This is a genomic window from Sphingomonas sp. HMP9 (assembly GCF_013374115.1).
Lineage (GTDB): Bacteria > Pseudomonadota > Alphaproteobacteria > Sphingomonadales > Sphingomonadaceae > Sphingomonas.
The window spans coordinates 2380001-2437344 of record NZ_AP022673.1; the positions used below are offsets into that span (position 1 = coordinate 2380001).

Annotated in this window: 49 protein-coding genes, 1 tRNA gene and 3 pseudogenes (1 of these 53 cut by a window edge); 20 read left to right on the top strand and 33 right to left on the bottom strand. The window is 65.3% G+C overall.

The window, feature by feature from the left end; genetic code table 11:
* Positions 1-17: 17 nt before the first annotated feature.
* Positions 18-839 (top strand): annotated as a pseudogene (locus HMP09_RS10535) (potassium channel family protein).
* Between the two features lie 77 nt (positions 840-916).
* Here HMP09_RS10535 and HMP09_RS10540 read toward each other — a convergent pair.
* Positions 917-1417: a TIGR02594 family protein gene (locus HMP09_RS10540; protein WP_176500331.1), complete on the bottom strand. Its 501-nt coding sequence runs from the start codon at positions 1415-1417 to the stop codon at positions 917-919.
* A gap of 64 nt (positions 1418-1481) precedes the next feature.
* The gene (locus HMP09_RS10545) at positions 1482-2042 is read right to left on the bottom strand and encodes a GDSL-type esterase/lipase family protein (protein ID WP_176500332.1); all 561 of its coding nucleotides are present in this window, start codon (positions 2040-2042) and stop codon (positions 1482-1484) included.
* Positions 2043-2916: 874 nt separating this feature from the next.
* Between HMP09_RS10545 and HMP09_RS10550 the strand changes: the two genes are divergently transcribed.
* Positions 2917-3636: a hypothetical protein gene (locus HMP09_RS10550; RefSeq protein ID WP_176500333.1), complete on the top strand. Its 720-nt coding sequence runs from the start codon at positions 2917-2919 to the stop codon at positions 3634-3636.
* Between the two features lie 192 nt (positions 3637-3828).
* Here the strand turns inward: HMP09_RS10550 and HMP09_RS10555 are convergent, their stop codons facing one another.
* Positions 3829-4896, bottom strand: a complete 1068-nt coding sequence (locus tag HMP09_RS10555; protein WP_176500334.1) for an acetate/propionate family kinase — start codon at positions 4894-4896, stop codon at positions 3829-3831.
* Positions 4897-4916: 20 nt separating this feature from the next.
* Positions 4917-7298 (bottom strand): phosphoketolase family protein, encoded by a 2382-nt coding sequence (locus tag HMP09_RS10560; protein WP_176501707.1) that lies wholly within the window; start codon positions 7296-7298, stop codon positions 4917-4919.
* A 516-nt stretch (positions 7299-7814) separates the two neighbouring features.
* On the opposite strand from HMP09_RS10560, the gene HMP09_RS10565 reads away from it, so the two are divergent.
* The 3 genes from HMP09_RS10565 (at position 7815) to HMP09_RS10575 (ending at position 9579) form a co-directional block, all read left to right on the top strand.
* Positions 7815-8645 carry an aldo/keto reductase gene (locus HMP09_RS10565; RefSeq protein WP_176500335.1) on the top strand — a complete coding sequence of 277 codons (831 nt, stop codon included), beginning with the start codon at positions 7815-7817 and terminating at the stop codon, positions 8643-8645.
* A gap of 125 nt (positions 8646-8770) precedes the next feature.
* The gene (locus tag HMP09_RS10570; RefSeq protein WP_232090178.1) at positions 8771-9163 is read left to right on the top strand and encodes a DUF1622 domain-containing protein; all 393 of its coding nucleotides are present in this window, start codon (positions 8771-8773) and stop codon (positions 9161-9163) included.
* 38 nt (positions 9164-9201) lie between these two features.
* Entirely contained in the window at positions 9202-9579 is a 378-nt protein-coding gene (locus HMP09_RS10575) for an Rrf2 family transcriptional regulator (protein ID WP_176500336.1), read from the top strand.
* A 123-nt stretch (positions 9580-9702) separates the two neighbouring features.
* On the opposite strand, the gene HMP09_RS10580 is transcribed toward HMP09_RS10575, so the two are convergent.
* Complete coding sequence (locus HMP09_RS10580; protein ID WP_176501709.1) at positions 9703-10287, bottom strand: class GN sortase; 585 nt, start codon at positions 10285-10287, stop codon at positions 9703-9705.
* Positions 10288-10292: 5 nt separating this feature from the next.
* Positions 10293-12419, bottom strand: a complete 2127-nt coding sequence (locus HMP09_RS10585) for a marine proteobacterial sortase target protein (RefSeq protein WP_176500337.1) — start codon at positions 12417-12419, stop codon at positions 10293-10295.
* 181 nt (positions 12420-12600) lie between these two features.
* Between HMP09_RS10585 and HMP09_RS10590 the strand changes: the two genes are divergently transcribed.
* The 3 genes from HMP09_RS10590 (at position 12601) to HMP09_RS10600 (ending at position 14794) form a co-directional block, all read left to right on the top strand.
* Positions 12601-13371, top strand: coding sequence for a helix-turn-helix domain-containing protein (locus tag HMP09_RS10590; protein ID WP_232090179.1), 771 nt, complete (start codon positions 12601-12603; stop codon positions 13369-13371).
* A 377-nt stretch (positions 13372-13748) separates the two neighbouring features.
* The gene (locus HMP09_RS10595) at positions 13749-14153 is read left to right on the top strand and encodes an ATP-binding protein (RefSeq protein WP_176500338.1); all 405 of its coding nucleotides are present in this window, start codon (positions 13749-13751) and stop codon (positions 14151-14153) included.
* The gene (locus tag HMP09_RS10600) at positions 14153-14794 is read left to right on the top strand and encodes a sigma-54-dependent transcriptional regulator (RefSeq protein WP_232090180.1); all 642 of its coding nucleotides are present in this window, start codon (positions 14153-14155) and stop codon (positions 14792-14794) included. The genes HMP09_RS10595 and HMP09_RS10600 overlap by 1 nt, the downstream gene beginning before the upstream one ends.
* A gap of 231 nt (positions 14795-15025) precedes the next feature.
* On the opposite strand, the gene HMP09_RS10605 is transcribed toward HMP09_RS10600, so the two are convergent.
* From HMP09_RS10605 to HMP09_RS10615, 3 genes are read right to left on the bottom strand one after another with little or no spacing between them, the layout of a single operon-like run.
* Entirely contained in the window at positions 15026-15721 is a 696-nt protein-coding gene (locus HMP09_RS10605) for a hypothetical protein (protein ID WP_176500339.1), read from the bottom strand.
* A gap of 19 nt (positions 15722-15740) precedes the next feature.
* Positions 15741-17105, bottom strand: a complete 1365-nt coding sequence (locus HMP09_RS10610) for an ATP-binding protein (protein ID WP_176500340.1) — start codon at positions 17103-17105, stop codon at positions 15741-15743.
* On the bottom strand, positions 17102-17872 hold the full coding sequence (locus tag HMP09_RS10615; RefSeq protein ID WP_176500341.1) for a response regulator transcription factor: 771 nt from the start codon (positions 17870-17872) through the stop codon (positions 17102-17104). The genes HMP09_RS10610 and HMP09_RS10615 overlap by 4 nt, the downstream gene beginning before the upstream one ends.
* A 129-nt stretch (positions 17873-18001) precedes the next feature.
* Here HMP09_RS10615 and HMP09_RS10620 point away from each other — a divergent pair, with 129 nt between their 5' ends.
* The 5 genes from HMP09_RS10620 (at position 18002) to HMP09_RS10640 (ending at position 28447) form a co-directional block, all read left to right on the top strand.
* A complete protein-coding gene (locus tag HMP09_RS10620; protein ID WP_176500342.1) occupies positions 18002-19294 on the top strand; it encodes an efflux RND transporter periplasmic adaptor subunit in 1293 nt (430 codons plus the stop codon).
* Positions 19294-22389: an efflux RND transporter permease subunit gene (locus HMP09_RS10625; protein WP_176500343.1), complete on the top strand. Its 3096-nt coding sequence runs from the start codon at positions 19294-19296 to the stop codon at positions 22387-22389. Before HMP09_RS10620 ends, HMP09_RS10625 begins: the two co-directional genes overlap by 1 nt.
* A complete protein-coding gene (locus HMP09_RS10630; RefSeq protein ID WP_176500344.1) occupies positions 22386-25667 on the top strand; it encodes an efflux RND transporter permease subunit in 3282 nt (1093 codons plus the stop codon). The genes HMP09_RS10625 and HMP09_RS10630 overlap by 4 nt, the downstream gene beginning before the upstream one ends.
* On the top strand, positions 25664-27211 hold the full coding sequence (locus HMP09_RS10635; protein WP_176500345.1) for an efflux transporter outer membrane subunit: 1548 nt from the start codon (positions 25664-25666) through the stop codon (positions 27209-27211). The genes HMP09_RS10630 and HMP09_RS10635 overlap by 4 nt, the downstream gene beginning before the upstream one ends.
* A gap of 354 nt (positions 27212-27565) precedes the next feature.
* Positions 27566-28447 (top strand): MBL fold metallo-hydrolase, encoded by an 882-nt coding sequence (locus HMP09_RS10640; protein WP_176500346.1) that lies wholly within the window; start codon positions 27566-27568, stop codon positions 28445-28447.
* A gap of 198 nt (positions 28448-28645) precedes the next feature.
* On the opposite strand, the pseudogene HMP09_RS10645 reads toward HMP09_RS10640, so the two are convergent.
* The 10 genes and pseudogenes from HMP09_RS10645 to HMP09_RS10685 form a co-directional block, all read right to left on the bottom strand.
* Positions 28646-29404: pseudogene (locus HMP09_RS10645) on the bottom strand (IS5 family transposase).
* Between the two features lie 102 nt (positions 29405-29506).
* On the bottom strand, positions 29507-30019 hold the full coding sequence (locus tag HMP09_RS10650) for a FadR/GntR family transcriptional regulator (protein WP_232090181.1): 513 nt from the start codon (positions 30017-30019) through the stop codon (positions 29507-29509).
* Positions 30020-30081: 62 nt separating this feature from the next.
* Entirely contained in the window at positions 30082-30567 is a 486-nt protein-coding gene (locus HMP09_RS10655) for a hypothetical protein (protein WP_176500347.1), read from the bottom strand.
* Between the two features lie 60 nt (positions 30568-30627).
* The gene (locus HMP09_RS10660) at positions 30628-31482 is read right to left on the bottom strand and encodes an NPP1 family protein (RefSeq protein WP_176500348.1); all 855 of its coding nucleotides are present in this window, start codon (positions 31480-31482) and stop codon (positions 30628-30630) included.
* Positions 31483-31558: 76 nt separating this feature from the next.
* Complete coding sequence (locus HMP09_RS10665; RefSeq protein ID WP_176500349.1) at positions 31559-34171, bottom strand: TonB-dependent receptor; 2613 nt, start codon at positions 34169-34171, stop codon at positions 31559-31561.
* A gap of 133 nt (positions 34172-34304) precedes the next feature.
* Positions 34305-34556: pseudogene (locus HMP09_RS18585) on the bottom strand (hypothetical protein); the annotation flags it as partial.
* A 77-nt stretch (positions 34557-34633) separates the two neighbouring features.
* Positions 34634-35488 (bottom strand): FecR family protein, encoded by an 855-nt coding sequence (locus HMP09_RS10670; RefSeq protein ID WP_176500350.1) that lies wholly within the window; start codon positions 35486-35488, stop codon positions 34634-34636.
* Positions 35485-36048 (bottom strand): RNA polymerase sigma factor, encoded by a 564-nt coding sequence (locus HMP09_RS10675; protein ID WP_176500351.1) that lies wholly within the window; start codon positions 36046-36048, stop codon positions 35485-35487. Before HMP09_RS10675 ends, HMP09_RS10670 begins: the two co-directional genes overlap by 4 nt.
* A 143-nt stretch (positions 36049-36191) precedes the next feature.
* Positions 36192-36764 carry a tyrosine-type recombinase/integrase gene (locus HMP09_RS10680; protein WP_232090182.1) on the bottom strand — a complete coding sequence of 191 codons (573 nt, stop codon included), beginning with the start codon at positions 36762-36764 and terminating at the stop codon, positions 36192-36194.
* 203 nt (positions 36765-36967) lie between these two features.
* Positions 36968-37058: transfer RNA gene (locus HMP09_RS10685), tRNA-Ser, on the bottom strand.
* A gap of 88 nt (positions 37059-37146) precedes the next feature.
* Between HMP09_RS10685 and HMP09_RS10690 the strand changes: the two genes are divergently transcribed.
* Entirely contained in the window at positions 37147-38013 is an 867-nt protein-coding gene (locus HMP09_RS10690; RefSeq protein ID WP_176500352.1) for a peptidylprolyl isomerase, read from the top strand.
* On the opposite strand, the gene HMP09_RS10695 is transcribed toward HMP09_RS10690, so the two are convergent.
* The 11 genes from HMP09_RS10695 to HMP09_RS10745 all read right to left on the bottom strand — a co-directional run bounded on the left by HMP09_RS10695 (position 38010) and on the right by HMP09_RS10745 (position 48452).
* Positions 38010-38864, bottom strand: coding sequence for a pirin family protein (locus tag HMP09_RS10695; protein WP_176500353.1), 855 nt, complete (start codon positions 38862-38864; stop codon positions 38010-38012). The two genes, HMP09_RS10690 and HMP09_RS10695, sit on opposite strands and share 4 nt — an antisense overlap.
* A 1-nt stretch (position 38865) precedes the next feature.
* The gene (locus HMP09_RS10700; protein ID WP_176500354.1) at positions 38866-39435 is read right to left on the bottom strand and encodes an NADPH-dependent FMN reductase; all 570 of its coding nucleotides are present in this window, start codon (positions 39433-39435) and stop codon (positions 38866-38868) included.
* Positions 39436-39619: 184 nt separating this feature from the next.
* Complete coding sequence (locus HMP09_RS10705) at positions 39620-40414, bottom strand: DODA-type extradiol aromatic ring-opening family dioxygenase (protein ID WP_176500355.1); 795 nt, start codon at positions 40412-40414, stop codon at positions 39620-39622.
* A 76-nt stretch (positions 40415-40490) separates the two neighbouring features.
* Positions 40491-41549: a spore photoproduct lyase family protein gene (locus HMP09_RS10710; RefSeq protein ID WP_176500356.1), complete on the bottom strand. Its 1059-nt coding sequence runs from the start codon at positions 41547-41549 to the stop codon at positions 40491-40493.
* A gap of 36 nt (positions 41550-41585) precedes the next feature.
* Positions 41586-42131 (bottom strand): response regulator transcription factor, encoded by a 546-nt coding sequence (locus HMP09_RS10715; RefSeq protein WP_443026414.1) that lies wholly within the window; start codon positions 42129-42131, stop codon positions 41586-41588.
* Positions 42128-43357, bottom strand: coding sequence for an ATP-binding protein (locus tag HMP09_RS10720; protein ID WP_197942497.1), 1230 nt, complete (start codon positions 43355-43357; stop codon positions 42128-42130). Before HMP09_RS10720 ends, HMP09_RS10715 begins: the two co-directional genes overlap by 4 nt.
* A gap of 95 nt (positions 43358-43452) precedes the next feature.
* Positions 43453-44172 carry an SURF1 family protein gene (locus tag HMP09_RS10725; RefSeq protein ID WP_176500357.1) on the bottom strand — a complete coding sequence of 240 codons (720 nt, stop codon included), beginning with the start codon at positions 44170-44172 and terminating at the stop codon, positions 43453-43455.
* A complete protein-coding gene (gene cyoD, locus HMP09_RS10730; RefSeq protein ID WP_176500358.1) occupies positions 44172-44564 on the bottom strand; it encodes a cytochrome o ubiquinol oxidase subunit IV in 393 nt (130 codons plus the stop codon). The genes HMP09_RS10725 and cyoD overlap by 1 nt, the downstream gene beginning before the upstream one ends.
* Positions 44561-45199, bottom strand: coding sequence for a cytochrome o ubiquinol oxidase subunit III (gene cyoC, locus HMP09_RS10735; RefSeq protein WP_232090183.1), 639 nt, complete (start codon positions 45197-45199; stop codon positions 44561-44563). Before cyoC ends, cyoD begins: the two co-directional genes overlap by 4 nt.
* 4 nt (positions 45200-45203) lie before the next feature.
* Positions 45204-47204 carry a cytochrome o ubiquinol oxidase subunit I gene (gene cyoB, locus HMP09_RS10740; RefSeq protein ID WP_176500359.1) on the bottom strand — a complete coding sequence of 667 codons (2001 nt, stop codon included), beginning with the start codon at positions 47202-47204 and terminating at the stop codon, positions 45204-45206.
* 9 nt (positions 47205-47213) lie between these two features.
* On the bottom strand, positions 47214-48452 hold the full coding sequence (locus tag HMP09_RS10745) for a ubiquinol oxidase subunit II (RefSeq protein ID WP_443026415.1): 1239 nt from the start codon (positions 48450-48452) through the stop codon (positions 47214-47216).
* A gap of 174 nt (positions 48453-48626) precedes the next feature.
* Between HMP09_RS10745 and HMP09_RS10750 the strand changes: the two genes are divergently transcribed.
* On the top strand, positions 48627-49958 hold the full coding sequence (locus HMP09_RS10750) for an MFS transporter (RefSeq protein ID WP_176500360.1): 1332 nt from the start codon (positions 48627-48629) through the stop codon (positions 49956-49958).
* Between the two features lie 248 nt (positions 49959-50206).
* On the opposite strand, the gene HMP09_RS10755 is transcribed toward HMP09_RS10750, so the two are convergent.
* Positions 50207-51367, bottom strand: a complete 1161-nt coding sequence (locus tag HMP09_RS10755) for an MFS transporter (RefSeq protein ID WP_176500361.1) — start codon at positions 51365-51367, stop codon at positions 50207-50209.
* Between the two features lie 64 nt (positions 51368-51431).
* The gene (locus tag HMP09_RS10760; protein WP_176500362.1) at positions 51432-52049 is read right to left on the bottom strand and encodes a flavin reductase family protein; all 618 of its coding nucleotides are present in this window, start codon (positions 52047-52049) and stop codon (positions 51432-51434) included.
* 51 nt (positions 52050-52100) lie between these two features.
* Between HMP09_RS10760 and HMP09_RS10765 the strand changes: the two genes are divergently transcribed.
* The 3 genes from HMP09_RS10765 to HMP09_RS10775 are packed head-to-tail and all read left to right on the top strand — an operon-like array spanning position 52101 to position 54882.
* Positions 52101-52847, top strand: a complete 747-nt coding sequence (locus tag HMP09_RS10765; RefSeq protein ID WP_176500363.1) for a cytochrome b/b6 domain-containing protein — start codon at positions 52101-52103, stop codon at positions 52845-52847.
* Positions 52844-53605, top strand: a complete 762-nt coding sequence (locus HMP09_RS10770) for a molybdopterin-dependent oxidoreductase (RefSeq protein ID WP_176500364.1) — start codon at positions 52844-52846, stop codon at positions 53603-53605. The genes HMP09_RS10765 and HMP09_RS10770 overlap by 4 nt, the downstream gene beginning before the upstream one ends.
* A 50-nt stretch (positions 53606-53655) precedes the next feature.
* Complete coding sequence (locus HMP09_RS10775) at positions 53656-54882, top strand: SAM-dependent methyltransferase (protein WP_176500365.1); 1227 nt, start codon at positions 53656-53658, stop codon at positions 54880-54882.
* Positions 54883-55026: 144 nt separating this feature from the next.
* On the opposite strand, the gene HMP09_RS10780 is transcribed toward HMP09_RS10775, so the two are convergent.
* Positions 55027-55419, bottom strand: coding sequence for an EF-hand domain-containing protein (locus tag HMP09_RS10780; RefSeq protein ID WP_176500366.1), 393 nt, complete (start codon positions 55417-55419; stop codon positions 55027-55029).
* Between the two features lie 173 nt (positions 55420-55592).
* Here HMP09_RS10780 and HMP09_RS10785 point away from each other — a divergent pair, with 173 nt between their 5' ends.
* The gene (locus HMP09_RS10785) at positions 55593-56837 is read left to right on the top strand and encodes an argininosuccinate synthase (protein ID WP_232090184.1); all 1245 of its coding nucleotides are present in this window, start codon (positions 55593-55595) and stop codon (positions 56835-56837) included.
* A gap of 120 nt (positions 56838-56957) precedes the next feature.
* On the top strand, positions 56958-57344 hold the 5' end (the start) of the coding sequence (locus HMP09_RS10790; RefSeq protein WP_176500367.1) for a hypothetical protein. 1203 nt of this gene lie beyond the right edge of the window; the window shows 387 of its 1590 coding nt (coding positions 1-387); it begins with the start codon at positions 56958-56960; its stop codon lies beyond the right edge, outside the window.

Below are 57344 nucleotides of genomic sequence, written 5' to 3' on the forward strand. Positions count from 1 at the left end.
TCCGGTCGGTCGGAACCATCCGTACACCACGTCATCACCCGTCGCATCGACACAACTTTACCCTGAGACGGCGCGGCAGGACGCCGGTCTGGCTCAGGCCATTGTGGCGGGTGGGGCTTGCCGGGGCGCTCATCGCTATTGCGCTATTGGGTCACTGGTTCGACCGTGACGGGCTGCGCGATACCATCGACGGCGCGATCAGCTTCCTCGATGTGCTCTACTTCACCATGATCACGGTCACGACCGTCGGCTATGGCGACATCGTGCCCGTGACGACCCCGGCGCGCATGTTCGACACGTTCGTCGTCACGCCGGTCAGGCTCCTCGTATGGATCATCTTTCTGGGGACGGCGTCTGACTTCCTGCTCAAACGTGTTTGGGACAAGTGACGCATGACCATCATCCAGCGTCACCTTCATATCATGTCGTCGTCGCCGGCTATGGCACGAGTGGCGCCGAAGCCATCGAAGAGCTGGTCAAGCGTGGTGCGGATCCCGAGGCAATCGTGGTCATCGACGATCGGACGGCAAGCCGGGGCCGATACCGTGATCAACCCGGCAAGTCTTGCCGGTGTCCTGTTAGCAGGATCCACCCATGGCGCGCATATCGCGTCGTAGCTGGCGGATCTCGCCGCGGCCGACGGGCAGGTCGTCCTGCACGAACGCGCGGTAACCTCGGCAGAGGTAATCATCCCGTTGTCGGCAATCCGAACTGGTCTCGGCCACCGTATCTACCGGGGCGATCGAAGCTTTGGGTTCTGGGAGGCAGAAACGCGGCGCGAACCAGGCGATCTCATCGTCGAGGCCGTGCGGCGGGGTCATGCCGAACCGATCCCTTGAGCGACGCCTTGCCGATACGGTCTGTGGCGGCGGACTCTGAATTTGATGAACGGCTTGCGCAATCAGTGCGTGGTTGATCAGGCCTCGTCGGTCGAGATTGGCTTGCTTGCCGCCATCTGGACCGGCTTGCCTATCACGGGGCGGCCGGCTGGCCATCGGCGCGCGATACAGCGCGCCTTCGCGATCCGGGCTATGGTCACCGCGTCGCCCTGATTGCCACCGAGGACATGATACGCCGTCGCGTCTTCGCCGACATAGAAACCGACATGCCCGCCGCCAGGACGCTCGAACACTAGCACGGCACCCGGCGCCAACCGCTCCGGCCGCAACGATGATCCCCATGTCGACCATGACGTCGCCCGCACCGCAATAGAGACCGGCTCGATACCATCTTCCTGAAGGCAGTAGGCAACGAACACGCCGCACCACGGGACGCTATCGGCGTTGTAGACCAAGCCCAGCACCTTCGTTCCAAGCCGCTTAGCCCAAACGAGGATCGTCGCGCTATTGGCGGATCCGGCAGCTTCTTTCGTGCCGAGCTTTGCGCGTGCCGCTCTCAACCACTTTGGATCCGTCACCATAATCCACCTGGCCCTGGGGCTGACATGCCGACACGTCTGCGGTTGTACTCACATGTGGGCACTACAGCATCTTCTCCACCGTCGACAGCATCGCCGCGACCACCGCAGCAATCGCCTTCGCATTGGGATGCACCCGATCCACCAGCACCATGTCAGGGTGTCCCAACACGCCCGGCGGAAAGAATGACCGAACGGTCGCGCCATGTTCGGCAGCCAACCCCGCGTGGATGCCGAGATACGCAGCAGCCCGATCACGGATGAACGTCGGGGGATCGACGGTCGTCAGTAAGACGGGAATGCCACAGCGAGCCAAACTCAGCAGGATCTCCTCGAGTTGCGCGCGAGTACGCGCCGCTGGAACCTGCCGCAGGACATCGTTCGGTCCCACCTGAACGATGGCGAGCTCAGGTCGCTGCGCGAGCGCGGACAGCAATCGGGGCAAGCGCCGCTGGACGTCCGCGGTCGTATCTCCCGATACGCCGGCGTTCACCACGCGAACTTCCGGAAAGTGTCTCTGCAGCGACGCCTGAAGCTGTGCTGGAAAGCTGTCGGCGGCTGGCAGGCCGTAACCGGCAATCAGGCTGTCGCCTATTGCGAGGATCAAAGGTCGGTCGGTTGTCATGCGCTGCCGCGAGATAGTTCACGTTCGACGCAATGTAAGACGTCCAGTCACGATCGCGCCGAACCTTGAACGCTTGTGCTCGCTCATCTGCGACCACAGACGGACAGAGGTTGTGGCACTCATAATTGCGGCCTTTCATTCATGTGCTAGGTTGCTTGCGGACCTTGGCTCGGTCGCCATTCGTTTGGCAGGTTCGAGCCCAGTCCGGCCAGGAGCTGACTGCTGAAGCCCCAATGAAAGCCATTCAGGCCCTAGTAGACGTTACCCGTTAGAGGACATCGCCGTGGTCCATAGAAACGTGAAGTCGTTCGTTGCGGCAGCAGCCTTTACGCCGTGTTTGCTGGCCGGGTCGTCACCGTCCGGTCAGCAGCCATGGCGTATCGTGCGGCATGATTACGTCGAGTTTTGCAGCGACACGACGTTCACATGGGACCTGCGCGAGGGGACGCTGAGGCAGGCAAAGGGAGCGTGTGGCCGTGACCAAGCCTCCGCTCCGACAATCCGTGTCGTCAAATTGTCTCTCGCGGACGTGAAGCAGCTGCGCGGGTTGTCGAATGCCGCTTTGCGCCGAGCCATTGCCACTCAGCCATGCAACACGACCGTCCCAGTGCGCATGTTGTCTGGCCCCTTCAGTTTCACGATAGAAAAGGACGGTCGTAAGGTTCACTCGCCGACATGCATGAACGACCTCGGGCATCGGTTGGAAGACGTGATGGCGGCAACTATCGGTCGATAGACGTTCGATTCCAGTGTCCGCTAGGCGGCGCTCGCTGCTGATGAGCCGCCGGGCCGCTGACCTCTCGTTTTTGCGGTCGACACGCAGAACATGATCCTTAAGATCATCGAGAACGGCTGAAACAGGGAAGACCAACGAATGCCAAAAGCCAAAATTCGTTCGCTCTGCGTGCTCGTCGGTTGCTCGATGTCCTTGGTCGCCTGCGGCGGTAAGGACGACGCGTCAAAGAACGCCGCCGCCCCTGCGGGCAACATTCAGCCGCCTGCGATAACCGCCAGCACGTTCCCCGGCAGCGGCAAATCCAAATTCACCCTCGCCGATGGGCCGGACGTCTGCTTCCGCGCGGCCGCCAAACAGCTCGGCGATACCGCGAAGGTGTCCGAGCTAACGTCCTTCTTCAGCCTAGCGAAAGACATCGATCCCACGGTGTCCACGACACCAGGATCGATGACATCGTGCATCGTGCAGTACCAGAACCCGCAGGATCCGAGAAAGCTTCAGCAAGTCTCCATGGACGTGACGACAGGCAGTTTCGGCCCACCCACGCCCGTCGAAATCACGGTGATGGGCGGCGATGCGACCAAATTCAGGCTGGAAGATCATCTGATCGCTTTGTCGCAAGTCAACGCGGCAGGGCTGAAGGCCGTCATGGATGGGCAAAAGGCCAGCATGGACCAAGTCTACGGCAAATATGGCTGGTCGGGCGTACGGCTCGAATCCCCCGACGGCTTCGACTCGAAGCACACGCTTCGCCTCGACCTCGACGGCCGTCTGGCCTCGAACGATATCAAAAAGGGAGGCTACGCGTCGATCTCGACCGATGGCAAGACGATCAGGCGCAATTTCCTCAAGCCCTGACAGCGAGGCTCGGGTTCGTCCATCGGCGCTACGATTTCCCCAGGCTATACTATCGAGCAGAGCCGGCGACACTGTGACCGAAGCTGCAGACGCCACGCTTTACCAAGTCTGGCGCGACGGTGATGGTATTGGATCCAGCGCCGGTTTGGCTGCTTCGGCAACAGGCCAGGCGGTAGGTTGGCGGCCTGCCGATCAACGCGCTGGGTTCGCGGTTTTGGTGATGTGCAGAACCCCTCGGGCTATCTCGGCACCTTCCTGAGACGCGAGCACCTGCACGATCACGCGGGGGCTGTTTGTCGCGATGCCGGCGGCCTGCACACCGGCCCAGCGAAGGTCAGCGCAGATCGCAGTGCGAACGATTGCATCGTTCTCACCGATACCGCCTGTAAAGACGATCATATCCGCGCCACCCAGCGCCGCCATCATCGCGGCAATCTGCTTGGCAACGGAGCGGCAGAAGATGGCTATCGCCAACGCGGCGTCGGTGTCGGTCGCCGCTACCGCGTGCAGCTTGCGCAGGTCGTCTGACAGACCGGAGATACCCAATAGCCCGGAGTGTCGGTCCACGATATCCTCGATGCCGGCGCTATCCACGCCCCGTTCGCGCATGAGGTAGAGCAAGAGTCCCGGATCGAGATCGCCAGCCCGCGACGCCATGACGACGCCGCCGGACGGCGTCAGGCCCATACTGGTATCGACGGACTTGCCAGCGCGGACCGCGGTCACGCTCGCCCCGCTTCCGAGGTGCGCGATAATCAGGCGTTCCGGCAGGTCCGGCCTCAACTGACTGACGATCGACTGGCAGGATAGGCCGTGAAAACCGTATCGCCGTACGCCGTCTTTGCGGAATGCTTTCGGGATCGGCAGAACCGCCGCCACTGGAGGAAGGTCGGCGTGAAACCCCGTATCGAAACAGGCGACCTGTGGCACGTTCGGGTAGCGCAGCTGAGTAGCCCGGATCAGCGACAGCGCAGCCGGACCATGCAGTGGCGCAAACGCCGTCGCCTGCTCCAGCTTGGCTAGAACGCCTGCGTCGATCACTACGGGGGCGAACAAGTCAGGCCCACCATGGACGATACGATGCCCGATCGCCGCGGGCTTTGTGCCGTCCAATGCCGCATCGATCCGGTCGAACATATCGGCCGGCTGATTGCCCTCTACCTCCCCCGACAGGCGCTCTTCGACCCCGTCCGGTCCTGCCGTGTAAAAGCCGAACTTGAGCGAGGACGAGCCTTCGTTGAGCGTCAGGATGCCGGTCATGCGTACGCTTTCCCCCCTGCTCACCGGTGCCACTGCCAGTCGCGGATCTCGGGAAGGTCGTCGCCCTCTTCATAGACGTGCAGCTTGTGCCGCTCGATCAGCGCCCAATAGCGCGCCGTTTCGTCAAGAACGCGGTCGCGTAGCCGGGGTATCCGCTGAATTGCGTCGAGCGCCAGGCGATAGCGGTCCAGATCGTTCAGCACGACCATGTCGAATGGCGTCGTCGTCGTCCCTTCGTCCTTGTACCCGCGGACATGAATGTTGGCGTGGTTGGTCCGCCGGTAGGTCAGCTTGTGGATCAGCGCAGGATAGCCGTGAAAGGCGAAGATGACCGGCTTGTCGGTCGTGAACAGCGCGTCGAACGCACGTTCGTCGAGGCCGTGCGGATGCTCCGATTGGGGCTGTAGCGCCATCAGATCGACGACGTTGACGACGCGGATGCGAATGTCGGGAATGTATTCGCGCAGCAGCATGACGGCTGCCATCGTCTCGAGTGTCGGGACGTCGCCCGCACAGGCCATGACGACGTCCAGCTCATCGCCATCCGCGTCGTCGCTTGCCCATTGCCAGATCCCTGCGCCGGCGGTGCAGTGGTGCACGGCATCATCGATGCTCAGCCAGTTCGCCTCGGGCTGCTTGCCCGCAACGATCACGTTGACGTAGTGGCGGCTGCGCAGGCAGTGATCGGCCACCGACAGCAGGCAGTTGGCGTCGGGCGGCAGGTAGATCCGTACGACGTCGGCCTTCTTGCTCGCCACATGATCCAGGAAGCCAGGATCCTGGTGCGAAAGCCCGTTATGGTCCTGTCGCCAGACGTGCGACGTCAGAAGGTAATTGAGCGACGCGATCGGCTTGCGCCACGGGATGGCGCGGGTGACCTTGAGCCACTTCGCATGCTGGTTGACCATCGAATCCACGATGTGCACGAACGCCTCGTAACACGAGAACAGCCCGTGCCGGCCGGTCAGCAGATAGCCCTCCAGCCAGCCTTGGCAGAGATGCTCGCTCAGAACCTCCATGACCCGACCATCGCGGCTCAGATCGGTGTCGTTCGCCTCCGTCTCGGCCATCCACGCCTTGCCAGTGACCTCATAGACGGCCTGCAGACGGTTCGATGCCGTCTCGTCGGGTCCGAACAGGCGGAAATTGGCAGCCTCGGCGTTGAGCGCGATGACATCGCGCAAATAGTCGCCCAGCGCCGCCGTTGCCGCCGCTTTCACCTGGCCCGGTCCCGGCTGCGAGATCGCGTAGTTTCGGAAGTCGGGGAGCGACAGCGGCCGCATGAGTTCCCCGCCATTGGCATGAGGGTTCGATCCCATGCGGCGGTGGCCAGTCGGCGCAAGCGTCGCATAGTCGTCGCGAAACTTGCCTGCCTCGTCGAACAGTTCGTCGGGGCGGTAGCTCTGCATCCACGTTTCGAGCTGACGGAGATGCTCGGGATCCTTGAAGTCCGCGATCGGTACCTGATGCGCACGCCATGTACCCTCCACGGGCTTGCCATCGACGAACTTCGGTCCGGTCCACCCCTTCGGCGTCTTGAGCACGATCATCGGCCAGCGCGGCCGTTCGCCGCCGGCGTCGCGCGATCGCGCCGCCGCCTGGATCGCCTCGATGCGGTCGAGCACCGTGTCGAGCGTGCCGGCGAGCAGTTGATGCACCGCGGCGGGATCGTCGCCTTCCACGAAGTGCGGCTCATAGCCATAGCCACACATCAGATCGGTCAGCTCGTCGCGGCCAATCCGTGCCAGCACGGTCGGGTTGGCGATCTTGAAGCCGTTCAGATGCAAGATGGGCAGCACGGCGCCGTCGCGTGCCGGGTTCAGGAATTTATTGCTGTGCCAGCTCGTCGCCAGCGCGCCCGTCTCGGCCTCGCCATCGCCGACGACACAGGCGACGATCAGATCGGGGTTGTCGAACACCGCGCCAAACGCATGGGCGAGCGAGTAGCCGAGTTCGCCGCCCTCGTGGATCGAGCCCGGCGTCTCCGGCGCGACATGGCTCGGGATGCCCCCCGGCCAAGAGAATTGCCGGAAGAGCCGTTCCATTCCGCCGCGGCTGCGTTCGATAGCAGGATAGCGTTCGGTATAGGAGCCTTCGAGATAGGTGTTGGCAACCAAGCCCGGTCCGCCATGCCCCGGCCCGATGATCGCGATCATGTCGAGTTCGCGCTCGACGATGACCCGGTTGAGATGGACGTAGAGCATGTTCAGTCCGGGTGTCGTCCCCCAATGTCCGAGCAGCCGCGGCTTGACGTGCGCAATCGCAAGCGGTTGATCGAGCAAGGGATTGCTACGCAAATAGATCTGACCGACCGACAGGTAATTGGCGGCCCTCCAATATCCATCCATCCGGCGGAGCATGTCATCGGACAGCGGACGTTCCTGGGTCGTCGTGGCGTTCATGGCGGCAGGAGGATCAGCCGGACGTAAGGCGCGGTTCGTCATAGCGATTGTCCTCGGCGCGTTGCATGCGCAGTGATAGCTATAGCAGCATCACCGATCACATATTGGGTTCGCGACGTGATCCCAACCTCTAAGATCTTCGCCCTAGCTGATTTGGCAGACACATTGCGCTGCAGACCCATTATTTTTGGCCGCATAAAACGCATTGAATGAGTCTATTTCGCACCGACATCGGGTGTCAGCACGATCAATATTCGATGCCAGCCGAACCAGATCAAACCGTTACCATTGACCCCAGCCGAGCTATACGCGTCTGCCGTGAGAAGGACTTCGAAGGTTGGTTGAGGAGCTTAACCGCATCGCATTCGCTCTACTGGGCTACCGGGCTATGATCAGAAAGCATGGCCCGCCAGTATATCCCTCATGGTTCCTGCAACCCCGTCGTGATCCGACGTGGATGCACCTGATTGCACCGTCGTTCGTTTGATCGCTTCAGCAGGATAGCCGAGGTACAGCATGCGAACAGTGGCGTTATTGGGCGACGAACACGTGCCCGCATTGGGCCAGGGCACATGGATGATGGGAGAACGATCCGAACGCCGTTCGGCCGAGATCGAAGCGCTGCGCGTGGGTGTCGATCTCGGCATGACATTGATCGATACTGCGGAGATGTACGGCGAAGGGGCCGCCGAAGAGCTGATCGGGGAAGCGCTGGGTTCCGTTCGGGACCAGCTGTTCCTGGTGAGCAAGGCCTATCCGCAGAACGCCTCGCAAGCGCGCCTCGCCGCAGCCTGCGAGGCGAGCCTGAGGCGGCTCGGGACCGACCGGATCGACCTCTATCTGCTGCACTGGCGCGGGTCGGTGCCGCTCGGCGAGACGGTCGAGGCGATGAAGGCGCTGCAATCGGCGGGCAAGATCCGCCACTGGGGCGTCAGCAACCTCGACACCGACGACATGGAGGAACTGCTCGCGGTCGGGGGTGACGGCTGCGCGGTCGACCAGATCCTCTACAACCTGACGCGTCGCGGCCCCGAGCACGACCTGCTACCGTGGCTGGAAGCCCGCGCTATGCCTGTGATGGCCTACAGCCCGGTGGAGCAGGGCCGCCTCCTTGCCAACAAAACGCTTCACAGCATCGCCGAGACGATCGGTGCCACGCCCGCGCAGGTGGCGCTCGCCTGGACGATGCGGCGGAGCGGCGTGATCGCCATACCCAAGGCGGGCACCGTCGCGCACGTCCGCGAGAACCGCGCAGCGGTCGACCTGGCGCTGTCGGACGACGACTTGGCCGCGCTGGATGCCGCCTTCCCTCCCCCGCGCGGGCGTCGCCCGCTCGAGATGCTCTGAGCAGCCGTCACCCTGTTCCTTTCCACCGCGGTGGGCGTAGCTGTCCGATGCATTCGACCGGGCCAACGGGCCGACCTGATCGCCCGGTCGTTTGTGCCTTCGCAGCCGCTCAGGCATGAAGCATCATGATCATGAACGAAGCCCAATGGATCCATGTGGCAACGAGCGCCGGCGAGATCGTCGGCACCGCCATCATCGTCGTGGGGGCATTCGGAACGCTGGCGGCCTTCCTGATCGGTCTGGCCCGGGGCAAAACCAGTCGGGCAACGCTGGTCGCCGACTTTCGCTCGGGGCTTGGCCGATCGATCCTTCTCGGCCTGGAGTTCCTGGTCGCGGCCGACATCATCAACACGGTGGCGGTCGAGCCGACGATCGAAAGCCTCCTCGTCCTTGCCGGCATCGTTCTCATCAGGACGTTCCTGAGCTTCTCGCTCGAGGTCGAGATTGACGGGCGCTGGCCGTGGCAGAAAGGAGGATCGGACGAGAAAACGTCACGAGCGGCGGATAAACAACGCTGACGCCTAGGTCAGCGTCACCCTTCGGCTACACCGATCATATGGCGCGGCATGACGGTCCGATGACGTCCGAGGCGATCGCCCGAATGCTCGGCACGAATGCCGTGGTCGTTCGACGCACGATGGCCGGCCTCCGCGACGCGGGATATGTGCGATCGGAAAAGGGGCATGGTGGTGGTTGGACGATCGCGGCCGACCTCGGCACGGTGTCGCTGCTCGACGTCCATCGTGCGGTCGGCGGCCCCCGCATCTTGGCTATCGGTAACGAAGACCCTGCTTCCAGCTGCGCCGTCGAGAAGGTCGTCAATGCTGTAGTCGAGGATGCGCTTCGCGAAGCAGAAGCCTTGCTGTTCGCTCGGTTGGGTGCGGTCAGCCTAGCTGAGTTGGCGCGTGGCTTCGATACCTACTGCCGTCCATAAGTATGAGGCTTGCCAGCCCTCGAAGCGCCACGACCCGACATTCGGTTCGGTTTCAAGTCCTCCGAAAGGCGGACTTTCGTCCATGCTTACACGACCTCGCTCGCTCGCCCACAGCGCCGACGATCAAGCCTCATCCGCATATACGACGTAGCGCAAGGGGCCGCCGGTGACGGCCCCGAACGGGTAGCAGGTTGACAGCGCTAGTCGGCTGAACGGCGTATCGGCGACGGCAAAACGGTCCCAGCGGACAATTTCGGCGCGCGTCACGCGATAGTGTTTTGCCCCCCCGTTCAGCGCCTCGACGTCGATCACGTCGCCGGCACGGACCTGTTCGAGGAAGCGGAAGTGCGTGTCGCGGTGCGCCGCCAGCACCGCGACGCCCGGCGCACCGAGCCGTGCCCCGCCCGCCAGCAACGTCGGACCGAACGCCATGGCCTGCCCCGACCCGCTGTCCAACACGATTCGGTCGACGCCCAGCCGCTTGATGCCGACCCGGGCGACCGGCGCCATGTCCGCCCATGGCCAGGGCTTTTGTGGCGCATGGGCGGCGATGCTGCGGTCGAACGCGCGCTCGAGCAGGATCTGCGCGACGACGGCCTTGGCCGGGACGATCGCGCCTGTGGCGAAGCGGAGGATGCCGGCGCAGGCGAAGGTAATGCACAGGGCAGTGACGAGACGATGTCGAAAGACGCGTCCGTTCCACACCATCCGGCTCACGCCGCCCGCTCCCGGCGACGCTGCCACCACAAACCGGCGATCCCGGCGAGCAGCAGCGCGAGGCCCTCCCACAGTGTGCCGACAAAACCGGTCGCGGTCTGCGGCAGGTCCAGTCCCCGTGCCTGCTCGGCGGCACGGGCGGCGAACGTGTCGGCGTTGCGCGCCGCGGCCGCACCGCTCTCGCCACCGAACAGGCCGGCGAAATCCCACCCTGCGGGCAGGTTGATCGGCAGGTCTTCGCGCACCAAGCTCTGGCCCGCGGGGCAAGTCGGCGTTTCGTCGATCGCCACCAGGCTGGTCTGACTCGTCACCAGCGAACTGGCGATGCCCAGCGCTGCGACCTGTTCGTCGGCCGCGTCGGGCGTGATCTTGCCCAATGTGCGATCCGCTTCGATGTCGTCGATCCGCCGCCGCGCCCACAGCTTGGCGATCGCCGGGCTTGGTCTGGCGGTGGTCAGATCCACGCTTTGGCGCCAGGGCGCGCCGCCAACCGTGCCGCTGACGGTCAGCGTGCCCGACAGTCTTGCGGTCTTGCCCACCAGCACCAGCGGTTGCCCGGCGTAGAGGTCGGGCAGCAGCTTCGGCGTCAGATCCAGCGTGCCGCCGTTCACGCTCACCCTGATATCCTGCATCGCGGGATGGCTCAGCATGTCGAGCAGACGCGCGGTCTTGGCGGCGACTTCCTGCGCCGATCCGATATTGGTGTAGGCGCCACGGCCGAGCGTCGCCATGCGGTTCATCAGATACGTATTGGGTGCCGATCCGATGCCGACGAAGAACACGCGCGATCGGCCGCGATCCTGGGCGAGCGTCGCCAGCATCTCCTGTTCGTTCGACACCGCGCCGTCGGTGAGGAAGATGACCTGGCGCAGCGCGGTGGACCCGCCACTCGCCCCGGCATCGGTCAGCGCCGCCTTCAGAGCAGGCACCATCTCGGTGCCGCCCGTCGCCTCCAGCCCGGCGGCGAAGCGGGTCGCGAGCGCGATCTGGTCGGGCGTGGCAGCAACGCTATGGGTAAATAATTGCGTCATCGTGTCGTCGAAGCGGATGATGTTGAAGTGATCCTGCGGACGCAGCGTCTTCAACGCATAGAGCAAGCCGGCCTTCGCCTCGCGCATCGATTCGCCGCCCATCGACCCGCTATTGTCGATCACGAACACCATCTCGCGCGGCGGCGTTGGCTGTTTGGCCAAATTGGCCGGCGGCGTGATCGTGGCCATGACATACGCGCCGTCGTCGCCCTGCTCGCGGAACAGGCCGATCGTCGGATCGGCCGAGGCGGAGCGCCAGTCGAGCTCGAAATCGCGGTCCGCCGGCACGCTGCCCTGCGCGAGCGTGATCGTCCGCTCCTCGCCCGCGCCACTGACCGACACGCGGTGATAGGGGCTGAGCACATTGGCGGGCTTGAAGCCGGGCGCGAGATGGACGGTGATAGACACCGGGTTGAGCGCGCCTGCCTTGGGGTCGAGCACCGGAGCGGCGGTCACCGCATTGGCATCCGCCACCGCCTTGGCCGATATGAGCGTATGCGGCGGCGTGTAGCGCGGGCCGACCACCAGCGGCAGGCGTAGCGAGAAGGCACCGTCCAGTTCGCGCACCGGCGCCTGGTATTCGATGCTGATCAGCACGGTTTCGCCCGGCCCGACATTGGCAACGCTGTTGGTGAACATATTGGGGCGCTGCTGCTCGACCAGCCCGGCCTTCTGCCCGCTCGCCTTCGCCTTCTCGTACAAGGCGCGCGCCGCCGCGCGGCGCGCGATCCGGCCGACGATCACGCGCTGGCCGACCACCATCTTCAGGCTATCGACCGCGCCCTCGTCGGGCAGCGGATAGAGGTACACTGCCTCCATCCAGTCGCTGGACGTATTGCGGAACGCCTGTGTCACGCGAACGCGGGCGATCGATCCGGTGATCGTCACATCCATGTCGGTGCCGAGCCTGACAGCGGGCATCGTCGCGCTGCTCTTCAAGCCGCGCAGCATCAGCGTACCGGCACCGGGGCCATCGTCGTCGCTTTGCGCTTCGGCGGTGGGCGTACCAGCCGAGGCGGCGGTCATCACGGGCGTGGCCGCGAGCAGAGCGATGGCGGGGATCAGAGCGGAACGGGTGGACAAGCGAGACATTGCGGGGCTCCATCTTCGGTGAGGAGCCTTGTCGTTATGCGCAGCCGATGCCGGACAGCCACGAGCAAGAACGACCATTTTCTGCCACGTGCCGCCGTCCGGTGCGCGCGTGTCCGCGCTGTACGGGCACGCCGTGTTGGTATGTGTTGGTAGGTGCGGATTTGTCCGGTAAACAGACACGATGCGCGACGACGACCTGATCGAGACGGAAAGCCGCATGGTGGGGCAGCGCGTGCGCGAGGAGATCGCGCGCCGCCGCCTGTCGCGTCAAGCGGTCGCCGACATGGCGAGGATCAGCCTGTCGACGCTGGAAAAGGCGTTGGCCGGCACGCGCCCCTTCACGCTCGCCACGACGCTCAGGATCGAAGCGGCGCTGGGCCTGGTGCTGCGGCCGTCCGCTGCGGCGACGATCACCCCCGCCCCCGACACTGCGCCGGAAAGCATGGGCGCCTATGCGCGGTCGGCGGTGGGCTGGGTCGAGGGACGCTATCTCACGCTGCGCCCGAGCTTCGGCACGCCGGACGCGGTCTATGCCTGCGTCACCACCGTCCGCTGGCTCGACGAGCAAGGCCATCTGGCCTTCGCCGAATCCGAACGGGTCGACGCGCGGTTCGAACAGAGCGGCCACGTCTCGATGCCCAATTTGTCGGGCTATATCTATCTCGTCACCAACACGCTTGGCCAATACCGCCTCATGATCCTGGCGCGGCCGGACGCCCAGGCGATCCTGTACGGTTTGCTGACCACGTTGCAGTCGGGCCAAGGCGCACAATTGATCCCCGCGACCTGCCCGGTCGCTTTGCGCAAGGTGACCGCGAACGAAACGCCGGCGACGGGGCTCATCGCGCCAGGTACCGCGGAATACGATACCTACCGCGACATGCTCAGCCGAGCGATCGGCGAAGACTTCGTGCGGTTCCACGCGCTCGGCGCAAAGCACAACGGCTCATAAGCGCCGCGGCGCGGCGCATGCCGGAGCGGCCCTTCGTTGGTCAGGGATGCGATCGTGAACCAGTTACGGACATTCGGACCGCTCTGCCCGCTCCCCTAGAAGACGACGTTCATTCATCTCGGCTGCACATTGCCGCTAAGCGCCCCACATGCCGCCGTTCACCGCCCGCACGTCGATCCCGAGAGCAGTGTTTCGTGCATCAGCGAGGCGCACAACAGACGCACGGCCGGTTCATACACCCCCCCTCTGACAGCCGATCGGTCCAGTGGCAGAGCGGGAGTCCGCCGATTGTATAAATCCATCCCAATAATTTATAATAGGATTTTTCAGGCGTATAAGTACCGATACCCCCTCCGATACCCCCTCCGATACCCCCAATGCACCGCTTCATGGCCGTACTCCGGCCGGAGCGCGCTGAGCTCGTGGGCGAAATGGGCGTCGAACTCGTCATGCCCGAAGACCTGATCGTGATGGCCGACCGCCGCGCGCTCATGCGCGTGCTGACCAACCTGGTGGATAACGCGCGCGCGCTCGGCACGAACGTCACCATCGTCGCTGCGGCCGGCCCACCTGCAACCATCGACGTCTGCGACGACGGACCCGGCATCGCTCCCGAGATCGCCGACAACCTGTTCCGCCCGTTCGTCTCGCGCCGCCCCGGCGGCACCGGCTTCGGCCTCGCCATCGTCCGCCGCATCATGGAGGCACATGGTGGAACCGTCACGCTCGCCCAGCGGCCCGGCTGGTCGACCTGCTTCCGTCTTACCTTCGGAGATCTGTGATGAGCGGCATCCTGCTGGCCGACGATGAACCTGCCTTCCAGCGCCTCACCGGCGCGTGGCTGCGCGGTCTGGGCCATGACGTCCGCGTGGTCGGCGATGGCGACGCGGCGCGTGCTGCCTTCGCCGAGGCACCCGCCGACCTCGTCCTGCTCGATCTCGCAATGCCGCCGCACCATGATCCAGAAGCTGGGCTAGCACTTATCGCCAACTTCGCGCCTGCGCCCGTCATCGTCATGACCGGCCATGCCGACCACGCGCTTGCGCTGAAGGCCATTGATGCCGGCGCATGGGATTTCCTCGCCAAACCCGTCGACCCCGACATCCTGCGCATCGTCGTTGCGCGCGCTATGGATCGGGCTGCCTTGGCGCGCGAACTCGCCGCGCTGAAGGCTCGCGACACGGGTGCCGAGGACATGGGCCTCATCGGCACTACGCCGCCGATGGCCGCGCTACGCGACCTCATCCGCCGGGTCGCGCCGACCCGCCTGCCCGTTCTGGTGCTTGGCCCCAGCGGCACTGGCAAGGAACTGGTCGCGCGCGCGCTCCACCACGCCTCCCCGCGCGCCGACCGGAAGCTCGTTCCGATCCATTGCGGTGCGATTCCGCCCGAATGGGACTGCGCTAGGTTCTCCGACTATTAATCTTTAGGCGTTGGGCAAGGTACGGCGGCTCTACCACCGTCCTTGGTAATGGGACCCAGAACCGGACGTTCCGAATTGGTTTTCGGCTTCCCCCTTTCTGCCATTCGTTCATGTCGACAGCACTGTACAGCACAGGCGTCTCGGGAGGGGGACTTACCACCACAGCCCGCCATTTCGTAAAGCGATGACGGACCCGTTCCAGATCGCAAGAAACGTAGCTGCGGATGCAGTTTATCGTGTCGACTCTGCCGGATCGTTGCGCTCGGGTTCACCGACCGAATTGATAATGGGGCCGCCGCCCATTGCGCCGCCTCCGCCTCCGCCACCTCTTGCTGACTCAGCCTTGCCTTGGTCGTTTTTCCCTCGCCCGACCAAACCCGAGGGTCGCGTCGGCCCCTGTGCCGGTAACACCAAATCGCGTGGAATGGGATCGAGATCCAGCGCTTCGCGGATGAAGTTGCGCATCGAAACGACAAGCTCATGCGTCGGCACGGGGCGTCCGGCGACGAGTTCGTGCGCAGCCCGCGCGGCAAGTTGAACCTGCTCATCGGTGCCGAGGAGAATGATGTCGGACAGTGCGCCCTCAACAGCGTCGCGAATTCTGCGTGCTCGATCGGAACCACTGCTAGCCGCGCCGAGATCAAGCGCCTCCGCGTCCTCTTCAGCCGTGGCTTCACTCCGCTGACGCAGGTCGCGGCGGTGCGCCGGGTCCACGGTCAACGTCCCCGTGAACGATCCGCCCAACGTCTTGTAGGCGGCGATCAGCGTCCGCAGACGTTCGTTGATTTGGCGATTGGTGCGCTCGCGCCGTTGCTGGATCGTCACCATCGTCAACAAGCGGATGCCAACGCCAATCAGCGTGACCAGCGCCAACCCGAAGACGGTGGCGAGTAGGTTCTGCCAGGAACTGAAATCGATATTGCGCACGGCGGATCCTCCAGGGTCGTCAGGTCAAGGTTAGACGAACGGTCGCCTTCAGGCCCTGCTCCGGCAAGTTCGTCAGCGTGATCGTGCCGCCGTTGCGCCGCGCGAGTATGCGGGCGATCGTCAAGCCGAGCCCACTGCCGCCGGTTTCGCGCGACCGCGAGGTTTCGAGGCGGACCATCGGCTCGAACACATCGACGAGCCGGTCCGCCGGAATCCCCGGCCCAGAATCACGCACGCCTATGCACAGTGTTTTGCCGATCACCTCGGTCGAGAGATGCGCGTCGCCGCCATGACGGATCGCGTTGTCGACAAGGTTCTGCACGCAGCGCCGCAACATCTGCGGGCGGCAGGCGACATCTCGATTGGCGCAGATCTCGAACGAGACGACATGCCCGGCATCGGCCTCGTCCGCGATAATGCTGGCGATCATCGAATCCACGTCGAGCAGCGCCTCGGCCTCGACCACGCCTGTGCTGCGTGCGAGCTCCAGCCCCTCGTCGACGATCCCGCGCATCGCGGTCCAGTCCGCGAGCAGGCGCTCGCGCAGTGCCCCTTCCGGCATCTGTTCCAGCCGCAGCCGCTGGCGGGTGAGCGGGGTCTGGAGATCGTGCGTGATCGCGGCGAGCATATGCGTCTGTTCGCTCATGTGCGCGCGCAGGCGGCCCTGCATCGCGTTGAACGCCTGGATCGCGACACGCACGTCGGCCGGACCGCGTTCGGGCAACAGCGGGGCGTCAAGGTCATGGCCGAGGATTGTCGCACCCTCAGCCAGCGCGCGGATCGGTGCCGCGGCCATCCGCGCGACAATCGCAGCCAGCAGAGCGGCAGCGACCGCGAGAATTACGATGAACGCGGGATCGAGGCTACGCGGTGCCTTCAGCAGCAACGGCGGCGGCGCGGTGACGAGGCGATAGGCATAGCCGTCGCGCAACTGTCCGGTGATCAGCCAGCAATCGGTCGTCTGCACCGCGCTGCGCAACGCACGATCGGCGGGCGACGGCCGCCGCCTGCTGCCGATCCGCCGTTCGCACGCGTCTATCGGGATGCTCGTCGCCTTGACCGCGATGGCATCGGGCATCCGCGCATCTAGCAAGGCGGCCAGATCGTCATCGGGTTGCCCGCCGCCAAGGTCTCCGGTCGGCGCGTCGAGGAAAGTGACGCCGTACCGCGACACTTTGGCGCGATCGGCCGGCGGCAGCCGGTCGACCCTGACCAACAGTTCGGCGACGCGCTCGGCCGTGCGGACCGACTGGATACGGCGGATATCGGCGATGCGGTGCCGATCGGCGAGCGTGATGGCGAGCGTTGCCGAGACCGCGATCCCGACCAGCAGGATGACGAAGATCCGCCCCGCCATCGCATCGAGGAAAGCGGGGAGCTTCATTCGAGCTGGACGGCGGCGGCCAGCACATACCCTTCGTTGCGGACCGTGCGGATCAGGTCGCCGCCATCGCGACCGAATTTGTTGCGCAGCCGGCTGACCTGGAGATCGATCGCACGGTCGAGCCCCTCGCCCTGCCGGATCGCACCCATCGCCAGCAATTGCTCGCGGGTCAGCGTCCGGTTGGCATACTCGATGAACATCCGGAGCAGGCGGAATTCGGCCCCCGACAGCATTACGACGCGACCCTCGGGCGCGACCATCTGGCGAAACTCGAAATCGATCGTCCACCCTGCGAACACCGCACGGCGCGCGTCGAGCGGATCGAGATTGGTCGGCAGCGCCTGCGCGCGGCGCAACACGCTGCGGATCCGTGCCAGCAGTTCGCGCGGCTCGAACGGCTTCACGACATAGTCGTCAGCGCCCATTTCGAGCCCGAGGATGCGATCGATCGGGTCGCCTCGCGCGGTCAGCATGATGATCGGCACCGTCGACGTCATCCGGACCTGCCGGCACAGCGCGAGCCCATCCTCGCGCGGCAGATTGAGGTCGAGGATCACGAGATCGATCGCATGCCGATCGAGTTCCTGCCGCATCGCGGTGCCGTCGCCGGCCACCGCGACCGTAAAGCCGGCCACGCCCAGCTGTTCGGCCAGCAGCAAGCGGATGTCGCGATCGTCGTCGACGACGAGCAGGTGTTGCGCACTGTTGTCCACGTCCGCATGATGGCGCCGCAGCGCGGTGCGCGGGGAGTTTATATGTGTCGCCATGTGTCGGGTGTGCCCGTTGACACGATGCGACACAACATTGTCCCTGCCCGACATACATCGCCCGCGCACCCGGCGACCGAACCGCGTATGGGCCGGGCTGGTCCTCCTCGCCAATGACGGGTTGTCTCGATGTCCTCTTCCCCGCCGACCGATCCGCATACCGGCCCCGCAGCCCCACCGGCACCCGAGTCTGCGCACGACCTGCCGCCCGCGCGCCGGTTTTCGTCGCGGACCAAATGGATCAGCTGGGTCGTCGCGATCGTCGTGATCGCGCTCGTGCTGTTCCTGCTGCTTCGTCCGGGCGGCGAGACGACCGAGGGCACCGGCCGTGGTGGGCGGCGCGGAGGCCCGGCGACGACGGTCGGCACCGCCAAGGCGACCGCACGCGACGTGCCCGCCGAGATCGAATCGCTCGGCACGGTAACGCCCGCTGCAACGGTGACGGTGCGCCCGCAGGTTTCGGGGATCATCACCAAGGTGCTGTTCCGCGAGGGCCAGCTCGTGAAGCGCGGCCAGTTGCTCGCGGTGATCGATCCGCGCGCGTATCGTGCGGCGCTGACCCAGGCGGAGGGTGCGTTCAAGCGCGACCGCGCGACGCTGGAGAATGCCCGGCTGACGCTGCGCCGCTTCCAGACCCTGTTGTCGCAGGATTCGATCGCGCGGCAGGAGGTGGATACCCAGGCCGCACTCGTCCGGCAGCTGGAGGGCACCGCCGACGTCAATCGCGGCGCGGCGGATGCGGCGCGGTTGAACCTCACCTTCACCAACATCGTGTCGCCAGTCGACGGGCGGGTCGGACTGCGGGTGGTCGATGTCGGCAATTATATCGGCGCAGGCGATGCGAACGGGCTGGTGATCGTCACGACGCTGGCGCCGATCGACGTGGAATTCACCATTCCGCAGGATCAGGTGCCGGTCGTGCAGCAACGGATCGCGACCAACGCGGCGCTCGGCGCGACCGCGCTCGACAGGACGCGGACCAACCTGCTCGATCGCGGGCAGTTCCTGTCGCTCAACAACCAGGTCGCGACCGATACGGGCACGGTGCGTGCCAAGGCGCGGTTCCCCAATAGCGGCGGCGCGCTGTACCCCAGCCAGTTCGTAAACCTGCGGCTGCTGGTCAACACGCTGACCGGCGCGGTGACGGTACCGCAGACCGCGGTGCGGCAGGGGACGGCGGGCACCTATGTCTGGCTGCTTGATGCCGAGAACAAGGCGCACCAGCGCAAGGTCGTGACCGGGCCGTCGATCGACGACAGCGTGACGATCACCAGCGGGCTGAAAGTCGGCGAGACGGTGGTCACCGAAGGCGGCGACCGGCTGACCGAGGGTGGCAAGGTCCAGACCGCGGCAACCGCGGCGAAGGCGGCCGCGCGCCCCGGCGGCAAGGGTGAAGGGCGTCGTCGCCGGGCCGCCAACTGATGAATCCGTCGCGTCTCTTCATCCTGCGCCCGGTCGCCACGTCGCTGTTCATGGTGGCGATGGTGCTGGCCGGGCTGGTCGGCTTCAGGCTGCTGTCACTGTCGGCGCTGCCCGAGGTCGATTACCCGACGATCCAGGTCACAACGCTCTATCCGGGCGCGAGCCCCGAGGTGATGAGCCAGACCGTCACCGCGCCGCTGGAACGCCAGTTCGGCGAGATGGCCGGGCTGTCGCGCATGTCGGCGAAGAGCTCGGCGGGCGCGTCGGTGGTGACTTTGGTGTTCGGGCTCGACGCGAGCCTCGACGTCGCCGAGCAGGAGGTCCAGGCGGCGATCAACGGCGCGAGCGCACTGCTCCCCGCCGATCTTCCCGCGCCGCCGGTCTATGCCAAGGTGAACCCCGCCGACGCGCCGGTGCTGACCCTCGCCATCACCTCGAAGACGATGCCGCTGACCGAGGCGCAGAACCTCGTCTACACGCGGATGGCGCAGAAGATCAGCCAGGTCTCGGGCGTGGGACAGGTCAATTTGTCGGGCGGTCAGAAACCCGCGGTCCGCATCCAGGCCGACACGCAGGCGCTTGCGAGCTACGGCATCTCGCTGGCGACCGTGCGGACCGCGATCGACAACGCCAATGCCAACAGCGCCAAGGGCAGCTTCGATGGCCCCACGCGCGCCTATCAGATCAACGCCAACGACCAGTTGCTGACGGTCGACGATTACGCGAACCTGATCGTGTCCTTCGCCAACAACGCGCCCGTGCGGCTGCGCGACATCGCCACCGTCGCCGACGGGGCCGAGAACGAGCGGCTGGGCGCGCTCGCCAACCTCGAACCGGCGATCATCCTCAACGTCCAGCGCCAGCCCGGCGCCAACGTCATCCAGACCGTCGACGGCATCAAAGCGCTGTTGCCCGAACTGCAGAAGGCGCTGCCCGCCGGCCTGACCGTCACGATCCTTACCGATCGCACGACGAGCATCCGGTCCTCGATCGCGCATGTCGAGATGGAGCTGCTGCTGGCGATCGTGTTCGTCGTGCTGGTGATCTTCTTCTTCCTGCACTCGATCCGCGCGACGATCATCGCCGGGCTGGCGGTGCCGATCTCGCTGATCGGGACGTGCGCGATCATGTATCTGCTCGGCTACAGCCTCAACAACCTGACGCTGATGGCGCTGACGATCGCGACCGGCTTCGTGGTCGACGACGCGATCGTGATGATCGAGAATATCCAGCGGCATATCGAGGACGGCATGCGGCCGTTCGAGGCGGCGCTGAAGGGCGCGAGCGAGATCGGCTTCACGATCATCTCGCTCACCATCTCGCTGATCGCGGTGCTGATCCCGCTGTTGTTCATGGGCGACGTCGTCGGGCGGCTCTTCCGTGAATTCGCGATGACGCTGGCGATCACGATCCTGTTCTCCGCGCTCGTCTCGCTGACGCTGACGCCGATGCTGTCGGCGCGCTGGCTGAAGGGGCATGGCGAGGAGAAGCCGACCTGGATCGGTGATAAGTCGCAGGCGATGTTCATCCGGCTGGAGGGCTGGTACGAACGCACGCTGCGCCGCGTGATGAACCGCCAGAAGCTGACCCTGGCGGTTGCGGTCGCGACCTTGGTCGTCACCGCCCTGCTCTATGTCGTCATTCCCAAGGGACTGTTTCCGGTCCAGTCGACCGGCCAGTTGCAGGTCCGCACCGAGGCTTCGACGACGATCTCCTATGCCGAGATGGCTGCGCTCCAGAAGCGCGCGGTCGGGGTCGTGCTCGCCGACCCTGCGGTAAAAAGCGTCAGCAGCTTCATCGGCGTCGATGGTGCGATCAACGGCGCGCTGAACGGTGGCCAGATGCTGGTCAACCTCAAGGAAGGGTCGGATGCGCAGGACATCGTGATGGACCGACTCCGCACCGCCGTCGCGAAGCTCCCCGGCATCCGCATTTTCGTCCAGCCGACGCAGGATCTGACGATTGATGCCGAGACCGGCCCGACGCAATATCGCGTGTCGCTGGAGGGGGCGGACACCGCGACGATCGCCGCACAGGCCGCGCGCGTCACCGCCGCGTTGCAGAAGGTCGACAAGATCCGCAACGTCTACAGCGACGCCGCCGGGTCGTCCGCCGCGGCCTATGTCCAGATCGACCGCGACAGCGCGAGCCGGGTCGGCATCACCGCCGCCAGCATCGACGACGCGCTGTATTCCGCGTTCGGGCAGCGCATCGTCTCGACGATCTTCACCGAGACCAACCAGTACCGCGTCATCCTGGAGGCGAAGCCCGGCCTGCTCCGCGATCCCGCCTCGCTCGGCCTGCTCAACCTGCCGACCACCGGCAGTGCGCCGACGCCGTTGAGCGCGATCGCGACGATCCGCGAGGGCACGTCGCCGCTGATGGTCAACCATGTCGCACAGTTCCCCGCGGCGACGATCGGCTTCGATCCCGCGCCCGGCGTCTCGCTCGGCAGCGCGGTCGGCGCGGTGCGCGACAAGCTGGCGGAGATCGGCATGCCCGCGGGCGTGACCGTCACCTTCCTGGGCGCGGCCGGCGCGTTCGAGACGTCGCTCAACAACCAGCTGCTGCTGATCCTCGCCGCGCTGGTCTGCGTCTATATCGTGCTCGGCGTGCTGTACGAGAGCTTCATCCACCCGCTGACGATCCTGTCGACCCTCCCCTCGGCCAGCGTCGGCGCGATCCTCGCCCTCTGGATCACCGGCAACGACCTGGGCGTGATCGCGATCATCGGCGTCATCCTGCTGATCGGCATCGTCAAGAAGAACGCGATCATGATGATCGACTTCGCGATTTCCGCCGAGCGCGAGGGCATGGCGCCGGAGGACGCGATCTTCCGCGCGGCCGTGCTGCGCTTCCGCCCGATCCTGATGACCACGTTTGCCGCGCTGTTCGCCGCGGTTCCGCTGATGCTCGGCGTCGGCGACGGCGCCGAACTGCGCCGGCCGCTCGGCATCGCGATCTTCGGCGGCCTGCTCGTCAGCCAAGTGCTGACAGTATTCACGACGCCGGTCGTCTATCTCGCCTTCGACCGGCTCAACCGCCGGGTCATGCGCCGCGGTGCCGCCACGCCGCCGCCCGAAGCGACGACATGAACCTGTCGCAGCCCTTCATCCGGCGACCGATCGCGACGATCCTGCTGACGCTCGGACTGGCGCTGGTCGGGATATTGGCGTTTTTCCAGCTCGCGGTCGCGCCGCTGCCGCAGGTCGATTATCCGACGATCTCGGTCTCGGCGAACCTGTCGGGTGCGAGCCCGGACACGATGGCGTCGAGCGTCGCGACCCCGCTCGAACGGCGGCTCGGCACGATCGCCGACGTCACCGAGATGACCTCGCGCAGTTCGACCGGCTCGACGCGGATCACGCTGCAATTCGGGCTCGACCGCGACATCGACGGCGCCGCGCGCGAAGTACAGGCGGCGATCAACGCCGCGCGCGCCGACCTGCCCGCGACGCTGAAGTCGAACCCGACGTACAACAAGGTCAATCCCGCCAGCCAGCCGGTCATCACGCTCGCGCTCACCTCCGACAGCAAGACGCCAGGGCAGATGTACGAGGCGGTGTCGAACATCGTGTCGCAGCGCCTGTCGCAACTGCCCGGTGTCGGCGAGGTCGAGATCGGCGGCGGCTCGCTGCCCGCCGTTCGCGTCTCGGCCAAGCCCTATGCGCTCAACGCCTACGGGATCAGCATGGAGGATGTCCGCGCCGCGATCGAGGCGGCCAACGCTAACCGTCCCAAGGGCGCGATCGAGGGCACTGCGGGGCAGCGCTACCAGGTCTATACCGACACGATCGGGCGCGATGCCAAGGGTTACGGCAACCTTGTCGTCGCGTGGCGCAACAATGCCGCGGTCCGGCTGAAGGACGTCGCGACCGTATCCTCCAGCGTGGCGGACACCCGCACGCTCGGGCTCTTCAACGGCAAGCCCGCGATCATCGTGCTCGTCACGCAACAGCCCGATGCGAATTTGATCGAGCTGGTCGATGCGATCCGCGCCGAGCTGCCGACGCTCCAGGCACAATTGCCGCAGGACATCCACATCGCGGTCGCCAATGATCGCACCAGTTCGATCCGGTCCTCGCTGCACGAGATCGAGGTGACGTTGCTCGTTTCGATCGCGCTCGTCGTGCTGGTCGTCGGCATCTTCCTGCGCGACGTGCGGGCCACCTTCATCCCGGCGGCGGCAACGATCGTGTCGCTGCTCGCGACCTTCGGGGTGATGTACCTGCTCGGCTATTCGCTCAACAACCTGTCGCTGATGGCGATCATCGTCGCGACCGGTTTCGTCGTCGACGACGCGATCGTCGTGCTGGAGAACACCACGCGCCATCTCGAACAGGGCATGGACCGGATGAGCGCGGCGCTGCTCGGCGCGCGCGAGGTCGGGTTCACGGTGCTGTCGATCAGCGTTTCGCTGGTCGCGGTGTTCATCCCCCTGCTGTTCATGGGCGGGCAGGTCGGCCGGCTGTTCAAGGAGTTCGCGGTCACGCTGTCGGTGGCGGTGATGATCTCGCTCGTCCTGTCGCTGACGACGACGCCGATGCTGTGCGCGTGGCTGTTGAAGGTCCGCGACCCGGACCAGCCCGAAGGTCGTATCGGGCGGACGTTCGAACGCGGGTTCGCGAAGATCCAGTCGGCCTATGCGACCTGCCTCGACTGGGCACTGGCGATGAAGCCGCTGGTGATGATGCTGCTCGTGCTGGTGATGGCGCTGACCGTCTATCTGTACGTGATCGTGCCCAAGGGGTTCTTTCCGCAGCAGGACAGCCCGATCCTCAACGCGGGCGTGCGCGCAGACCAGAGCGTCTCGTTCCAGGCGATGGAGGCGAAGCTGCGCGCGGTGGTCGACATCATCCGCCGCGATCCCGCGGTCGACAGCGTGGTCGGCTTCACCGGCGGTGCCCGCGCGGGCAGCGCATTCATGTCGGTGAACCTCAAGCCGCTCGCCGACCGCAAGGAAACCGGCGCGGTCGTCATCGCGCGCCTCAAGAAGAAGCTCGATCCGGTCACCGGCATTTCGGTCTTCCTGAACCCGGTGCAGGACGTGCGGATGGGCGGACGCCAGTCCAACTCGACCTACCAATATTCGCTGATCTCCGACAATAACGACGCGTTGAAGACCTGGGCGCCCAAGCTCGTCGAGGCGATGAAGCGGCATCCCGAACTGACCGATATCGACAGCGACCAGGCCGAGAACGGCATCGAGAGCTTCGTCGACATCGATCGCGACAGCGCCAACCGGCTCGGCATATCGCCGCGCGACGTCGACAACGCGCTCTACAATGCGTTCGGCCAGCGCCAGGTCGCGACGATCTACGAGGACATCAACCAGTACGGCGTGATCCTCGAATGGCCGCCCGCCGCGACCCAGGGCCCCGCCGCGCTCGCCGATGTCTATGTGCCGACGGGATCGCGCGCCGATGCGCCTGCAACCGAGGCGACCAGCGCGCTCACCAGCGGCGGCACGCTGTCGTCGGGTGCGACCTCGACGGCCAGCGACCCGTCGAACGCGGCGACGCTTGGCACCAGTGCGGCCGGCACCACCAATCCGGCGCTGCGCGATCCCTCGACCGGGTCCGCGCTCAGCACCGCACCGCGGACGATGACGCCGCTGTCGGCGATCGCGCGGTTCACCCAGTCGTCGACCGCTGCCTCGGTCAATCACGACAATGGCGAGGTTTCGACGACGATCTCGTTCAACCTCGCGCCCGGCGCGACGCTGGGCGATGCGGAGGCCGCGATCGCCGCCGCGCAGGACGAGATCGTGATGCCGACCAACGTGCGCGGCGCGTTCGCCGGCACCGCGCAGAGCTTCCGCGATCAATTGTCGCAACAGCCGCTGCTGATCTTCGCGGCGCTGGTGACGATCTATCTCGTGCTTGGCATGCTGTACGAGAGCATGATCCATCCGTTGACGGTGCTGTCGACGCTGCCCGCCGCCGGGTTCGGGGCTGTGCTCGCGCTCCAGTTGCTCGGCATGGAGTTCTCGATCATCGCGCTGATCGGCGTGTTCCTGCTGCTCGGCATCGTGAAGAAGAACGCGATCCTGATCATCGATTTCGCGCTGAGTGCACAACGCGATCGTGGCTTGTCGGCGGAGGACGCGGTGCGCGAGGCGAGCCTGCTGCGCTTCCGCCCGATCCTGATGACGACGCTGGCCGCGGCGCTCGGCGTCGTGCCGCTCGCGATCGGGTTCGGCGAAGGCTCCGAACTGCGCCAGCCGCTCGGCATCACGATCATCGGCGGGTTGATCGCGAGCCAGTTGCTGACGCTGATCACGACCCCGGTCGTCTATGTCTATCTCGATCGCCTTACCGGCCGGCGCGCGCGCCGATCCGCCGAAGCCCCTCCCCGGATACAGACTGCATGAGCAAGATCCATCTGCTGACCGCGCTGCTGGCGCTGCCGATCGCCGCCTGCGCGGTCGGGCCGAATTATGCGCGACCCGAGGCCGCCGTGCCGACCGGCTTCAAGACCGCGCCCGGCTGGATCGCGGCAACGCCCGCCGATCATCTCGACCGCGCCGGCTGGTGGAAGCTGTTCGGCGATCCCGTGCTCGACGAGCTTGCCGCGCGGGCGACGCAGGCGAACCAGTCGATCGCGCTGGCGGACGCGAATTACCGCCAGGCGCGCGCGGTCGTGCGCGAGCAGCGCGCCGGCCTGTTCCCGACGATCAGCCTCGATGCGTCGGGCGTGCGATCGGGCAGCGGGCGCGGCAATACGATCACGACGATCGGCTCCGGCAGCAACACGGGCACGGGGACGACCCCCGGTACGGGCACGGGTACGGGCACGAACCCGGGCACCGGCACGGGTACAACGATCAGCACCGGCCGGAGCGGCAACAGCACCTACCGCGTGAACATCGGCGCAAGCTGGGAGGTCGACCTGTTCGGCCGCATCCGCCGCACCGTCGAGAATGCCCGCGCCACCGCCGATGCGCGCCTCGCCGACCTCTATTCCGCGCAACTGGCCGTGCAGGGCGAGCTCGTCACCAACTATCTGTCGCTCCGCGCGACCGATGCGCAGATCGATCTCGCGCGCCGCACGACCGCGGGCTACCAGCGCGCGCTGCAGATCGCGACCAACCGCTACAATGCGGGCATCGTCGCGCGCATCGATGTGTTCCAGGCGCAGTCCCTGCTCGCCACGACGCAGTCCAATCTGGAGGGGCTGACCAACGATCGCCGCGTGCTGGAGAACGCGATCGCGGTGCTGGTCGGCGAACCCGCGGGCAATTTCATCATTGCCCCCGCCCCGCGCGTTGCGACGGTGCCACGCGTGCCGGTCGACCTGCCCTCGACGCTGCTCCAGCGCCGCCCCGATATCGCCGCCGGCGAACGCGCCGTTGCCGCCGCCAATGCAAGCATAGGCATCGAGCAATCGGCCTTCTTCCCGACGCTCGCCTTGTCGGCGGACGGCGGCGTGTCCGCGGGCGGAATCGGCGGGCTGTTCTCGTCAGGAGCCTCGCTGTGGTCGGTCGGCGCCTCGCTCGCGCAGACGGTCTTCGATTTCGGCGCCCGCAGCGCGCGGGTAGAACAGGCACGCGCCGCCTATGACGCGGCGGTCGCGACCTACCGCGACACGACGCTCACCGCATTCGCCGATGTCGAGAACCAGCTGACCGCCGCCGCCGTCCTCTCGCGCCAGCAGGCGTTGCTGCAAACCGCGTCGCAGGCCGCCGACCGCTCCGAGGCGATCGTCCTGAACCAGTATCTCAGCGGCCAGGTCAATTACACTGACGTCGTCACGGCGCAGGCGACCGCGCTCAACGCGCGCGTCGCGGCGCTACAGAACTCGCTCGATCGCCAGACCGTCGCCGTCGCGCTGATCCAGGCGATCGGAGGCGGCTGGGACGACAGCCTGCTGGCGGCAATGCCCCCGTTAAAATCTGGCTCCGGCCCGGATCGGTGAGTGGCAGGTCTGTGATGCCAGAGGTACTCTGACTTTTGTGCACAAACTGCGCAGCCAACCTGCTCTGCAATGCCTTTGGAATGACCCGAAATTCAGACACTTTCACCGTTGCGCTGGCCGCTTTTGGCGTCTGATCTGCCGGCATAGACGTCATGGCTTGGGGGGGTAACAAACCGTACGCTATTTGGGAGGCGGTTGGCGTGAGCCAACATTGCGTCACGCAGTCCCTTTTCAGAAAAGGACGGCGGACCGAGAACCTTGTGCAACCATGCCGAGCAATCGCGAATGCGCTGGACACCGTTTTGGGGAGCGCCCAAATTCCGGCAGTATCCAACAATCATCATGGGACCGTAGATGACCCTTCGTTCGATAGCCGCGCTCGGATTTGCCGTATTCTTAGGGTCGACGGTGCTGGCAAAGCCGGTGCCGATCGGGCCTGCGGCGGTGCCGTTCAGCATCGGCTCGGTGCGCGCCGTGGCCTTGCGGGACATGATCAACCGCGTTCCGAACGACGGCAGCGTGTTCGGCAAGAAGGAAGGCCCGGCAGCTGTCGCGGACATATTGCGGAAAGCAGGTGCGCCGACCGACGCGTTATCGCTCGGCGTCGATGCGCTGCTTGTCCGCATGCCGAGCCGTATGGTCCTCATCGACACTGGCCTGGGCCCCAAGGTTGGTGGCGCCCTGATGCAGAGCCTAGCGCTCGCCAAGGTATCGCCGGCGGACATTACTGACGTCCTGATCACGCATTCGCACGGCGATCATGTCGGCGGGCTGTCGAGCGCGGACGGCAAACTGGCGTTTCCCAACGCGACGATCCGTATGACGCGCGCCGAATGGGCGTTCATGCAGAGCCAGCCCGACAATGCGGCGCTAGTCGCGACGATCACGCCGAAGGTCACGCCATTTGATCCTGGCACCGTGGTGATGCCGGGTATCCGCGCGGTACCACTGTCGGGACATACGCCCGGCCATAGCGGCTACGAAATCACGTCAAACGGCCAGAAGCTGCTCGACATGGGCGACACCGCCCATAGCGCTATCGTGTCTCTCGCCAGACCCGAATGGATCATCGGCTACGACACCGACGGGGAGCAGGGGCGCCAGCGGCGGACGGCCGAATTGGGCAAGTTGGCAGCGAGCGGCGAACATGTGTTCAGCCCGCATTTTCCGTTCCCAGGGCTCGGACAGATCATCAAGGTTGGCACTGCTTATCGTTGGCAACCGGTGAAACGCTGACACCAACGGGATGCCGTCTTCACAGCATGCCAATGTTACGTAACCACTGCTTGACCCGTCTGGGCCATTCCCGCGAAACAGGATCGGCCGTGGCCGCATTCCGAGAGCATGGCCCCCCTTGGCGGACAGGCGCATATCGACCGGCACGCTCGCATCACTGAGCATCACGGCATAGGCCCAAGGGTCAGGACTCGTTGATCATAGCCAGAAGATGACGGTGGCGGCGAGGGTCACAGCGGAGAAGAAGACGGTCGGGCATCGATCGTAGCGCGTGGCGACGCGGCGCCAGTCCTTCAGACGGCCGAACATAATCTCGATACGGCTCCGGCTTCGGTAGCGGCGCTTGTCGTATTTGACGGGCATGTTCCGAGATTTTCGGCCTGGAATGCAGGGCGTTATGCCCTTTGCCTGAAGAGCGTCCCTGTACCGGTCTGCGCCGTAGCCGCGGTCGCCCAGCATCCACTGCGCCTGGGGTAGATTCTCGAGCAGTTCGGCAGCGCCGGTGTAGTCGCTGACCTGGCCAGCGGTCATGAAGAAGCTGAGCGGTCTACCTTCTGCATAGGTGACGGCGTGCAGCTTGGTGTTAATGCTCCCTTTGGTGCGCCCGATGAGGCGCCCAAGGCCCCGTTTTTAACCCGCAGGCTCGATGCCGTGCGGTGTGCCTTCAGGTAAGTCGCGTCGATCATGATCGTCTTCGGCGTGACGCTCGCGGCCGCCAACCCCTCCTTCATGCGAAGGAATATGCCCCTTTCGCCCCCACCGCTTCCACCGGTTGAAGAGCGTCTTGTGAGGGCCATACTCCTTGGGTGCATCGCACCCGCGCAGCCCGTTGCGGTTGACGAAAACGATGCCGCTCGACCCCCGCCAATCATCAACCCGGGACTTGCCGTGGCTCTTGGGAAAATACGGCTCGAGCCGCGCCATCTGCTCGTCGGTCAACCAGTACAGGTCGCTCACCCTCGGTCGCCTCACGGAGCCTGAATCAGATCGCGCCATTCAAATCATCGGGTCCTGACCCTAGCCAGAACGGCGGGCAGCCGCCTTGCGCCATAAGCGACTTTATACCAATTGGGCGCTCATCAGGAACCTTGCGCGGCTGGCGGCGGATTTTAGTTTCAGTGCCTGAACTTCGCGCTGTTCGGTCGCATCCAGAATAGCTTCCAACAAACGGCTGAAATGCTGGCGCATCGCCGCGCGCGCTGCGACGGAGTCCCGTCGCCGCAGGGCGTCTACGATCGCGGCATGCTCACGGTGACGTACGCTTGCGTCATGATGGCACACCGATTTGTGCGTATCGCGGACATCCTGAATTTCGGTCCGCATGCGCCATAACGTCTCGACCGTGTGCGTGATCGCCCGGTTGCCGGATGCCGAGGCTATGGTCAGGTGGAACGCGCGGTCGATTTCAGTGATGCGATCATCATCCGCCCCTTCCTCGGCCATGTCCTTCAACAACTGAGGGGGCGCTATTGCGGCCGAAACGCGGTCGAGGCGGGCTATGTGGCTGGATCCTTGCTGGTCGCGATGCTCGATACGTCGCCGGACTTCAGGGACGTGGCGCTGGCTGAACACGCCGAGGTCAAGGCGCCTACACTGGACGCCGAGCGGTGCAGGGCCGAAGCGGAGGGCGCCGGTTACGGATAATTACCGGCTGTCACGTGCGCACGGATATGGAAGGTGTTGTCCGCCACCTCATCCATGTCGAACGGGACCGCCATGCGATAGCCGTCCTGGGCAAGGACGGCCGCCAGTCCGCCGAGCAACATTTCCTGTCGCCGATCCAGATCGTTTTGCGAGACCAGCGGGCGGATCGTCGCTGTCAGCGAGCATTGCTCGGCCCGGCATTCCATCGCGACCTCGGAAAGCAGGGGATAAGCGCCGCGCAGGTCCGCAACCGCGGCCTCGACTGGCATCGCGGTCGGCGCGACGCGGTTGGGGCTAGTCGGGGTCAGCGGTACGGCCTTGGCCGCGGTAATGGGCGCGCCGCGGACCACAACGATCCCCGTTGCCGGATTCGAACGCGCGCGAGGATGCCATCCGGCGATTATCCCGCTCACGACGAGCACCGACGTCAAGCCGCCGAACAACAATGCACCAGATCGGGAACGAACGATTTGCATGCGGCCTCCGTAGCGCCAAGCACCCTGCGCCGCCGAGACATAGGCGGCGCAGGGTATCGATCAGCAGATGGCCGAGCCCGCCGGGCACCCCGGCGAGTTGACGCCGGTATCGAGATTGGCGTCGAACCCGGGCGCTATGCCGCTCGCATTGGCTGCCGCGAGCGTGCTTGCGAACCGAGCCTCCTTGTTGTCGAAATTCGCGCCCTTGAAATCATAGTCGGACACTGCGGTCCTGGCCGCCAGCGAAGGATAGCCATTCCAGCTCACCAGCGGCTGGATCAGCCATTGACCGGTGCCATTCTCGGCCGGCTCGTCGCCGCCGTCGGTCTTGGAGAAGCGCCACAGATGGGAGAAACCCCAGGTCTCGTAATGGAAGACCAGCTTGGCATGCTCGCCACTCGCATCGCTGACGAAGCGCAGCTGCCCACCACTCGTAGCACGCGTATCCCACTTGCCATGGTCGCCGCGCGTGACGCCGACGACGCGGCTGCCGGTGCCCTGGTCGGTCGTCCAGACGATGATCGATTCCCAGTCATAGGCGTGCGAGAAATCGGACTGCCAGAAATAGCTGTAGACCCGCCCGCAATAGCCGTTGTTGCAGCGGCTGCGCGCGTAGACGTTGCTCTGCGTGCGGTAGCTGGCGCTGCGGCACGACGCCGGCGGCCGCGTGGCGTAGGTGGATGCGGCCGGGCTGATGGCGCCTGCCGCATCGACGGCAGGCACGTTGAAGCAGACGTCGGTGTCGAAGTCGATCGCAGGTTGGAAACGCTTGTCGAGCGCAGTGGCACGTTCTGGCAGCGGCGAGACTGGCGCTGGCCAGCCCTGCGCGAAGGCGGGCGTCACCTGCGCCAGCAGCATGGCGGCGGCGGTGCCGATCATCAGGGATAGCCGGTTCGTCGAGACATGGCTTTTCATACAAACTCCCGTTGCAGGATGTCGTGAGGTACGCCGTACGCTCTCGTCCGCGGCGGGAACGCCGCGGACGAGGAGTTCAAAAACTCGTCGTCACGCCGAAGGTGAAGATGCGGCCGCTGCGGGTGTAGACGAGCGTCCGGTCGGTCGAGAGATCGGTGAACTGCTCGATCGGCCGGTTGGTGACGTTGATCCCCTCGACAACGAAGCGCAGGTTCTTGACCGGGCTATAGCGGACCTGGAAATCGATATTGTTGGTCGGCCGGATGCCATCCCCGACATTGGCGTTGCCGCCTGCGCCCGTCAGATACCGGCTGCGATAGGCGGTAGAGACACGCGCACCGAACCGTTCGGTTTCGAAGTAGAGTGTCGCGTTGGCCGCCCATTTGGAGAGGTTGTAGAGCGGGATGCTCTTGACGACGCCGTTATAGACCGCGGTCTGGTCGCCATCGATCCAGGTGCCGTTCGCGACGACGCCGAAACCGTCGAACGGCGCGGGCAGGAAGGTGAAGTCGTGCTGGAACGCCGCCTCGATACCCTTGATGCTGGCGCCGTCCCCGTTGATCGGCCGCGTGTAGTTGTACGGTGTCGTACCGTCCTGGCCGGGCAACAGTAGCGAGACCGGGAAGCCGGTTGCACTGTAGGGGACCTGCGACGTCTCCGACGTAATGAAGCTGTTCAGGTCCTTCCAGAAAAACCCGAGCGACGCAAAGCCGTTGCGATCCATGTAATATTCGAGACCGGCCTCCGCCGAGGTGGAGCGGAACGGCTGCAGATTGGGGTTGCCGACGGATACGGACCCGCCGAACGGCGCCACGGTCAGCGTACCCGCCGCCGCGAGTTGGGGAAGCCCGGGGCGGTTGACGTTGCGACTGGCGGAGGCGCGCGCGATCAGCTTCGGCGTGATGTCGAGCGCCACGTTGATCGCGGGCAGCCAATCGTCGTTACTGGTCCCGACCGTGACCGGCTGAAGCGTCGTCACGCCGTTGGTCGCGGTCGCCAGCGAACCGCTGGAGACCAGGTCGGTATGGTAATAGCGGACGCCTGCATTGCCGCGCAGCCGCATCGAACCAATGTCCGTGTCGAGATCGAGCTGCGTAAAGCCTGCCCAGGTCTTTTCCCGAATGCGAAAATCGCTGCCCGCGGTCAGGTTGGCGGCGGTCAGATCCCGGTTGTTGCCAAGCAGCGCGTAGATCCCGGCGATGTCACCGCCGATATAGGGGAGCAGGCTGTCACGGTTGATGACGTACTTCAGCGCGTCGGGTATCGCACGGTCGCTGGTCGCCGCGGTGCCGTAGAAGATGTTGGTGAGATACTGATACCCGCTGTTGGTGAAGCGCTTGTACTCGCCGCCGACCTCCAGCTTCAGGATCGGCGTGAGGTCGTAGACCGCCTGGAGCTGGCCGTTGAGATAGTCGCTCTTGATCATGTTCTCCTGCGTCACCAGCCGCTGGACGTTCCAGTTCGCGGGGTTGGTGAGGTCGAAGCCATAGGTGTTCACCGGGATCGTCGGCTGCATGTCGAAACTGAACGCGGTATTGCGCGCCTGGAGGAAGATCTTGTCGAATGTTGGCTGCACGAAGTTCGACTTCTGGTACCCGCCGAGCGCGGTCAGCTTCAGCCGGTCGCCGACGTCCCAGCTCACATTCGCCACCGCCTGATAAAAGTCGGTCTGGTTCTCGACACGGTGATGCTCGGTGCGCTGATCGATGCCGGTATAGCTTGCGGCGACGAGCGAATTGCCCTGGATCGTCGCGGAACGGATGACCTGCGTACCGCTGACGTTGCCGGTCAGCGCGTTATAGCCGCCTGCCGCGATCGCCCAGTCGTCACGCTTGTCGGCCAGGTGTCCATACAACAGGTCGACGTCGATCTTAAAATGGTCGCCGGGATGATATTGCAGCGCGCTCGTGACGCCGATCCGCTCGCGATCGGTGTACCAGGTCGATGGCGATTGGGCCTGGGGCGCGAAGATCGTTCCGCCGCGCAGCAGCGCCCGCGTCGGTGCATCGATCTCGGGTCCGATATTGTTCGCGCCGTAGGTAACCTTGCCCCAGTTCCAGTTGCGATAGCCATATTCGTTATTGCGAACCTTCGAATAGGCGACCGAGACGAGCGCACCGAAATCGCCCTGGCGCTGCGAGAACAGGCCGACGAGCCGCGGGGTGGCGCCGTTCGTCTGGTCGTTGGTCTGGGCCTTCGCCGACAGCACGATCTTTTGGCCGGCATAGTCGAACGGCTTGGCGGTGAAGAGCTGTACCGTACCGGCGATGCCGCCCTCGTCCTGGTTGGCGGCGTAGCTTTTCTGCACGCTCACGCGGTTGAACAGCTCGGAGGCGAACAGGCTGAAATCGAAGCCGCGACTGCGGCTGACGTTGCCGCGATTGTCCATGCCGGAGGCCGTGTTGCCGAGCACCTCCATGCCGTTGAGCTGCGTCCGGGTAAAATCCGGGCCGAGACCGCGCAGGGCGATCTGGCGTCCTTCGCCTGTGTCGCGGGTGATGGCGACACCGGGGACGCGTTGCAGCGCCTCGGCCAGGTTCATGTCGGGAAACGCGGCGATGTCGGATGCCACGATGTTGTCCTCGGTCCCGACCGCGCGACGCTTCAGGTCCTGCGCGGCCAGCAAACTGCTGCGATAGCCGTTGACGACGATCTCCGGCGTGGCCTCGGGCGTGTCGGACGCGGTCATGATTGTCTGTTTCACCGCGGCTGCAGCGACTGGAACGCGTGCCGACGTTGCTCGGCACCGGCGGTGTCTGGTCCCGGCGCAGGATCGTCACGCCATTGCTTTCGACCGGACGCAGCCCCGTCCCGCGCAGCAGCATGGCGAGCGCAGCCGACAGGGTGAGCCGTCCGCTGACGCCCCCGGTCCGCTGCCCGCGAATGAGTGCGGGCGCGGCGATGACTTGCATGCCGGTGGCGCTCGAATAGGCCGATAGCGCCTGCGCGAGATCGCCCGCGGGAATGGTGAACATCCGTGCGCCCGTCGACTGCGCGTCCGCCGCCGCTGCCGGCATGGCCAGAGCGAGTGCTACCAGGCCCAGTGCCGACGTTCCGTAAAACCGCGTCATCATATTCCCCCGTCTTGGCGCTGTCAGGCGCCACCCGGAGGGAAGACGGCGAGCGCCACCAAATCCGGACAGAGTTTTTGTCAGTGTGCCGTTTCGAGGGTCAGCGTCCCCTGCCGCTCGATCACCGTGAAGCCGAACCCGCTGCCGATGGCATTCAGAAGCTGGTGTGGTTGGTCGGTGCGGAACCGCCCGAACACCGTCGTCGATGCCAGCGGTTCCGCCGGACGTGCGATCCTGACACCCCCTTGGCGGTCGAGAACCTCGACCAGGTCGTCCAGGCGCATGCCCGCCGTATCGATCCAACCCTTGCGCCAGTCCGGCAACACCGGATCGAACAGCGTCGGGGCTGCCGCCGCACCACCGCGTACGGTGCTGCGGTAACCGGCCCGGACCACGACGCCCCGCGCGCGCCCTACCGGATCGAAGCCGACCGCGCCGCGGTAGACAGCCAGTGCAACCTGCGCCCGAGTCAGGTCCAGATCGAACGCCGTGCCGAGGACGCGGGTCTCGCTGGCCCCGGCGCGCACGACAAAGGGACGCGCACTGTCATGCCGCACGTCGAAGAACGCCTGTCCCTCCAGCAATTCGGCACGGCGCTGTCCGTCCGCAAAGACGACCCGAAGCCGCGTCGCACCGTTGAGCGCGACGGTCGAGCCGTCCGCCAGCGTCACGGTCGTGCGTTCCCCCGCCCGGGTCGCAAACATACGCGTTGACACCGGCGGCGCCGTCGGTTTGCCGACAAACGTGTTGGCGCCCACGAACAGCAGGCCGATGGCGACCGGCACGGTTGCAACCGCCCCGATGGCCGATCGCCGTCGACGCCTGAGCGACCGGACCTGCTCGTCGGAAAGTCGACCGCACCGCGTCGCCGCCGTCTGCAACGCGTCTGCGAGCGCGGCTTGGCTCACTGATGCTCCGCTGCTGGCGGCGGTCATGCGCCAGCCTCCATCGTGAAGCCGCGCTTGGCAAGCGCGCTACGCAGGTCCTGAAAAGCACGGACGACGTGCTTCTCCACCGCCGCCATGCTCATGTCGAGACTCCGGGCGATCGTGTCGGTCCTCAGCCCGTCGAGCCGTTTCCGCAGGAATATCTCGCGGCGCAGGGGCGGCATACGCTCGAGCGCCTCCGCCATGATCACGACGGCACGGCGGAAGGCCAACACCCTGTCGGCAGCCGGTTGCTGGCACACGATAGCCTCGTCGAGTTCGACATGCGTGGCGCGCCGCGCGGCACGGTGATGATCGAGCAGCAGGTTGCGCGCGATCGCGAAGCACAGCGCCTTCATGTCGTTGACCCGCGCGGTCGCCTGATAGGCGAACAGCCGCAGATAGGTTTCCTGCACCACATCGTCGCCATCGGCATGGTGATGTAGCCGGCCTTGCACGAAGCGCCGCAACGCGCCCGCCAGTTCGGCATCCGGATATTCCAGCGCCAGCCTATGCTCGGGTAACGAGCCATTGCCGATACCATCGACGAGAAATGCTCTGCTGCTCACCACGCCCCCGTCTGCAGTTCAGGCGCCTCCTATGAGACGATCGTGAAGGCAGGATGACAGCGACCGAAATCGTTCGTCGGCATGCCGCGCCCGCCAATCGTCGATCGATGCCGGGCCCGTGGGGTGCCCTATCCCATCTGGCGTCACGCGGTTCGAGGATTGGACCACGCGATCCAGTCGCTGCGGGTCGGCGCAGGAGCACTGTCACAGGGGACAGCCGACGAGCGTCTGATACGCCCCGTCGTCGCATATCCCGACGCTATCGCAAAGCCGTACACGGCCGAGATGCGCTGCCGGACGCGACGAGCCGTCTCGACCGACGGGCGCTCCTCGATGCGCCGCACCAGTTGCAGCACCATGGGCGAGGTCACCACGGCAACGGACGTTGAGCCGATGTACGGGAAGACATCCTTCTCGCGGCCTGTCAGGACATCGCCCGCATGCAAAGGCACCCAGCTCGAAACCTGCTGGGCGTGCCATTCCCGCGCTACCGCCTCGAACGTCGTTGCATGCTCTATATGACACCCCGCGGCCGTTTGCTGGCGGTCGACGCTCGGATCGGTCCCTGCCTTCAAAAGCCGTGACGCCGCGTCCCGGTGCTCACGTGCCAGCGAGAGGCCGACGTCGGGATAGCTGCCGAGCACGAGCAGCGTTTCCTCGCCAGCGATTCGGTATTTCCAACGCCAGGAGCGGAAGCCGATGGTCGTCACGAACATGTGAAGCCCGCGGGCATCGGAAAGCTTGTAGCTCTTGTCCGCTGCCTTGGCCTAACGACAGCGTAATTCGGTCAGCACTCGATACCCCCAACAAGCGTGCGCTTGGGTGGAAAACTATGGGATCGCGTGAGACTACCGTACGAGAAAAACCAAGGCAAATCGTCAGCTTATGAGACGCACTGGAACACTGTGGGAAGGCAGGGTGGCGGAGCGGGAGGGATTCGAACCCTCGATACGCTTTTGACGTATACTCACTTTCCAGGCGAGCGCCTTCGACCACTCGGCCACCGCTCCGCATTGCTCTGGAAGGGGGCCTGCTAGTGCGGGTTTCGCGTGTGCGCAAGCGATTGCGTGCGCAGACGCGCTCGGGCAGTCTCGGGACATGTTGAATTTCCTCCTCGCCGCCGCGCTCGCGCAAGCCGTTTCAGCCCCACCCACCGCCGCGGCGCTCCCCTCGGATCCGCTGCCGGTCGACTGGGTCGCGGTGCCCGACGACGAACTGCTCGTGTTCACGCTGGCGAACGGGCACAGCTTCACCGTCCGGCTCGCGAGCCGGTACGCGCCGGTCCATGTTGCCAATATCCGCAAGCTTGCCGCTGCCAAGTGGTGGGATCTCGGGACCAGCGTGTACCGGTTGCAGGACAATTATGTCGCGCAATGGGGCGATGCGACCGAGAAGAAGCCGCTGACCGCGGGAGTCGTCGAGACCCCGCCGGCGGAATATTCGCACGCCGGGCCGACGACGGTGGCGAGGCTGGCGCAACGCGACCCCTATGCCGAATGGGCGGGGTATAGTCGCGACGGATGGCCGCTGGCCGGCAACGGCGCGACCGAGTGGCTACCGCATTGCTATGGCATGGTCGGCGTCGCACGCGATCTGGCGCCGAGCACGGGAAGCGGCGCGGAGCTCTATACCGTGATCGGTCATTCGCCGCGTGCGCTGGACCGCAACATCGCGGTCGTCGGCCGCGTGATCGACGGGATCGAGTGGCTGTCGTCGCTGCCGCGCGGGACCGGCGATCTGGGGTTCTACAAGGCTGAGACCGAACGTAGCCCGATCGTCTCGGCACGTCTGGCGAGCGCCCTCCCCGCCGCCGCGCGACCGCGTTTCGAATATCGCCGCGCCGACAATCCGCGGTTCACCGCCTGGATCGCGTCGCGCGAGAACCGGTCGGGGCCGTTCTTCACGGTGCCGGCGGGCGGCGCGGATATCTGTGCCGCGCTGCCCCCTGTGCGCAAGGTACCCTAGCGGATGACGGGCGGCTTGCCGAACAGGCCCGCATTATAGTCGTCGATCGCGCGCACGATCTCCTCGCGCGTAGTCATGACGAAGGGGCCGTGCGACACGACGGGCTCGCCGATCGGGTCGGCATGGCCATAAAGAATCGTGGCGGGCGCTTGCGCGGTAACCGCGATCGTGTCGCCGTCCATCGCGAACGTGGCGAGATGGTGCGGCTTGACCAGCGTGCCGTTGGCGGAGGGTGAGCCGGCGACGACGTAGAAGAAGACCGCGCGACCGGCCGGTGCGGGAAGGTCGACATGGCCCCCCGCCTCGAGCGCGACGGTCATCATCGCAACATCGGTCAGCGACTCGAACGGGCCCTGCGTATCGCCGAACGCGCCCGAAATCAGGTTCACGACGCCCCCTTCGACGGGGATGGCGGGAATGTCCTCGCGCTGGAGGCCGGCATAAGCGGGCTTGGTCATCTTGAGGCGGCCGGGGAGGTTTACCCACAGCTGCAGGATTTCCAGCGGGCCGCCGTCGCGCTTGAACGAGGCTGGCGATATTTCGGCGTGGATCAGGCCCGAGCCCGCCGTCATCCACTGGATGCCGCCCGCGCGGATGACGCTTTCGTGGCCGCCACTGTCGATATGCGCCATTTCGCCCTCAAGGATGAAGCTGACCGTCTCGAACCCACGGTGCGGATGCGGGCCGAAGGGGAGACCCGAGTTACCGGGGCGATAGGTCTGCGGGCCGTGATGGTTGAGGAACAGGAACGGATCGACCTGCGGCAGGCCGGGCCCCGGCAGCGGACGCCGGGTGACGAGATCGGCGATGTCGTCGCGCTGCGCAGGGTATTGGCGGAGGAACTGACGCATCTCAGGACGCCTCGCGGTCGGCAGCGGTGGGGCGGGCAATGTCGGCAAGCAGGTCGTCCACGCCGGCCACGAGGAAATCGAGCGAGCGCTGGTCGGTCAGGCGACCATCGGCGATCTTCTCATGCACCGCGCCGACCACGGCTTGTGGACGCAGGACGGTCCGCGCGCCGATCGAGGCCAGCGTCTCGTTGAGTTGCGCGTGCGCGCGTGCGCCGCCGACTGCGCCTGGCGAAGAGGTGAGCGTGAAGACCGGCTTGCCCGTCAGCGTCGCCTTGCCATGCGGGCGCGAGGCCCAGTCGAGCGCGTTCTTCAGGACGCCGGACATGCCGTGATTATATTCGGGGGAAGCGATGACGATCCCGTCGGCCGCGCCGATCGCCGCGCGCAAGGCTGCCACCGCTTCGGGGGGCGTGTCGGTATCGGCGTCCTGGTCGTAGAGCGGGACGTCGTTGAGGGAGAAGATCGTCATCGCGGCCTTGGCGGCGACCGCCTCGCCGAGCGTGGCAAGGATCGCACCGTTGTAGGAGCCGCGACGCAGGCTGCCGGAGAGTGCGAGAAGGACGGGAAGCATGGGATTTCCTTTAGCGCGGGTCAGAAGGTGAAGGGTGCGATCCTCCCCCGCCAGGGGGAGGTGGCGCCGAAGGCGACGGAAGGGGCGGTAGACGACAACGTTCGTGTCGTGTCCTCCCCCTCCGTCTGGCAAGAGCCAGCCACCTCCCCCTGGCGGGGAAGGATTGGTACGCGCTGCTCTGGCCTCACGCGAAGCGATAGCCGGAGATGGCGGTTTGCAGGACGCGTTCGCTATAGACCTGCGTACCGGGCTGGTCTGACGCGGCGGCGGCGACCATCAGCGGTAGCAGATGCTCCTCGCGGGGGTGTGAGAGGCGGCCGGCGGGGGCTTCGGCCCAACGGCCAAGCGCTGCGGCGCGGGCGGTCGGGTCGGCCTCGACCGCGGCGGTGAGCCATTGGTCGAAAGCTTCGGACGGCGCGCTGAAGCGCGGGTCGCCATAGCCGCGCATATTGTGGAAGCTCATGCCCGAGCCGACGATCAGGACGCCCTCGTCGCGCAAGGGGGCGAGCGCGCGGCCGGCGGCGGCGTGGAGCGCGGGGTCGAGATCGCGATCGACCGACATCTCGACGACCGGGATGTCGGCATCGGGGAACGCGACCTTCATCGGGATGAAGACGCCGTGATCGAGCCCGCGCACGGGGTCGATGGTGGCGGTCAGGCCGGCACCGCGGAGCAGGTCGGCGGCGCGCGCGGCTAGAACGAAGTCGCCGGGCGAATCGTAGCGGATCTCATAGGTATGTCCGGGGAAGCCGCCGTAATCGTAGATCAACGGCGGGGTGGCGGCGCCGGTGAAGGCGAAACCGCGGGTTTCCCAGTGGCCGGAGACGACCAGGATCGCCTTGGGCTTTTCCGGCAGCGAGGCGGCGATCGAGCGGAGATACGCGGCCATGCCGGTCCAGTTGCCCGCGGGGTCGTCCATGAAGAAGCAGGGCCCACCACCGTGCGAGATGAACAGCGTTGGCTGGCGGGTGTTTGTCATAGTCTGGAGGTAAGCGACCCCCGGCGCGATCGGAAGGGCGTGAATGGCAACGCTGCGTTGCCGGTTGGCGTGCGCATCAGGTCCAGTAGAGGATGCGCGCCTGCGGAAGCTTCGCCGCGATCTCGTCCTGGAAAAAGCTGCGGAGCGCGCGCATCGTGTCCGCGTCGTAGACATATTTGACCGAGCCGAACTTGGTGCGCTTTTCGGTGCGGTTGGCCATGCTGAGATCGAGCGACGAACCGGGATACCAGGTTTCGAGCACCGCCTTCGATCCGGGTGTATAGCGGTGCGTGATCAGCTCGATCGTCACATCGGGAATGTCGGCGAGCACCCTGCCCGCCTCCGCCAGCAACGCGCCATACGCCTCGCGCCACCCGTCCGCAGCGATGATCGGCGCGACCGTCAGGCCGATCTTGTAGCCGGCGTCCGCCATTCGGCGCAGTGCCACCAACCGCGCGGCGACGGGACTGGTGCCGCCTTCGAAGCGGGCATAGGCGGCGGGGTTGATCGACGCGCGCATCCGGGTGCGGCCGCGGTGATCGAGATCGAGCAACGGTTCGACCGCGTCGAACTTGGTGGTGAAGCGGAGCTGCACGTCGGCCTCCCAAGCGCCGAAATGCGCGATCAGCGCGGACAGCGATCCGGTGACGTGCTCGATGCCCAGCGGGTCGGTGTAACAGGAGGCCTCGAACGTCGTCCCCTCGTGTGCGCGCGCCGTCGAGCGCGAGGTGACGGTGCCTTGCCCCAGATGTGCCGGGAGTTCGGCAAGGATCTCGGGCAGGTTCGCGTAGACGCGCGTGATCGGCGGCCCCTTCAACGAGCCGGCGAGGTAGCAATAGCCGCAATGTGCCGGGCACCCCTCGGCGAGGTCGATCCGCCAGTCCGCGCTGGGGGCGATCGGCTGAAGCTTGCGTTTGGAAGGCGGTGCGACGACCAGCGCCAGCGTGGCCTTGGCTTCGGCATAGGCGCGGCGCGAGTCGTCGGGGAGATCGAGCTTGAGGCGGTCGCTGGGCAACGTCGTGACGGGTACGCCCAGCGCGGTCGCGCGAGACACGATCCCGGCGCCGTGATCCCAGGTCAGCGCGGATGGGGTCGCCAGCAGGCGGCGGGGTTGCCAGAGTTTGAGGGAGCGCATCGGGAGACAACGCAGGCCACAGCCGATGCGTTGCCGCTATTTGACGGGACGCTTCTCGAGCTTCCGCGCGAGCGTGCGGCGGTGCATGCCGAGACGGCGCGCGGTCTCCGAGATGTTGAAGTCGGTTTCAGCGAGCGTGGTGTGGATCCGCTCCCATTCGAGCGTCTTGATCGAGGTCGGGCGCTCGGACAGTTCGGTATCGACGCTGCCCTCGGTGCGATCGAACGCGGCCTCGATATCGTCGGTGTTCGAGGGTTTGACGAGATAGTGCGACGCGCCGAGCTTGATCGCCTCGACCGCGGTGGCGATGCTCGCAAAGCCGGTGAGGACGACGACGAGAATCTCCGGGTCGTGCGCGTGGAGCGTCTGGACGCAGACGAGGCCCGACGCGCCGCCGAGCTTCAGGTCGACCACCGCGTAACGCGGCGTACGCTCGGCCAGCTGCTCGACGAGTTCCTCATGGCTGGCCGCCTGCATCACCTCGTAGCCGCGGCGTTCGAACGAGCGCCGCAGCGTGCGAGCGAACGTCTCGTCATCCTCGACGATCGCGAGCAGCTTAGACTCCGTCAGGACGTCGGTCATGACAGGGCGATCGCGGAAAGTGGCATGCGGATCGTGACTTCCGCACCGCCGCCTTCGCAGTTCACGACGGACACGCCGCCGCCCAGCTTGCGCATGACGTTGACCGCCAGGAACAGGCCGAGGCCATGCCCGGGTTCGCGCTTGCTCGACTGATAGGGTTTGCCGAAGCTCGCTAGCCGCTCGTCGCTGAACCCTGGGCCGCGGTCGCGGACGATCAGCGCGAGGTCGCCGTCGCTGCGCTCGCCGCGGAACGCGACCCAGTGGGGCGAGGCTTCGGCGGCATTGTCGAGCACGTTGGCGATCACCTGTTTGAGTGCGGGGTCGGACACGACCGGCGGATCGTCGCCGACTCGGGTAGTATAGTCGAACTCGACGCCGGCGTGCACCGCGCGCCACTCGTCGACGATCGCGTCGAGGAACTGGTGGAGCGGCATGATCTCGGGCGCCTCGCCGCGCGCCTCGCCCGCCGACAGCAGGATGCCGGTGACGATCGCCTTGCAGCGCTGCACCTCGGATTGCATCTCGACGATCTCGGCCTGCAGGTCGGCGTCCTGCGCGAGCGTCGGCATGCGGCGCCAGTCGGCCAGGATGACCGCGATCGAGGCGAGCGGCGTGCCGAGCTCGTGCGCGGCGCCCGACGCGAGCAGGCCCATGCGGACGATGTGATCCTCCTCCGCGGCCTGCTGGCGCAGATCGGCGAGCCGCGTATCGCGCGCGCGTAAGTTTCCCGTGATGCGGGTCATGAACAGCATCAGCAGCGTCGCGATCAGCATGAAGCAGAGCAGCGAACCGATCGTGTAGAGGATGAAATACTCGCCGCTGTAGTTGGGCGGCAGGATCAGCGGGTGGTAATAGAGCGTGAGCAGCCCGAAACAGACCGCGGTAACCGCGACGATCGCCCAGCTCGACCAGCGATCGAGCAGGACTGCGCCGAGCACGACGTGGAGCAGATAGAGCGAGATGAACGGATTGGTCGCGCCACCGGCGAGATAGAGCTGCGTCGATAGCAGGCCGACGTCGAACAGCAGCGCTAGCAGCAACTGGATGTTGGCCCCCTTGCGCCAGCCGTACAGCGGCATGCTGGCAAGGTTGAGCCCGACGGCGGCGGCGAGTGCAGCCATCATCGGCACTAGCGGAAGATCGAAGCCGAGCCCGAAGCGCGCGAACAGGATCGTGACGAACTGGCCCGCCACCGCGATCCAGCGCAGCGTCACGAGCTGCCGCATGTTCGCATTGCCGGTCGCGTCGGTGCGCGCGGTGGCGAGCGCAAGCCAGCGCTGCCAGCTTTGTCGTGCAACGCTCGGGCCCATGCCTGCCGATGTCACCTGTCGATCGCCCCTTGTCGCTTGCGGGCATCCTGCCGCACGAACACGATGAAAGCGACGATCGTCATCGCGGCGAGCGCGAACCAGGTCAGCATGTAGACGAGGTGGTTGTTCGGGAAGGCGATGATCGTCAGCCCGCCGATCGGCGCTGCGGTGCCGGCCTTGTCCGCATCGACGAAATAGGGCGCGACGTCGGTCAGCCCGCGGGCGGACGCGATCGCGGCGACGTCGCGCGAATACCAATTGCCGGCGGCAGCATCGTTGTGACGGAGGAAGCCTCCGCCGGGTTCGCTGATACGGAGGTAGCCGGTGATCGTGACCGGGCCGGCGGGTCTGGTGTGGTTGGTCCGCTGTTCCGGTGAAACGTAGCCGCGGTTGACGAGAACGCTGAAGCCATATCGCGTTCGCAACGGGGTCACGACCCAATAACCCGTACCGAGCGCCGTCGCCGCACGGACCAGCGTCTCGCGATTGTGATCGAAGACGCCGTCCAGCTTGATGCGGCGATAGGCCTCGGACTTGTCGATCAGCATCCAGGATGGCGGGCCCGGCGGGGGTATCGGCGCAGCATGAGCGCGCGCCTCGACCTGGGCGATCAGGTTGAGCTTCCAGGTGCGGCGCTCGACCTGCCAGATGCCGAGCGCCATGAACCCAGCGAACAGCAGCAGCGCGACCAGGCCTGCGACATAGACGGCAGGGCCCGGTCGCGTCTGCATCACATGTCCGCCGCGGCCTGCATCGGCATCATGTTCGTGTTCATGTGATACATCACCCAGATCGATCCGCTGAGCGTGATGACGACCAGGATGATCGTGAAGATCAGCGCCATCATCGTCCAGCCACCCTCCGACTTGCCGCTCATGTGCAGGAAGTAGATCATGTGGACGATGATCTGCGCAACCGCGAACACCATCACGACCAGCGCGGCGGTCGACGGGTCCTTAAACGCACCGGTCATCACCGCCCAGAACGGGATCGCGGTCAGGACGACCGAGAGGAAGAACCCCTTGAGATAGCTGCCGCGCGTACCGTGCGAGGCATGATCGCCGTGATCGCCATGGCCGTGATCAGCGTGCGCGTCATGCGTGTTTGCGTGGGGGTCGCTCATCGTAGGGTGCCCATCAGATAGACGAAGGTGAAGACGCCGATCCAGATGACGTCGAGGAAATGCCAGAACATGCTGAGGCACATCAGGCGGCGCTTGTTCGCGGCGATCAGGCCGTGCTTCTGCACCTGCACCATCAGCGTGACGAGCCAGATCAGGCCCATCGTGACGTGCAGCCCGTGCGTGCCGACCAATGTGAAGAACGACGACAGGAACGCGCTGCGGGTTGGGCCTGCGCCCTCATGGATGAGGGTGGCGAACTCGTACATTTCGATCGACAGGAACGCGAGGCCGAACAGCCCCGTGAACACCAGCCACATCTGCATGATGCGCTGCCGACCTTCCTCCATCGACAGCATCGCGAACCCGTAGGTGATCGACGAGAACAGAAGCATCGCGGTGTTCACCGCCACCAGCGGCAGCTCGAAGATCTCCTTCGGGCTGGGACCGCCGGCATAGCTGTTGCCGAGCACGGCATAGGCCGCGAATAGCACCGCAAAGATGAGGCAATCGCTCATCAGATACATCCAGAAGCCCAGCATCGTGCTGCCGCCGTCGGGATGCTCGTGCTCGTCTAGGTCGTAGAACGAGACCTTCTCGGTCTCGTTCAGACCGTCTTTCATGGGTATTGCGGACATCGCGTCAGGCTCCCTGGGTCGCGAGCTGGCGGGTGCGCGCGTCCTCGCTGGCGATCACGTCCTCGACCGGGATGTGATAGTCGCGCTTGTAGTTGAAGGTGTGGAAGATCGTCGTGCCGAAGATGCCGGCGAGTGCCAACCCTGCAAGCCACCAGACGTACCAGATCATCGCGAACCCGAAGGCCACGCTGAGCCCCGCGAGCACGACGCCCGTGCCGGCGCCGCTTGGCATGTGGATCGACTTGAAGCCGGTCACAGGCCGCGCGTGCTTGCGGTCCTTCATGTCGTACCATGCGTCCAGGTCGTGGATGATCGGCGTGAACGCAAAGTTATACTCAGGCGGCGGCGACGATGTCGACCATTCCAGCGTGCGACCGTTCCACGGATCGCCGGTCAGGTCGGCGAGCTTCTCGCGGTTCCGGATGCTGACGAAAATCTGCATCAGGAAGGCACCGATACCGGCGGCGATCAGCGCTGCGCCAAAGGCGGCGATGACGAACCAGATCTGCAGGTTCGGATCGTCGAAATAGCGCATCCGGCGGGTCACGCCCATCAGGCCGAGCACGTAGAGCGGCATGAAGGCGAAGTAGAAGCCCACGACCCAGCACCAGAACGAGATCTTGCCCCAGGTCTGGTCGAGCTTGAAGCCGAACGCCTTGGGGAACCAGTAGTTGATGCCTGCGAACATGCCGAACAGCGTGCCGCCGATGATCACGTTATGGAAATGCGCGACCAGGAACAGCGAGTTGTGCAGCACGAAGTCGGCCGGCGGCACGGCGAGCAGGACGCCGGTCATGCCGCCGATCGTGAAGGTCACCATGAAGGCGATCGTCCACATCATCGGCAGTTCGAACCGGATCCGGCCCTTGTACATCGTGAACAGCCAGTTGAAGATTTTGGCCCCGGTCGGGATCGAGATGATCATCGTGGTGATCCCGAAGAACGAGTTCACGCTCGCGCCCGACCCCATCGTGAAGAAGTGGTGCAGCCAGACGAGATAGGCGAGGATCGTGATGACGAGCGTAGCATAGACCATCGAGCTGTAGCCGAAGAGGCGCTTGCCCGAGAAGGTCGAGGTGACCTCCGAGAAGATGCCGAACGCCGGCAGGACGAGGATGTAGACCTCTGGGTGACCCCAGATCCAGATCAGGTTGACGTACATCATCGGGTTGCCGCCCGATTCGTTCGTGAAGAACGCGGTGCCGATGTAGCGATCGAGCGACAGCATCGCGAGGACCGCGGTCAGCACGGGGAAGGCGGCGACGATCAGGATGTTGGTGCAGAGCGACGTCCAGGTGAAGATCGGCATCTTCATCATGGTCATGCCGGGCGCGCGCATCTTGACGATGGTCGCGACCAGATTGACGCCGGATAGAAGCGTTCCGATGCCCGCGATCTGCAGCGCCCAGATATAATAGTCGACCCCGACATCGGGCGAATAGGAAAGCCCCGAAAGGGGCGGCATCGCCAGCCAGCCGGTCCGCGCGAACTCGCCGATGAACAACGACATCATGACGATCACGGCGCCTGCCGTGGTCATCCAGAAGCTGAAATTGTTGAGGAACGGGAACGACACGTCGCGCGCACCGATCTGGAGCGGGACGACATAGTTCATCAGGCCCGTGACCATCGGCATCGCCACGAAGAAGATCATGATCACGCCGTGCGCGGTGAAGACCTGGTCATAGTGGTGCGCGGTCAAATAGCCTTCGGACCCGTTGAACGCCATCGCCTGCTGCGCGCGCATCATGATCGCGTCGGAGAACCCGCGCAGCAGCATGACGATCGCGAGGATCATGTACATGATCCCGATCTTCTTGTGATCCACGCTGGTGAACCACTGGTTCCACAGATAGCCCCAGACCTTGAAATAGGTCAGCGCGGCAACGAGCCCGAGCCCGCCGATCGCCACCATCGCGAAGGTGGCGACGACGATCGGTTCGTGCAGCGGCAGCGACTCCAGGGTCAGGCGGCCGAAGATTGTCTTCAACAATGTGTCGTTCATGATGTGTCTCTAGCCGTTGGCGACGGGGCGCGTGCCCGGCATGATGGAGGGGGTCAGCATCGTGTGGTTGCGGTTGGCATCGGAGCCGGGCGCGCTGTTGGCGCCGTCCCGTTTTATATCGGCCGGCGCGGTCCAGTGCTTACCGCTACCCTTTTCGTCGGCGTCCTTCATGAGCGCGCCTTCGGGGCGGCCGGCATCCTGCGGGCCCTTGCCGCCGTTGACGCCGGGCATCGCCATGTTGGCGTGCGAGTCGCCGCCGGTTTTGCCGCCATGCATCATCTGCGACATGCAGACCTTGCCAGGCTGGACGCACTGCTCGACGACGAGCTTGAACATGCCCTGCTCGACCGCGTTGTAGTAGCGAACCGGAACCTTCTCGCTCGGCTTCTCCAGTTGGAGATAGCTGGCGCGGTTCAGACCACCGCCACGCTGCTTGACCTGGTTGATCCAAGCCTGGAAGCCGGCGTCGCTGACGCCGTGGAAGCGGAAGCGCATGCCAGAGAAACCTGCGCCGCTATAGTTGGACGAGAAGCCCTCGTAATTGCCGGGCTTGTTGATGACCGCGTTCAGCGTCGTCTGCATGCCGGGCATCGTGTAGATCATGCCGGCGAGCGCAGGAATGTAGAACGCGTTCATCACCGACGACGAGGTCATCTGGAACCGGATCGGACGATCGACCGGCGCAGCCAGTTCGTTGACCGTGGCGATGCCGTATTCGGGATAGATGAAGAGCCATTTCCAGTCGAGCGCGACGACCTGCACCTCGAGCGGCTTGCCGGCGCCATTGGCACCGTTACCGACCTGCTGCTTGTCGACCAGATTGCCGACCGGCACGTTGTTCGCGAGCGTCGGCGTGTCGGGCTTGATCCGGCCGAGCGGACGATACGGATCGAGCAGATGCGTACTGGTCCAGGTCAGCGCGCCGAGCGCGATGATGATCAGCAGCGGCACACCCCAGATCAGTAGCTCCAGACCGACCGAGTGATCCCAGTTGGGCTCGTACTTGGCGGTCTTGTTCGACTGGCGATAGCGGAACGCGAAGAATAGCGTCATCGCGATCACCGGAACGATGATGAGCAACATCAGCCCGGTCGCGATTAGGACGAGATCGCGCTGCTGCACTGCGATATCGCCGGACGGCGACATCACCACCCAGTTGCAGCCGCTGGTGAGCAGCGCCAAGGGTATGGCAGCCAACCATTTTCGGGCCGAGATTTTGGAGCGGGAAAGCTGTGTCACGACGGTCATGCGGTTCCCCTACGCCTGGGTTGCGCCGCACTACAGTGGACAATTTGTCCAATGGGCGCTGCACTGCAACATCGGCATGGCTTTATCATCACGAGGGATAGCATAGATTACCCCTGCCCGCATCCGTCGTAACGGCGTATGATCGGGTTCGCGCCCTGAAGAGCGAGTTGAAGAATGAGTGCAAACACGATCCCCGAGACGAGCTTCGAAGCCGATGCTCGCAGTATCCACAGCGACGGCGAACACGTCACGCCGGGCGTGATCGCGATCGGCGTCGTGATCGGTCGCACCTCTGAATTCTTCGACTTCTTTGTGTTCGCGATCGCGTCGGTACTCGTGTTCCCCACTTTGGTGTTCCCGTATGTCGACCGGTTGCAGGGCACGCTCTATTCGTTCGCGGTGTTCGCGCTGGCGTTCTTCGCCCGTCCGATCGGCACGATCATCTTCATCGCGGTGGATCGCGCGTACGGCCGCAGCGTCAAGCTGACGATCTCGATCTTCCTGCTCGGCACCTCGACCGTGGCGATGGGGTTCATCCCGAGCTATAATTCGGTCGGCAACTGGTCGGTCGCAATCCTCGCGCTGCTGCGAATCGGTCAGGGCATTGCGCTTGGCGGTGCCTGGGACGGCCTTGCCTCGCTTCTCTCGCTGAATTCGCCCGAAAAGCATCGTGGCTGGTACGCGATGCTGCCGCAGCTCGGCGCGCCGTTCGGCCTGCTGGTTGCCAGCGGGCTGTTCGCGTTCTTCGTCGCCGCGCTTCCGACCGAGGATTTCTTTGCCTGGGGCTGGCGCTATCCGTTCTTCGTGGCGTTCGCGATCAACGTCGTCGCGCTGTTCGCCCGTCTCCGCCTGGTCGTCACGCCCGAATTCGAAGAGATGTACGCCAAGCGCGAGCTGGAGCCAGCACCGGTCGTCGAAACCGTGCAGTCGCAGTGGAAGGCGATCTGGCTCGGTTCGTTCGTGCCGCTCGCCAGCTTCGCGCTGTTCCACATGGTGACGGTGTTCCCGCTGTCATGGGTCGTCCTGTTCACGCGCGAGGCGCCCGGCCGTTTCCTGGTCGTTGAGGTCATCGGCGCGGTGATCGGCATTGGCGCAATGCTGGTGTCGGGCCTGCTCGCGGACCGGTTCGGCCGCCGCACGATGCTTGGCACGATCGCGGTGCTGATCGCGCTGTTCGCGATCGCCGCTCCGTCGCTGCTCGATGGTGGCGAGATCGGCGAGCGCCTGTTCATGGGTGTCGGCTTCCTGTTGTTCGGCCTGTCGTTCGGCCAGTCCTCGGGGGCGATCGCCTCGAGCCTGAGCCCGCAGCACCGCTATACGGGCTCGGCGCTGACGACCGATCTGGCGTGGCTGTTCGGCGCTGGCTTCGCCCCGCTGGCGGCACTGTTGCTAACGAGCAAGCTGGGGCTGGCGGCAAGCGGCGCGTACCTGTTCTCGGGCGCTCTGTTCACGCTGATCGCACTGGGGCTGAACAAGCAACTCGCCAAGCGCGACATCGCGCGCTGAACTGAGTCGCGAAACGCACCACCCCGGCGAAGGCCGGGGCCCAGTTGGGGGCCGGTGCTAACTGAGGCCCCCTCGCGTTACGATGGCCATGCCAATTGGGCCCCGGTCTTCGCCGGGGCGGTGGTCGCGAGTAGTTTCCGACCCTCCCATCTGTTCACCTGCGAAAGTGGGAACAGGACCCAGGACCGCTATCGCTTGGTACCCTGGACTCCCGCCTTCCCAGGAGAACGGACTTGGATCACGGAAAATTAGACTTGGCGGCGGTCGAGGGTCCATGACAGTGCCCAGATCGCAAAGCCGCCCAGCGCCAGGGCGGTGCCGACCCAGCCGGTCGACGGCAGGCCGTAGCCACCCGCGATCGCCAGCCCGCCGAGCCACGGCCCGAGCGCGTTGGCGGTATTGAACGCGGAATGGTTGAGCGCGGCTGCCAGGGTCTGCGCCTCTTCCGCGACATCCATCAGCCGGGTCTGGAGGATCGTCGACAGGCCGCCGCCGCACCCGATCAACACAACCACCGGCAACATCGCCCAAAGATGCGGCGTCGCCGGCGCGTAGAGCGCGAGCGCCCCTGCCCCGAACAGCAAAGTAAGCCCGGCCGCCGGCATGAGTGCGACGTCGGCCGCCTTCGCGCAGACCAAAGTGCCGATCGTCAGACCAACACCGAACAGCGCGAACGCCACGGGCGTGAAGCGCAACGACACGCCGGTGACGTCGGTCAGGGTCGAAGCGAGATAGGTATAGACGCAGAAGATCCCGCCGAAACCGATCGCGCCGATCGCCAGCGTAAGCCAGACCTGGCCGTTGCGCAGCGCGGTGAGTTCGACGAGCGGGCTCGCGTCCTTGTCCGGGCGCAGGACCGGCGCGAACCGGACCAGCATCGCCACTGTTGCCGCGGCGATGAGCGCGACGAGCCCGAACCCCCAGCGCCAGCCGAACCATTGGCCGATCCCATTGGCGACCGGCACCCCGGCGATCGTCGCGACGGTCAGCCCGAGCATCATCCGCGATACCGCCTGAGAGCGCCGTTCGCGCGGTACCATCGATGCCGCGACGAGCGATCCGACGCCAAAGTACGCTCCATGCGGCAGGCCACTCAAGAACCGCGCCAGCAGCATAAGGTGATAGGTCGGCGCGAGCGCTGACACGCCATTGGCGATCCCGAGGAACGTCATCAGCCCGATCAGCAGCACGCGCCGCTCGATCTTGGCGGACAGCACCGCAATGGTCGGCGCGCCGACGACCACACCCAGCGCATAGGCGCTGATGACGTGCCCGGCGGTCGGCTCGTCGATCCCGAGCCCGCGCGCGAATTGCGGCAACAGGCTCATCGCGGCGAACTCGGTCGTACCGATCGCAAAGCCGCCGACGGCGAGCGCCAGCAGCGCCAGGCGCGTATCGACAGGTTTCATGGGGTATCGCTTTCGTGAGACTCGGCGCGGCTAGGAAATGCTGCGCCGCAGCATCCTGCCTCTATCAGCCCGGGCGACGCATCTTGAACAAGGAATCCTCCGTGATCGCAAAGTAATCCGCAGGTCCGCCGCCGCGCAGGATCGGTTGCGCGCGCGCGGTCTGGTAGACGCCGTCCTCCAGCATCGCCGAGTCGATGTGGATCGCGACCGCCTCACCGAGCACCAGCCACTGGTCGAGCGCCCGGCCTTCCTTGGTTTCCAGGCGGATCAGCTGGGTGAGCTTGCACTCGAACTGTGCGCGCGACGCGGCGACGCGGGGCGGCTTGACCTTGGTGGAGGCGGCCATCTCCAGCTTGGCGAGCGCGAACTCGTCGACGTCGGCGGCGACGTTCGCGGCGGTCGTGTTCATCGCCTCGCCGAGGTCGCGCGACACCAGGTTCCAGACGAATTCGCCGGTCGCCTCGATATTGGCGACGCTGTCCTTCCAGCCCATCGACGAGAAGCCGATCAGCGGCGGGGAATAGTTGAACAGGTTGAAGAACGAATAGGGCGCGAGGTTCGCCACGCCGTATGTGGACACCGTGCTGACCCAGCCGATCGGTCGCGGCGCAACGATGGCGTTCAGGGGATCGTGCGGCAGGCCATGGCCGTTCGCGGGCTCGTAAGAATGCCATTCGGTCATGTACTGAATCCTGCTATGTCACGGTTCGACTGCCTATAGCGAAGGTCGAGCATGAACGATCCCACTGCCCCCATTGTCGTCAAGCGCCACCGGCTGGCGACGCGTGTCTGGCACTGGGTGACGGTGGTGACGATGTTCATCATGATCGGCAGCGGCATCGGTATCCTGAAGGCGCATCCACGGCTCTATTGGGGCGCGTACGGCGCGAATTTCGATACCGCATGGACGACGCTCGACCAATGGCCGAGCTGGCTGGTGTCGTTGCTCAACCTGCTGACGATCCCGGCAAGCTACAATCTTGCGATCTCGCGGCGCTGGCATCTGTTGTTTGCGCTGGTGCTGAGCTTCGCGCTGCTCTGGTTCATGATCGTGAGCCTGGTCAACAAGCATTTCCAGCGCGACCTGCGCGTGCGTGCCGCCGAGCTTTCGCCGCGCGAGGTCGGGCATGACGTGAAGGAACATCTTGCCTTCCGCTTCCACGATCCCAGGCGGCCGGGCGCGTACAACATTCTCCAGAAGCTGTCCTATGTGGCGACGATCTTCGTGCTGATCCCGGTGATGATCCTGACCGGGCTGACGATGTCGCCGGGGATGGATGCGGCATGGCCGTGGCTGCTCGAGATATTCGGCGGGCGGCAATCGGCGCGCTCGATCCACTTCATCGCCGCGACCGGGCTGGTGCTGTTTATCATAGCGCATCTTGCTCTCGTGATCCTTGCAGGGACATGGAACGAGGTGCGGTCGATGATCACCGGGCGCTGGCACGTGCCCGCCCACGCGCCGGAGGACGTCGCATGAGCACGCTGATTACCCGCCGCTCATTGGTCGTAGGCGCGACGATCGGCGTAGGCGCGCTGCTGACCGGATGCGACAAGATCGCCGCGAACCCCGAGGCGCGGAAGATCCTGTTCCTGGGCGAGGACATGAACCGCGGGCTGCAACGCGCGCTGACCAACCGCAACGCGCTGGTGCCCGAGTTCAGCCCGGCGCAGATGTCGCCGATCTTCCGGTCGAACGGCACGCGCGATCCGGGGACCGCGGACTACACCGCGATGGTCGCCAACAATTTCGTGGACTATCGTCTGAAGGTCGGCGGGCTGGTCGATCGGCCGCTGTCGGTCAGTCTGCCGCAGCTGCGCCAGATGCCGTCGCGCGCGCAAATCACGCGGCACGATTGCGTCGAGGGGTGGAGCGCGATCGCCAAATGGCAGGGGCCGAAGCTCGGCGCGCTGCTCAAGGCCGCGCAGATCCGCGACTCCGCGCGCTACATCGTGTTCACCTGCGCCGACCTGTACCGCGGCGCGAACTATTACGAGTCGATCGACTTGGTCGATGCCTTTCACCCGCAGACGATCCTCGCTTGGGCGCTCAACGACCAGGTGCTCGACGTCGCGCACGGTGCGCCCGTTAGGCTCCGCGTCGAGCGGCAATTGGGCTATAAACACGCCAAATACGTCACGGCGATCGACGCGGTCGCCAGCCTGGCCGGCATCGGCAAGGGCAAGGGCGGCTATTGGGAAGATAACGTCGATTATGACTGGTACGCGGGAATCTGATGCTGCCCGAGGGGTAGCGCAATTCCGTACCAGTCATTAGCTATCGCGGCATGGCACTTTTCGATCGTTTCCTGGCCCGGCAGGTGAAAACCGGCGAACTCACGCTCATCCACGCGGACGGCACGACCAAGCATTTCGGCAAGCCCGATGCCGCCTATAATCCGGTCACGATCCGGCTGACCCAGCCCGGCGTCGCGGGCGCGATCGTCCGCCACCCGGCGCTTGGCGCGGCGGAGGCGTTCATGGACGGGCGGCTAGTGATCGAGCGCGGAGACATTCGCGATCTCGTCAACCTGCTCAAGGGCAACAGCCCGTGGGAGCGTGGCGGCGGCCTCAATCCCTCGCTGCCGATCAAGCTGCTCGACAAGGTCGTCCACCGTGTCGATCGCGTGAACATGGCGCGCCGATCGAAGAAGAACGTGGCGCACCACTATGATCTGTCGGACCGGCTGTACGACCTGTTCCTCGACGCGGACCGGCAATATTCCTGCGCGTACTTCACCGATCCGGGCAACAGCCTGGAGCAGGCGCAGAATGACAAGAAGGCGCATATCGCCGCCAAGCTCGCCATCCAGCCGGGCATGCGCGTGCTCGATATCGGCTGCGGCTGGGGCGGCATGGCGCTGTACCTGCACGCGAAGACCGGTGCCGAGGTTCTAGGCGTGACGCTCTCCGAAGAGCAGTTGAAGGTCGCCCGCCGTCGTGCAGAAGAAGCCGGCGTCGCCGACAAGGTGAAGTTCGAGCTGATCGACTATCGTGCGCTGACAGGGACGTTCGACCGGATCGTCTCGGTCGGCATGTTCGAGCATGTCGGCCCGGCGCACTACAAGGCGTTCTTCCGCAAGTGTCGCGACCTGCTGACCGAGGACGGCGTGATGCTGCTCCACACGATCGGCCGGATGGGTGGGCCGGGCGTGACCGACACCTTTACGACCAAGTATATCTTCCCGGGCGGGTACAACCCCGCGCTGTCGGAGATCGTGAAGGGATATGAGGGGCTGCGGATGTTCCCGACCGATATCGAGGTGCTCCGCGTGCATTACGCGCTGACGATCGACCTTTGGTACGACCGGACGGTGGCCGCGAAGGACGCGATCGTCGCGCTGTACGACGAGCGATTCTACCGGATGTGGACCTTCTACCTGGCGGGCGCCGCGGCGGCGTTCCGGACCGGGGGGATGGTCAATTACCAGATCCAGCTGTCGAAGAGCCGGATGACCCTGCCGCTGACGCGCGACTACATGATCGAGGGCGAGCGGGCATTGCGCGAGGGGTAACGCGCGGCATGACGGGGGAATTTCGAGTTCCCCGTCAACCTTACTCGTTCCCCCGCGCAGGCGGGGGCCCAGGGTCACGCAAGGCTGCGGTACTTAGCTGGGCTTCCGCGTCCGCGGGAGAACACGTTTGTATGGGGAAGGGACTCAGCGCGGTCCCTGCACGTCGGCCTTGGCCGCGGCGCGCTCGTCGCCGCCGATCTTGCCGTCCTTGTTGGCATCGTATTTCGCAAAGGTGGCGGCCAGCAGCGCCTGTGCTTCGGCCTGAGACACCTTGCCGTCCTTGTTCTTGTCCGCGCTGGTGAACCAGAGGTCCGCAAGGCGCTTGGCGTGGACCGGATCCGGACGCCCCTGCCCGCCGACCTTCATGTTGCCGATCCGCGCCTGCACTTCGGCACGCGTCAGGACGCCGTCCTTGTTGGTGTCCGACGCAGCGAACTCCGACTTGAACTTGGCCGAGGCGGACGCGCGGGTTTCCTGCGCGAGCGCCGGAGTCGCAAGGCCGGCGAGGACGAGAACGGTAAGCGTTTGGCGTAGCACGGTGCGGTAACTCCAGAGGATTTGCGGCGCGAATAGCGGGGATCGGTTGTACGCGCCATTAACGCCGGAGTTGCATGGCGTGGTTACATGGCGTGGTTGCATGCACAGGTTGCATGAGGGGCCCCCAGCGCATAGGGGCGCGGGCATTGGATATTGCCCGAAGGATTCTGCCCGTGACCGATCAGATCAATCGTCCCGCCGGCGACGCCGGCATCAATCGGGTCGTGCTCGCCTATTCCGGTGGCCTGGACACGAGCGTGATCCTGAAATGGCTCCAGCAGACGTATAATTGCGAAGTCGTAACCTTCACCGCGGACCTCGGCCAGGGCGAAGAGCTCGAGCCTGCGCGGGCCAAGGCCGAGATGATGGGCGTGAAGCCCGAGCACATCTTCGTCGACGACCTGCGCGAGGAGTTCGTCCGCGATTACGTGTTCCCGATGATGCGCTCGAACGCGCTGTACGAGGGGCTGTACCTGCTGGGCACGTCGATCGCGCGGCCGCTGATCGCCAAGCGCCAGATCGAGATCGCCAAGATGGTCGGTGCCGACGCGGTCAGCCACGGTGCGACCGGCAAGGGCAACGACCAGGTCCGCTTCGAGCTCGGCTATTACGCGCTGTCGCCCGACATCAAGGTCATTGCGCCGTGGCGCGAATGGGACCTCACCAGCCGCACGCGCCTGATCGAGTTCGCCGAGCAGCACCAGATCCCAGTCAGCAAGGACAAGCGTGGCCAGGCGCCGTTCTCGACCGATGCGAACATGCTGCACACGTCGAGCGAAGGCCTGGTGCTCGAGAACCCGTGGGACGAGGTCCCCGACTATGTCTACTCGCGCACCGTGAACCCCGAGGACGCGCCCGACGTGCCCGAGTACATCACGATCGATTTCGAGCGCGGCGACGGCGTCGCGATCAACGGCGAGGGCATGAGCCCGGCCACCCTGCTGTCGACGCTCAACGACTATGGTCGCCGCCACGGCATCGGCCGTCTCGACCTCGTCGAGAACCGCTTCGTCGGCATGAAGAGCCGCGGCATGTACGAGACGCCGGGCGGCACGATCTATCACCTCGCGCACCGCGGCATCGAGCAGCTGACGCTCGATCGCGGCGCCGCGCATCTGAAGGACGAGCTGGCGCCGCGCTATGCCGAGCTGATCTACAACGGCTTCTGGTTCTCGCCGGAGCGCGAGATGCTGCAGGCGGCGATCGACCACAGCCAGGAGAAGGTGTCGGGCACGGTCCGGCTGAAGCTGTACAAGGGCGGCGTGTACGTGGTCGGCCGCAAGTCGGCGAACTCGCTCTACTCCGAGAAGGTCGTGACGTTCGAGGACGACCAGGGCGCCTATGACCAGCGCGATGCTGCGGGCTTCATCAAGCTCAACGCGCTGCGGCTGCGCTTGCTGGGCCGGCGCGACCAGTAAGCAGCCCGCGTCGGACCGCCCCCGAACCACCGTTTCGATGCGGAAGTTTGCGGTGAAGATCGTCAACTCGTCGTGCGCGCACTTGTCTAGTGCGCCCACCCGCCCCTAGGGTTCGACGATATGATTACTCAGGGGGAAAAGCTGCATTGGTGGCAGACGCGCGCATTCGTTGCCGCGGTTGCGCTCGCATCGATCATACCGTTGTTGTGGCCGGAAATCCCGCCGCTCGTCGACCTGCCGGGGCATATGGGCCGGTACCGCGTCCAGCTGGCGATCGGCGATAATCCGTGGCTTTCACAATGGTATAACTTCCGCTGGCAGATGATCGGCAACCTCGGCATCGACCTGCTGATCGTGCCGCTCGCACCGATCTTCGGGTTGCAGCTGGCGGTGAAGCTGATCGTGATGGCGATCCCCGCGCTGACCGTGACGGGGCTGCTCTGGATCGCGCGCGAGGTGCATGGGCGAATCCCTGCGACCGCGCTGTTCGCGCTCCCGCTCGCCTAC

Coding starts and splice junctions, on each gene's coding strand:
- HMP09_RS10660 (WP_176500348.1), bottom strand. CDS start 31,482: ATGAAAAGCCATGTCTCGACGAACCGGCTATCCCTGATGATCGGCACC.
- HMP09_RS10625 (WP_176500343.1), top strand. CDS start 19,294: ATGAATCCGTCGCGTCTCTTCATCCTGCGCCCGGTCGCCACGTCGCTG.
- cyoC (WP_232090183.1), bottom strand. CDS start 45,199: ATGTCCGCAATACCCATGAAAGACGGTCTGAACGAGACCGAGAAGGTC.
- HMP09_RS10690 (WP_176500352.1), top strand. CDS start 37,147: ATGTTGAATTTCCTCCTCGCCGCCGCGCTCGCGCAAGCCGTTTCAGCC.
- HMP09_RS10770 (WP_176500364.1), top strand. CDS start 52,844: ATGAGCACGCTGATTACCCGCCGCTCATTGGTCGTAGGCGCGACGATC.
- HMP09_RS10580 (WP_176501709.1), bottom strand. CDS start 10,287: ATGGTGTGGAACGGACGCGTCTTTCGACATCGTCTCGTCACTGCCCTG.
- HMP09_RS10655 (WP_176500347.1), bottom strand. CDS start 30,567: ATGCAAATCGTTCGTTCCCGATCTGGTGCATTGTTGTTCGGCGGCTTG.
- HMP09_RS10595 (WP_176500338.1), top strand. CDS start 13,749: ATGCACCGCTTCATGGCCGTACTCCGGCCGGAGCGCGCTGAGCTCGTG.
- HMP09_RS10765 (WP_176500363.1), top strand. CDS start 52,101: ATGAACGATCCCACTGCCCCCATTGTCGTCAAGCGCCACCGGCTGGCG.
- HMP09_RS10635 (WP_176500345.1), top strand. CDS start 25,664: ATGAGCAAGATCCATCTGCTGACCGCGCTGCTGGCGCTGCCGATCGCC.
- HMP09_RS10665 (WP_176500349.1), bottom strand. CDS start 34,171: ATGACCGCGTCCGACACGCCCGAGGCCACGCCGGAGATCGTCGTCAAC.
- HMP09_RS10705 (WP_176500355.1), bottom strand. CDS start 40,414: ATGACAAACACCCGCCAGCCAACGCTGTTCATCTCGCACGGTGGTGGG.
- HMP09_RS10775 (WP_176500365.1), top strand. CDS start 53,656: ATGGCACTTTTCGATCGTTTCCTGGCCCGGCAGGTGAAAACCGGCGAA.
- HMP09_RS10620 (WP_176500342.1), top strand. CDS start 18,002: ATGTCCTCTTCCCCGCCGACCGATCCGCATACCGGCCCCGCAGCCCCA.
- cyoD (WP_176500358.1), bottom strand. CDS start 44,564: ATGAGCGACCCCCACGCAAACACGCATGACGCGCACGCTGATCACGGC.
- HMP09_RS10725 (WP_176500357.1), bottom strand. CDS start 44,172: ATGCAGACGCGACCGGGCCCTGCCGTCTATGTCGCAGGCCTGGTCGCG.
- HMP09_RS10575 (WP_176500336.1), top strand. CDS start 9,202: ATGGCGCGGCATGACGGTCCGATGACGTCCGAGGCGATCGCCCGAATG.
- HMP09_RS10680 (WP_232090182.1), bottom strand. CDS start 36,764: ATGTTCGTGACGACCATCGGCTTCCGCTCCTGGCGTTGGAAATACCGA.
- HMP09_RS10585 (WP_176500337.1), bottom strand. CDS start 12,419: ATGTCTCGCTTGTCCACCCGTTCCGCTCTGATCCCCGCCATCGCTCTG.
- HMP09_RS10560 (WP_176501707.1), bottom strand. CDS start 7,298: ATGAACGCCACGACGACCCAGGAACGTCCGCTGTCCGATGACATGCTC.
- HMP09_RS10710 (WP_176500356.1), bottom strand. CDS start 41,549: ATGCGCTCCCTCAAACTCTGGCAACCCCGCCGCCTGCTGGCGACCCCA.
- HMP09_RS10640 (WP_176500346.1), top strand. CDS start 27,566: ATGACCCTTCGTTCGATAGCCGCGCTCGGATTTGCCGTATTCTTAGGG.
- HMP09_RS10670 (WP_176500350.1), bottom strand. CDS start 35,488: ATGACCGCCGCCAGCAGCGGAGCATCAGTGAGCCAAGCCGCGCTCGCA.
- HMP09_RS10565 (WP_176500335.1), top strand. CDS start 7,815: ATGCGAACAGTGGCGTTATTGGGCGACGAACACGTGCCCGCATTGGGC.
- HMP09_RS10550 (WP_176500333.1), top strand. CDS start 2,917: ATGCCAAAAGCCAAAATTCGTTCGCTCTGCGTGCTCGTCGGTTGCTCG.
- HMP09_RS10545 (WP_176500332.1), bottom strand. CDS start 2,042: ATGACAACCGACCGACCTTTGATCCTCGCAATAGGCGACAGCCTGATT.
- HMP09_RS10570 (WP_232090178.1), top strand. CDS start 8,771: ATGATCATGAACGAAGCCCAATGGATCCATGTGGCAACGAGCGCCGGC.
- HMP09_RS10745 (WP_443026415.1), bottom strand. CDS start 48,452: ATGACCGTCGTGACACAGCTTTCCCGCTCCAAAATCTCGGCCCGAAAA.
- HMP09_RS10555 (WP_176500334.1), bottom strand. CDS start 4,896: ATGACCGGCATCCTGACGCTCAACGAAGGCTCGTCCTCGCTCAAGTTC.
- HMP09_RS10700 (WP_176500354.1), bottom strand. CDS start 39,435: ATGCTTCCCGTCCTTCTCGCACTCTCCGGCAGCCTGCGTCGCGGCTCC.
- HMP09_RS10590 (WP_232090179.1), top strand. CDS start 12,601: ATGCGCGACGACGACCTGATCGAGACGGAAAGCCGCATGGTGGGGCAG.
- HMP09_RS10750 (WP_176500360.1), top strand. CDS start 48,627: ATGAGTGCAAACACGATCCCCGAGACGAGCTTCGAAGCCGATGCTCGC.
- HMP09_RS10610 (WP_176500340.1), bottom strand. CDS start 17,105: ATGAAGCTCCCCGCTTTCCTCGATGCGATGGCGGGGCGGATCTTCGTC.
- HMP09_RS10630 (WP_176500344.1), top strand. CDS start 22,386: ATGAACCTGTCGCAGCCCTTCATCCGGCGACCGATCGCGACGATCCTG.
- HMP09_RS10615 (WP_176500341.1), bottom strand. CDS start 17,872: ATGGCGACACATATAAACTCCCCGCGCACCGCGCTGCGGCGCCATCAT.
- cyoB (WP_176500359.1), bottom strand. CDS start 47,204: ATGAACGACACATTGTTGAAGACAATCTTCGGCCGCCTGACCCTGGAG.
- HMP09_RS10755 (WP_176500361.1), bottom strand. CDS start 51,367: ATGAAACCTGTCGATACGCGCCTGGCGCTGCTGGCGCTCGCCGTCGGC.
- HMP09_RS10695 (WP_176500353.1), bottom strand. CDS start 38,864: ATGCGTCAGTTCCTCCGCCAATACCCTGCGCAGCGCGACGACATCGCC.
- HMP09_RS10600 (WP_232090180.1), top strand. CDS start 14,153: ATGAGCGGCATCCTGCTGGCCGACGATGAACCTGCCTTCCAGCGCCTC.
- HMP09_RS10760 (WP_176500362.1), bottom strand. CDS start 52,049: ATGACCGAATGGCATTCTTACGAGCCCGCGAACGGCCATGGCCTGCCG.
- HMP09_RS10720 (WP_197942497.1), bottom strand. CDS start 43,357: ATGCGGCAGCTCGTGACGCTGCGCTGGATCGCGGTGGCGGGCCAGTTC.
- HMP09_RS10715 (WP_443026414.1), bottom strand. CDS start 42,131: ATGACCGACGTCCTGACGGAGTCTAAGCTGCTCGCGATCGTCGAGGAT.